Raw genomic sequence first — 56,302 nt, 5'->3', positions numbered from 1 at the left:
GCTGCTGCGGCGCCTGACGCTGGCGTTCGCCGTCGTCGCCGCGCTCGTGTTCGCGCTGACCGGCGCGTACCTGTATCGCTCGCTGTCCGCCGAGCTGACGCGGCGCGACGACATCGAGATCTCCGGCAAGCTCAACCAGTTCCTGCAGCTTGCGCACGCGAGCGGTTCGGCTGCCGCGCTGCGCGCCGATCCGGCCGTGTTTCATGAAGTGCTGCTGTCGCATCCGGGCGTCTATCTCGGCATCTACGACGCGCGGAACCGCGCGCTCGTCGAGCATTCCGACAAAGCCGGCCACACGCTGGCGTCGGTGATCGCCGCGCCTCATCCGGCCAGCGCAACCGGCACGCCGTTCACGTGCGCGCCGCCCGGCATCGGCACGTCGCGCTGCGTGTATGCGCGCGCCACGCTGCCGTCCGGCGATGCGATCCAGGTTGCGCTTGCACGCACGGCGACCGATCGCCAGTCGTTGCTCGAAAGCTATCGCGTCGACATCTGGCTCGCGGCGGCCGCGGGCGCGCTGCTGGTCGGCGCGCTCGGTTACGCGGTCGCGTCGCGCGGCCTGCGCCCGGTCGAGAGCCTCGGCCGGCAGACGTCGCGCATCGAGGCGCACAACCTGAACGCGCGGCTCGACGCGCGTGGCGGCCCGGTCGAGCTGCGTGAACTCGCGACGTCGGTCAACCGGATGCTCGATCGCCTCGAACGCGCGTTCGTGCGGCTCTCCCAGTTCTCGTCCGATCTCGCGCACGACATGCGCACGCCGCTCGCCAACGTGATCAGTTCGTCGCAGGTCACGCTGTCGCGCGCGCGCACGACCGAGGAATACGAAGCGCTGATCGATTCGAACATCGAGGAATGCGAACGGCTGCAGCGGATGATCGAGAACATGCTGTTTCTCGCGCGCACCGACAATGCGCGCCAGCACCTGAAGACCACCGAACTTGACGCGGGCGGCGAGTTGCGCCGGCTCGCGTCGTATTTCCAGGCGCTTGCCGATGAAGCCGGCGTGCGCATCGACGTGCAAGGCGAAGCGACCGTCGTCGCCGATGCGACGCTGTTCCGGCGCGCCGTCAGCAATCTCGCGTCGAACGCGCTCGAACACGCGCAAGCCGGGTCGACGATCGAGCTGGCGGTGTCCACGCAAGGCGGGTATGCGGTCGTCGAAGTCACCAATCGCGGTGCCGCAATTCCGCCCGAACAGGTCGAACGGATCTTCGAGCGCTTCTACCGCATCGATTCGTCACGGCACGGCGCGGCGCGCAACGCGGGCCTCGGGCTCGCGATCGTGAAATCGATCATGGAGCTGCATCGCGGCAAGGTCGAGGTCGCAAGCCGTGACGGGCGCACGACGTTTGCGCTTCATTTTCCGCGCGGCGTCGAAGGGTAAGGCGTTTCCCGCGCGTGTCGCATCGGCATGACGGCCGGCGCGCCACCAGGCGAAGCACGACGACGACGCCCCTTCACTCCGCCGGTTCGCGCCGGATTTTCGTCTGGCGGCGATTGCGGTCGTTCAGTATCTGGTGCCGGCGATGGTCGGTCAGCTTCTTCCAGTCACGCGCCTCGTCGCGCGTGCGCAGGCAGCCGACACAAAAGCCCGTCCGGCCGTCGAACGCGCACAGTTCGATGCAGGGTGATTTCACGGCCACGGTCAGGCCGCCTTCGCAGGCGTCATCACTTCGACGGTCACGTGCGACACGCCGTCGAAACCCTCGATCAGCGCATGGTAGAAACGCGCGTCGCGCACCGTCTCGACGGTCTCGACCGACACGATCGCACTCATGTGTCCCGGCCCGACACGCCACACGTGAAGATCGTTGACCGTGTCGCCCAGCGCCTCGATCGCATCACGTATGCGCGCCGCCAGCTTGCGATCGACGTTGACGTCGAGCAGGACGCCGCCGGTATCGCGCATCAGCCCGTACGACCAGTTCGCGATCACGAGCGCGCCGACAATGCCCGCGACAGGGTCCATCCAGACCCAGCCGAATGCACGTGCGAGCAGCAGGCCGACGATGGCCAGCACCGACACGGCCGCGTCGGCGATCACGTGAACGTAGGCCGACCGGATGTTGTGGTCGCGATGGGCCGCCGTGTGCGAACCGTGATCGCGATGCGCATGAGGGTCATCGTCGTGATCATGGTCGTGGTCGTGGTCGTGGTCGTGCCCATGATGATGACCGTGCCCATGGCCATGCCCGTGGTGATGGCCGCCGCTCAGCAGCCACGCGCTGGCGAGGTTCACCGCGAGCCCCAGCACGGCAATAGGAATCGCTTCGCCGAAGTGAATGGGCACGGGCGCGAGCAGACGCGCAACCGCCTCGTAGCCGATCAGGATCGCGATCATCGCGAGCACGATCGCGCTCGTGAACCCGGCCAGATCGCCCAGCTTGCCGGTGCCGAACACGAAGCGCGGATCGTCCGCATGCCTGCGCGCATAGGTATAGGCCAGCGCGGCGATCAGCATCGCGCCAGCGTGCGTCGACATGTGCAACCCGTCGGCGACGAGCGCGAGCGACCCGAACAGCGTGCCGCCGACGATCTCGGCCACCATCATTGCCGAGCACAGGCCGATGACCATCCACGTCCTGCGTTCGTTCTGCTCGTGCGCCGCACCGAGAAAGATATGGTCGTGCCCGGCGCCGAATGCGTCATCCTGGAAAGCGTTCATGTCCTGCCTCGATTACTTGAAATAGCTGTGCACCACATCGATCAGCTGCTCGGTCGCGCTGCCTTCGTGTGCGTCAGGTTCGTGCGCATCGACCAGATGCTCGCGAATGTGGTCTTCCAGCACGACGGCCAGCAGCCCGTTCATCGCGCCGCGACAACTCGTGATCAATTGCAGGACCTCGTTGCAGCCGCGCTCCTCCCCGAGCGCGCGCTCGATGGCCTCGACCTGGCCCTTGATCCGGCGCACGCGGTTCAGCAGCTTCTGTTTTTCACGAACGGTATGGCTCATCGACGACGGGCTCCTGGATAGGGAGGGGGAGTATATATCCGGAAGGGTTCCCGTATAGGGGAGAGGGGTATATTTTTTTGGGATGAAGGCTTGTCGAAAGGTATCCGCTCGGCTAGATGCGAAGCGTCAAGGCTGTTTCTCGGCGCGGGAAGTCTGGTCGTCGGCGCATCGACGCCGATGGCACCATGAGCACGATGATTGCCGGCGAACACACACGGCTCGACGCACGGCGATTTCACGGCCACAATCAGGCCGCCTTCGCAGGCGCCATCACTTCAGCGATCACATCGGAAACATCGTCGAATCGCACGTCACGCGCTGCATCGGTAGTCTCGACCGACACGATCGGGCATACGTGGCTCGGGCCGTCGCGTGGCACAGGGACTGCGACGGGTTTCAGCCCCCGGATCAGCGCAGCGAAATCGGAATTCTCGCCGCGACCCAATCTATCGTGGTCGGCGGCATCGAGATCGTCCGCGTGCTGTCGTACGCATCCGATGCGTCGAAGTAGATCAGCTTGCCGTCGTGGATCTCGATCGGATCGTTTCCAGGCCGGCCGCCCCAGAAGACGAAAAACAGCCGGGTAGCAAGTGTCGATCCGTGCTCATCGGCCACGACGATTTTGATCTGTTCGTTTTGGTCAGCAAAGAGGACGTTGCCGCGGAGGCCACTTCCGCAGATGTTGACGATATAGGTTGTGCCATCGACCTGCTTGATGCCGCCGTTCAGTTTCGCGTTGTAGTTGTATCGCTGGCAGTCGGTTTCGTCGGTCGTGATCCCGCGAACGCTGACGAGATAGAAGAATGCCAGGAAGCCCAGCGTGACGATCGCCAGTCCTGCGCGCCTCGTTCTGCTGAAATGGCCGATATTTCTGACAAGCCGGTAGAAGTAGAGCACGAAGATGATCGACGTGATGGCGAAGATCGTGCTCTTCGCATGCTTGAGCGAGAAAAGCACGATCGCATTCCTGACGTCCACTGGCAAGAACATCCATGCAATGGCGACAACCAGGCATGTGACGACAACGGTCGAAACCGCTTTGAGAATGACGGCGGTCGCCTTCAGCTGGCAATACGGGACTTTTTTGACGTCGGGCATAGCGCTTGAATGACGATTCGCGAAAGAACCGGTCTCAGCGTAATCAAAACCCCGGCATTTCCAACGTCGATAACGAAGACAACTTGTCAGATCCAGCCGAACCTATGTAGGACATAACGGTACGGGCAGTCTTCCGACGGCACGACTGTTACAGAAGGTTTCGTCGCCACACGGCTCAACATCGCGTCCTCGAGTTCCGCAGCCCCCTCGTCTGCCAATAAGGCGACCGTGTCAGCCTCCACGGGGGCCGGGCGCGCGGAGTGAACAGATTCGCGTCGACGGGCCGCAGTGGTATGTGTCCCGCATCCCGCCACGAACGTCCTCGACGAAATCGCCCCCCGATCACACGAAGATGGTCACCAACCGCCCATCGATACCGCCGCAGATTGTCGGTCCATGCCAGTCGCTCCGGCATGGTTAGCCTGCCGGCCCTCAAAGGGCATTTGCAGCACGTCACCGACGAGATGCGCGTGTACTGCAGCGACGGGTTCTGCCGGACGGTCAACCTCGTCTTTGACAACGAGCACTTTCGCCTCTTTTGTGACCACTTCCGTCGGCCCCGCGATCGACACATCACATCGGCCAGGTCATTGCGTGCCCAGTCATTCAGCGTCTCCCCATACCCACCGACCCGACAATGCCGTACGAAATGAATGCTTGTCGAAAGCAACCCGCTCGGCTAGACTGCCCTTCGTCTTTGGGGAGTAGCCTGCTTTCCGTCTCCGGAAAGCGAACGCGTCAACACACTCGGCCTGCGGCCGTGGCGCGTTCAGCCTGATCGGCCTGGCGAGACCATCGGCACATCGCGTCGTTCCTGGTCGGACGTCGGCGGATGTGCCATGGTTCGTCAACGTCCGACCACGGAGTCCCCATGTTCCCCGCCGCCCTCTCCCCGCGTTTCACCGCCGTCCGTACGCATGCCTGCGGAGGTGCCGCATGACGTTCATGTTCGTCGAACTGGCGGTCATGCTGATCGTCATCCTCGTCGCCGCCGAGGTCTTCACCAATGCGCTCGAACATCTCGGCGAACGCCTGAAGATTTCCGAAGGCGTCACCGGTTCACTGTTCGCCGCCGTCGGCACCGCGCTGCCCGAAACGATGGTGCCGCTGCTCGCGCTCGCCGGCGGCACGGCAAACCCGGCCGTGAACGAGGAGATCGGTGTCGGCGCGATCCTCGGCGCGCCGCTGATGCTCGCCACGCTCACCACGTTCCTGATGACGCTCGCGGTGATCCGCTCGCGCGGGCCGCGCGGCACGATCACGCCCGAACGGACGGGTTTCGTGCGCGACCTGAACTACTTCCTCGCCGCGTTCTCGCTGGCCACCGCCGCGATGTTCGTCCCGCATCACAACAGCGCCGTGCGCGCGCTGCTCGCCGCGATGCTGGTCGGGATCTACGTGATGTATGTCGTGATGACGTTCCGTGCGTCGAACCAGCTCGTCGATGCCGGGCATGGCACCGAGGCGCCGCACAAGATGTTCCTGTCGCGCGTGGGCTTGCCGACCAACCTGGCAACCATCGCGCTGCAGTTGCTCATCGGCGTCGCGCTGCTGGTCGGCGGGGCGAAGGGTTTCATTCACGGCGTGGAAGGCGTGTCGCACGTGCTCGGCGTCTCGGCTCTGCTGCTGTCGCTGATCATCGTGCCGATCGCGACGGAGCTGCCCGAGAAGGTCAACAGCGTGCTGTGGATCCGCCGCGGGAAGGACACGCTCGCGTTCGGCAACATCACCGGCGCGATGGTGTTCCAGGGCACGCTGCTGCCGGCGATCGGCATCATGCTGACGCCGTGGGAGCCGCGCCTCGAAGTGCTGACCGGCGTGATCGTCACGCTCGCGGCGGCCGCATGGCTGCGCGTCAATGCGCGCACGCACGGGCTCGCGATCTGGGCGTTGCTGGCGAACGGCGCGGGTTACGCAGCCTATCTGTTCCTGACACTGGCCCGGTAACCCGGCTCACGCGGCACGGGCACGCTGCCGCGGTGCGAACGATGCACCGCCGCGCCGCGTGCCTGCAAGCGTGTCAGATGCGCTCCTGGTTCACACGCTGCGACAGCTGTTCGGCGCTTTCCTTGCGCTCGCTGTACCGGTCCGTCAGGTACGCGCCGACGTCGCGCGTGAGCAGCGTGAACTTGACCAGTTCCTCCATGACGTCGACGACCCGGTCGAAATAAGCGGAGGGCTTCATCCTGTCATCGTCGCCGAACTCCATGAACGCCTTCGCGACGGACGACTGGTTCGGAATGGTCAGCATGCGCATCCAGCGTCCGAGCACCCGCATCTGGTTGACCGCGTTGAACGATTGCGATCCGCCGCTGACCTGCATGACCGCCAGCGTCTTGCCCTGCGTCGGCCGTACCGCGCCGACCGACAGCGGAATCCAGTCGATCTGCGCTTTCATCACGCCGGTCATCGCGCCGTGCCGCTCGGGGGAGCACCACACCATGCCCTCCGACCATTGCACGAGCTCGCGCAACTCCGCCACCTTCGGGTGATGCTCGGGTGCATCGTCGGGCAACGGCAATCCGGCCGGATTGAAGATCCTGACATCGGCGCCCATGGCCGTCAGCAGCCGCGCCGCCTCCTCGACCAGCAGCCGGCTGAACGAACGCGCGCGCAACGACCCGTAGAGCAGCACGATGCGTGGCGGATGCGTCGACGGGCGCGCGGGTTGCAGCAGGCTCGCGTCCGGCACGCGAAACAGCGCGGCGTCGAGTTGCGGCAGATCGTTCAGGCGGTCAGACACGCTTGCCCTCCGCATCGATCACGATTTCGCCGTCTTCCTTCGCAAACGGCCCGTTCTGCGGATCGGGCAGGATATCGAGCACCTGTTCGGACGGGCGGCACAGCCGCGTGCCGAGCGGGGTGACGACGATCGGGCGATTGATCAGGAGCGGATGCGCGACCATGAAGCCGATCAGATCGTCGTCGCTCCATTTCGGATTGTCGAGATCGAGCGCGTCATACGGTGTGCCCTTGCGACGCAGCACGTCGCGAACGGGGATGCCCATCGCCGCGATCAGCGCGCGCAACGCCTCTTTACCGGGCGGCGTGTCGAGGTACAGCACGACGCGCGGTTCGACGCCGCTGTTGCGTATCATCGCCAGCGTGTTGCGCGACGTGCCGCAATCGGGGTTGTGATAGATCGTGATGTCGGTCATTTCCGGAATCCTGATTGATTTCACTTGCGCTCGTACCAGCCCTTCGAACGGTTGACGACGCGCACGACGAGCAGCATGACCGGCACCTCGATGAGCACGCCGACGACGGTCGCGAGCGCCGCGCCCGAGTGGAAGCCGAACAGGCTGATGGCCGCCGCCACGGCCAGCTCGAAAAAGTTGGACGCGCCGATCAGCGCCGACGGGCACGCGATGCTGTGTTTCTCGCCGACGATGCGATTGAGCCCATAGGCGAGCGCTGCGTTGAAGAACACCTGGATCAGGATCGGCACCGCGAGCAGCGCGATCACCAGCGGCTGCTTCAGGATCGCCTCGCCCTGGAACGCGAACAGCAGCACCAGCGTGGCCAGCAGCGCGGCGATGGACCAGGGGCCGATCTTCGCCATCGCGCGGTCGAACGCCGCCTGCCCCCTGGCGAGCAACAGCCTGCGCCACGCTTGCGCGAGGATCACCGGGATGACGATGTAGAGCACGACCGACGTGAGCAGCGTCGCCCATGGCACCGTGATGGCGGACATCCCCAGCAGCAGGCCGACGAGCGGTGCGAAAGCGATCACCATGATGCTGTCGTTCAGCGCGACCTGCGACAGCGTGAACAGCGGATCGCCGCCGGTCAGCCGGCTCCACACGAACACCATCGCCGTGCACGGCGCGGCGGCCAGCAGGATCAGGCCGGCGATATAACTGTCGATCTGGTCGGCCGGCAGCATCGGCGCGAACAGCTGCCGGATGAACAGCCAGCCGAGCAAGGCCATCGAAAACGGCTTGACGAGCCAGTTCACGACGAGCGTGACGCCGATCCCCCGCACGTGCTGGCGAACCTCATGCAACGCGCCGAAGTCGACCTTGACGAGCATCGGCACGATCATCACCCAGATCAACAACCCGACGGGCAGGTTGACCTGCGCGTATTCCAGGCGGCCGATGCGCTGAAAGAGCCCCGGCAGTGCCAGGCCCAGCGCGATGCCGAGCACGATGCACAGCGCCACCCAGACGGTCAGGTAGCGTTCGAAAAATCCGATGGCGGGCCTGGCCGCCGCGGCTTGCGACGGGGCCGCGTGCGAGCCGCTCATGTGCGATCCCCGCAGCAGGCCGGCGCCGCCGGCACGCCGCACGCAGCGCCGGCGCAGCAGTTTTCGGTCAGGAACCCGATGAGGCCGCTCATCGATTCGAAGTTCGCCGCGTAATAGATGAACCGGCCGTCCTGACGCGCGGTGACCAGCTCCGCATGCGACAAATCCTTCAGATGGAACGACAGGCTCGATGGCGACAGCCCGATCTGCTGGGCGATCGCACCGGCCGGCAGCCCTTGCGGCCCGGCGACGACCAGCGCGCGAAAGATGGCCAGGCGCGCTTCATGAGCAAGCGCGCCCAGGGCGCGCACGACGAGATTGGAGTCCATGGCGCGAAGGATAGCGCCTTCATTTCCATATTTCAAGAATTGTTGAAATAAGGGTGCCGATTCCCTGTCGAACGGCATAACCGGGCTGCCCCCGACCCGCCGCGCATCGTCGAACGCCGCCGCGCGAGCCGCATCCGGCCCGATATATGCGGCGCCGGTGCGGCCACCGCCCGGTTCACGGGCGGGCGAGGCACCGGCGTGCCGTCAGGTCAGGACGCCTTCACGAGCTTGACGATCGTCAGCGTGCCGTCGACCTTCTCGATCCGCACCTTGACCTTGTCGCCCGCATGCGCGTGCTCGAGCATCGCCGCGTCCTTCGCCTTGAACGCCATCGTCATCGGCGGCATCCCGACGTTGTCGAGCGCGCCGTGCTTCAGCGTGATCCGGCCGCTCGCGGCATCGACCTTCTTCACTTCGGCATCGGTCAGCGCGGCGTTCGACTCGGCCGCACCGCCCGACGACATCTTCATGGCCGACATGTCCATGCCGGCCATGTCGCCGGCGGCGAAGGCGGGCGCGGTGAAAGCGCCGCTCGCGAGAACGGCTGCGGTGGTGGTGACAGTGATCCACTTCTTCATCGTGATTCTCCGGTTGGGATGGATGGCACGTTCGTGCCGTGAGGTACTGCATCGGAATGCCGCACGCGGCTCGTGCTTCGCGCATGACGGCGCTGCAGCAGGAGCCAGGCGGCGGGAATGACGAACATCGACAGCAGCGGCGCCGTGACCATGCCGCCGACCATCGGCGCGGCGATGCGCTGCATCACTTCGGAGCCGGCACCGTGGCCGACCATGATCGGCACGAGGCCGGCGAGCACGACGGCGACCGTCATCGCCTTCGGCCGCACGCGCAGCACCGCGCCTTCGCGGATCGCGTCGAGCAGCAGCGCGTCGGTCAGCGGTTCGCCGGCATCGAGCCGGCGCTGCAGCGCGCCCTTCAGGTACAGCAGCATCACGACGCCGAATTCGGCGGCCACGCCCGCGAGCGCGATGAAACCCACCGACGTCGCGACGGACACCGCATGGCCGAGCGCCCACACGAGCCAGAAGCCGCCGACCAGCGCGAACGGCACCGTCGACATCAGCAGCAGCGCATCGGCCGCCGAGCCGAACGTGAGAAACAGCAGCACGAAGATCACCACGAGCGTGACCGGCACGACGGTGCGCAGCCTGGCCGCCGCGCGTTCGAGATACTCGAACTGCCCCGACCACGCGATCGAATAGCCGGGCGGCAACGCGACCTGTTGCGCGACGGCCTGCTGCATCGCGCGCACGGCGCGCTGCAGATCGGTGCCGCGGATGTCGACGTACACGTAGCCGGAGAGTCGCGCGTTCTCGCTGCGGATCATCGGCGGCCCGTCGGCGATCGCGATGCGCGCGACATCGCCGAGGCGGATCTGCGCGCCGCGCGCGGTGACGACCGGCAGCTGCCGCAGGTTCTCGACCGAATCGCGCACCTCGCGCGGGTAGCGGAGGTTGATCGGAAAGCGCTCGCGGCCTGCGATCACTTCGCCGACATCGTCGCCACCGACCGCCGACGACACCACCGACTGGATGTCGGCCACCGACAATCCGTATCGCGCGGCGGCAAGCCGGTCGATATCGACGTCGATATAGCGGCCGCCGTTCAGCCGTTCCGCAAGCGCGGACGTCACGCCCGGCACGCGCTTCACCGCGGCCTCGACCTGCTTCGCGACCGCGTCGATCCCGGCCAGGTCCGGCCCGGAAATCTTCACGCCAACCGGCGTCTTGATGCCGGTGGACAGCATGTCGAGCCGGTTGCGGATCGGCGGCACCCATACGTTCGACAGGCCCGGCACCTTCACCGTGCGGTCGAGTTCGTCGACGAGCTTCTCCGGCGTCATGCCGGGCCGCCATGCGCTGCGCGGCTTGAAGCGGATCGTCGTTTCGAACATCTCGAGCGGCGCGGGATCGGTCGCGGTATCGGCGCGGCCCGACTTGCCGAACACCGTGTCGACCTCGGGCACGGTCTTGATCAGCCGGTCGGTCTGCTGCAGCAGCTCGCTCGCCTTGTCGGCGGAGATGCCCGGCAGCGCGGTCGGCATGTACAGCAGGTCGCCTTCGTCGAGCGGCGGCATGAATTCGCCGCCGAGCCGCGACAACGGTACGGCCGTCAGTCCGAGCGCGACGACCGCGACGCCGATCGCGACCCACGGCCGCCGGAGCGTCGCGTCGAGCAGCGGCCGGTACACGCGGATCAGCACGCGGTTGATCGGGTTCGCGTGCTCGTGCGGAATGCGGCCGCGCACGAGATAGCCCATCAGCACCGGCACCAGCGTCACCGACAGCCCGGCGGCGGCGGCGATCGTGTAGGTCTTCGTGAACGCCAGCGGCGCGAACAGCTTGCCTTCCTGCCCTTCCAGCGAAAACACCGGGATGAACGACAACGTGATGATCAGCAGCGAGAAGAACAGCGCGGGCCCGACCTCCGCGGCCGACGTCGCGACGAGTTCCCATCGTCGCGCGGCCGTGACCGGTTCGCCGGGATGCGCGTGGTCGTACGCCTCGAGATGCTTGTGCGCGTTCTCGATCATCACGATCGCCGCGTCGATCATCGCGCCGATCGCGATCGCGATCCCGCCGAGCGACATCAGGTTCGCGTTGACGCCCTGGTAGCGCATCACGATGAACGCGGCCAGCACGCCGAGCGGCAGCGACAGGATCGCGACGAACGCGCTGCGCAGATGGAACAGGAACACCGCGCAGACGATGCCGACGATGATGAACTCCTCGATCAGCTTGTCCTTCAGGTTGCCCACCGCGCGCTCGATCAGTTGCGAGCGATCGTAGGTCGTGACGATCTCGACGCCGGGCGGCAGCGAACGCTTCAGGTCGGCCAGCTTCGCCTTCACCGCGTCGATCGTCGTCAGCGCGTTCTTGCCCGAGCGCATCACGACGACGCCGCCCGTCACCTCGCCCTGCCCGTTCAGCTCCGCGATCCCGCGCCGCATCGCGGGGCCGACCTGGATGCGCGCGACGTCGCCGAGCAGCACCGGCGTGCCGGCGTCGTTCGTGCGCAGCACCACGTGCCGGAAATCGTCGAGCGTGCGCAGGTAGCCGGTCGAGCGCACCATGTACTCCGACTCGGCCAGCTCGACGACCGAGCCGCCGGACGCCTGGTTCGCGTTGCCGAGCGCATTCGCGATTTCCGCCTGCGTGATGCCGTAGGCGCGCAGCCTGTCCGGATCGAGCACGACCTGATACTGCTGCACCATGCCGCCGATGCTCGCGACTTCCGAGACGTCCGGCACGGCCTTCAGCTCGAACTTCAGGAACCAGTCGTTGAGCGCGCGCAGTTGCCCGGGATCGTGACGGCCGGTGCGATCGACGAGCGCGTACTCGTACACCCAGCCGACGCCGGTCGCATCCGGGCCGAGCGACACGGTCGCGCCGGCCGGCAGCCGGCTCTGCACCTGGCTCAGGTATTCGAGCACGCGCGAGCGCGCCCAGTACGGATCGGTGCGGTCGTCGAACAGCACGTAGACGAACGCGTCGCCGAACGACGAGTACGCGCGGACGGTTTTCGCACCGGGCACGCCGAGCAGCGTGGTCGTCAACGGATAAGTCACCTGGTCCTCGACGATCTGCGGTGCCTTGCCCGGATACGACGCCTTCACGATCACCTGCGTGTCCGACAGGTCGGGCAGCGCATCGAGCGGCGTTTGCCGGAGCGAGTGGACGCCCCATGCGGCGATCAGCACGGTAGCGAGCAGCACGAGGAAGCGGTTGTGGACCGACCAGCGAATGATGCGCGCGATCATCGTTCGCCTCCCTGCGGCTCGACCTTCGTCAGCCGGTAGCTGTCGTCGCTTTGCGTGAACGCGAAGCGCACCGTCTGGCCCGGCTTCACGCCAGGGAACGCGGTGGCCGACGGCTTGCCGAACGTCATCGTCATCGCGCCCCAGCCGAGCGCCGGCACGGGCTGGTGCGAGAACGTGATGTCGTCGGCCGTGACCTGTTCGACCTTCCCGATGGTTTCGTAGATCGGTGCCGCCGCTTTCGGCGCCGGCTCGGAAGTCACCGCCGCCCCGCTTGCGCTGCTGCCGCTCTCCAGCTTCGGCAACACGCCCTTCAGGCTCGCCTCCGAATCGATCAGGAACTGCCCCGATGCAACGACCGTATCGCCTTCGTTCAACCCGCCGAGCACTTCCGTGTCGCCGCCGATGTCGTTGCCGGTGGTCACCTGCACCGGCTGGAGCCGGCCGTCGCCGTTCTTCACGATGACGATCGTGCGCTTGCCCGTCGCGATCACCGCTTCGGACGGCACGAGCAGGCGCGACACACTCGCCTTCCCGGCGACCCGCACGCGCATCAGCATGCCGGGCGTGAGCTTCAGCGCGGCGTTGTCGATCTCCACGCGCGCCTGCAGCGTGCGGCTGCTCGTGCTGATGCCGGGCAGCACCTCGCGGATGCGTCCGGTGAAATGCCGCGCCGGGTCGCCCGCGAAGGTCGCGTCGACGGCCATCCCCGGCTGCACGTTCAACGCAAGCGCTTCCGGCACCTCGACGATGAGCCACAGCGTCGACAGCCCCGCAATCTTCGCCAGCGTCTGTCCGGGCACGACCATCGCGCCGTCCCGCACGTTCAGCTCGCTGACGACGCCGGTTTCCGGCGCGCTCAGCACGACGTGCGTCTGCGCGCGGCCGGTGCGATCGAGGCTCGCGATCATGCCGTCGGGAATCGACAGCGCGCGCATCCGTGCACGCGACGCATCGAGCAGGCTGCCGTCCGTCCCGCCGCGCTTGAGTGCGAGGTATTCCTCCTGCGGCGCGAGCCAGTCAGGCACGAACAACGATGCGACCGGCGCGCCCTTCGCGATGCGCTGCATCGGTGCGCGTGCATACAGGCGATCGATGTAGCCGGTGACGCGCGACTGGACGACCTCCGCGCGCGATTCGTCGAACTGCGTGGTGCCCACCGCGTCGAATCCGGCCGCCGTCTGCTGGCGTCTTACCGTCGCATAACGGATGCCGAGATTCTGCTGCAGGCCCGGATCGATCCTGATACCGGACGCGCCGCCGCCCTCGTCCGCATAGACAGGCTGCAACTGCATGTCCATGAATGGCGACTTGCCCGGTTTGTCGAAATGCTGGTTCGGCACCATCGGGTCGTGCCAGTACAGCACCTTGCGGCCCGTGTTCGGGTCGGTCTTGCCTGCAGGTGCGGCGCCGGGCGCTACGGACGATGCGGACGATGCGATCGATGCGCCGCCCGCCGCATCGCGCATGCCCGCGACGTAACCGGCGCCGAGCAGCGCCGCGGCGGCAAAGGTCAACAGCACCGCGCGCGCCAGTGATTGCTTTTTCATGAGGTTCTCCTTCACTGCGCGGCGGCCATCGTCGACGGCACGACCTGATATTCGAGCTGCGCCCAGGTCTGCGACACGTCGCGCCTGAGATCGAGCACCTGCAACTGCGCATCCAGCTGCGCGCGCCGCGCGGCGAACGTATCGGCGAGTGAACCTGTGCCCGCCCGGTACGCGGCATTGGCCAGCTGCACGCGCTGGTCGGCGGCGGGCAACAGCGATGCGCTCAGGTTCGCGATGCGTTCGCGGCCGCTCGCGAGCGTTTCGGACTGCGTGCGGATATCGGCCTGCACCTGGCGCAGCGTGTCCTCGTACATCAGGCGCGCCTTCGTCGCCAGTTCGGCCTTCTCGGCAACATCGCGGTTCTGGCGGTTCCTGCGATTGACCGGCAACGGAATCGTGACGCCGACGGACACCATGTTCGAATACGCGCCGCCGCGCTGCTGGTACGCAACCTCCCACGTCCAGTTCGGGCGGCGTTCGCTGTTCGCGACGGCGGTATCGGCTTCGGCGACGGCGATATCGTCGGCGGCCGTGATCAGCGCCGGCTGCGATACGCGCAGCTCGTCCGGCGGCAGCGACGACACGAACGACTCCGGCGCGGGCGGCGTGCCCGTGACGTCCGACGCCGGCACGGCGGTCCAGCGCGACAACGCGATGAGCGCGGTCTGGTAGACCTGCCGCGCTTTCAGCCATTGATCCTGCGTCTGCGCGAGCATGGCCCGCGCCTGGACGACATCGGCGGCACTCGCCTTCGCGCCGCGATACGACGCCTTCGTCGCATCGAATTCATGGTTCATGTGATCGAGCAGCGCCTGCTGCAGCGCGAGCGCCTGCTTCGCGTAGACGGCGTTCAGCCACGCCGTCGCGGTTTGCTGGCGTACGCTCGCGAGCTGCGCGAGATAACCGGCGCGCTCGCGCCCGACCTGCTCGTTGGCCAGTGCCGAACGCAGGCGCCGCTTGTCGCCGGACACCCACTCCTGCTCGATGCCGATCCGGCGCATCGTCATGAAGTCCTGGCCGACGGTGAAGCGCTGGCCGCCATTGACCGGCAGGTTGTCGATGCCGGCCTTGAGCATCGGGTCGGGCAGCTGGCCGGCCTTCACGGCCGCCTCCGAGCTCGCGCGCACCGAAGCCTGGGCGGCCTGCATCGACGCGGAATGATCGGTGGCGGACTGCAGCGCGGCGTCCAGCGTAAAAGGCGGTTGCTGCGCGTGAGCCGCGCCCGCAACCAGCAGCGCCGCCCAAAGCATGGGCGCGCGCCGGCGCGCACGCCGCGCAAGCGGCGTGCCGGGATGGAATGACATGGTTTAACCCCAACGACGGAACCCCATGGGGATTCCACGTCCTGCGCACAGGACGAACCTCACCGCGAATGCGGCGAACCTATCGGATCGGGATCAGCTGATGCGTGGAGGGCGCCACAATCCGTTCGGATCGCGGACCGGGAGAATTTGCGCGTAGTGGAAGGCAACGACGCTGGCGAATGCAGCGGGACGACTCACTTCGGCGCGAGCGGCCGGATGATAAAGACTGCCGAACTGGCATTGCGCCGTCAGCTTGCAGGACAGGCCCTTCGCTTTCGCGTGGGCCTTGCCCGTGGACGACGACTGCATCGAATCGCAACCCGGCATGTCGGCGGACATGCCGGCGTCCATGTCCGTCGACATCGACATGCCCTGCTGCATCATCGGGCATTCCCCGGCCAGGCCGCTGGCTGCCAGCCCGCTGATGGGCAGCACTGCGCAAAGCAGCAGCAGGATGACGGTCCGGAGAAATTTCATGCGGGCGATTATAGCGCGGGGTTTTGCTGTGTGGCGGCGCATCGATACGGCGGAACGACGCGCCGTAGCCGTACCCATCGCGCTCATCGCGCCCATCGCGCCCATCGCGCCCATCGCGCCCATCGCACGCTACCGCGCCAGCGCGTCGGCCTCCAGCACGGCGCGCACCGTCGGCCGCGCACGCACCCGCTCGTACCACGCACGCAGATGCGCATACCGGGTCAGGTCGATATCCGCGTTGTACACCGACCGCATCCAGTCGGCCTTGCCCCAGCCGGTCAGCGCGAACAGGTAGGCATCGGCAACGGTGAACGTGTCGCCGGTCAAGCATGCGTTGCCGTCGAGCTGGCGGTCGATCCATGCAAAGCGACTGTCGAGCTTCGTTCTCGCCGGATCGACGTATTTCCCCGCCTGTACCGCATACAGCAGCGGAATGAACCCCTTGTGGATCTCGGTGCCGAGAAAATTGAGCCATTCCATCAACCGGTAGCGCGCGAGCGTGCCGTACGCAGGCGCAAGCGCGGCTTCCGGGCACAGATCCGCGAGATACTGCGCGATCACCGGGCCTTCGCGCAGCAGCGTGCCGTCGTCGAGTTCGAGCAGCGGCACGTAGCCGAGTTCGGTCACATCGTAGTAATTGCGCCCGTCTTCAATGACGTGCTTGCGTGCGTCGACCTTGATGATCTCCGCGTCGATGCCGCCTTCGCGCAGCACGATGCAGATGGCCTGCGAACAGCTTCCGGGAGCGTGATAGAGCTTCATGCGTTTCCTTCGTGGGTTGTCCATGTATCGATTCGCCGCGACGCGGGCGCTAATATCTCGCATCGGCGCATCGCCGGGAAGACGGCAGTCGTTTGTGCCGTAGTCACAAAAAATTTACCGACCAGGATTCAGCACGATGAAAACGAGTGCGACCGGATGTTCCGTTGAAGAAGCGATGCGCCTGCTCGGCGGCCGCTGGCGGCTGCTGCTGGTGTCGTATCTGCTCGACGGGCCGCGACGCTTCAGCGACCTGCGCCGCGACATGCCCGGCATCTCGCAGCGCATGCTGACGCTCGACCTGCGCGCACTCGAAGACGCCGGGCTCGTGCGGCGCACCGTCTATCCGGAAGTGCCGGTGCGGGTCGAGTACGACCTGAGCGCCGACGGCGACCGGCTGCGGCCTGTCGTCGAGGTCATGCGCGAATTCGGGCTGTGGCTGAAGGCGCGCGATGCCGCTGCGTCGTGCGACACCGGCGCGACGCCCGGCGCGGCGGCAGCGACCGGAACGGCCCTTCATTCGAACCGATAACCCCTACCACCCTTACGCAGGAACCCCGTTCATGGAACTTCACGCCACCGTCGGCGCGGCGACGTCCGACCTCGACGACGACGAAAGCTTCGCCAACATCTACTGTCACGACGCCGAGCAGGACTATTGCTTCGCGCTGTCGCGCTTTCCGGACGACACGCTGATCGAAGTGATGGTGCGCGACCAGATCACCTGGCGCGTCAAGGATCTGTCGGTGACGCTGACGGACGACACGATCGACATCGAGATCGAACCCGGCATCGCCGCGCGACTCGACGGCCAGACGCGTTACGTGATCCATCTCGCGCCCGGCCAGTATGATCCGGCCACGCTGCGCGCCGCGCTGAAGGAGATCTTCGCGGGGAAAAGCGGGTTTCAGGACGACAGCACGCGCGGTTAACGGCTCAACCGCACCGTCATCGTCGCCTTCGCGAGGGCCTGGTAGTGAGCGGTATAGCCGACGACCGCTGGCGTCGCGTCAGGTTCGACCGGCAGCTTCGCCACCTTGAGCGCGGTCAGCGTAATGACGTAGCGATGGGTGTCGCCCTGCGGCGGGCACGGGCCAAGATAGCCGACATGGCCGGTGTCGTTCTTCATCGGGACGGCACCCGCCGGCAGTCCGGCAACGTCATTGCCCGAACCGGGCGCGATGCCATGCGCCGACGCCGGTATGTCGGCGACGACCCAGTGCCAGAATCCGGAGCCCGTCGGTGCGTCGGCATCGAACATCGTCAGCAGGTAGCTTTGCGTGCCATCCGGAACACCGCTCCACCGTATGGATGGCGAAATGTTTTGACCGTGACAGCCGAAGCTGTCCGATACCTGCGCGCGACCGAACGCGCCGCCGGCAAGCTCCGCGCTTTCGATCGAGAAATCGCCCGCCCGTGCCGTACCGGCAGCGAGCATCGCAACGCAAAGGGCGAAACCGGGCTTGACTATCGTCATCGTCACCTCACCAGCAAGCAGGAATGGAACGGACATTCTTGCAATCGCGCCGGCCCCGAACAAGACAAGCAAAGGTACCGGTATCGCGACTACCCGGTAATGTCCGGCCATGCCGCCCCGCTCGCGGAAAGAGCCGGATGCCGGTACATTGGCGGCAAACGGAAGTCCGGGCCGGCCGCTTCCATCCTCATTCACGCCCTTCATGCCTGATCCGACCATGACGCGCCCTTCACGACTGCGTTCGCTGCTCCACGGCTCCATGCTGTTCGCCGCCAGCGCATCGATCGCGCCCGCCGCGCAAGCGGCCAAACCGCTGCTCACGTTCAAGGTCGACGACACCGTCACGGCCCGCGTCGAACGGGCGGACAGCGAGCACGTTACCGTGCGCCTCCTGCCGAGCGGCAAGACGCAGACGCTCGACGTGACCGCCGCCGACGAAGAAGGCCGCTATCACCTCGCGTCGGACGACTACAACTTCGACGGCCACCGCGATCTTGCGATGCATGCCACGCTCGGCATGGTGAACGATGGCTACGGCATCTACCTGTTCGACACCGCGCGCCAGCAGTTCGAGCCGCTGCGGATGCCGGCGAGCGACATGCCGCACGGCAATTGCGACGGGCTGGTCAACGTCCAGGCGAAACCGAAGGAGCGCACGCTGTACAGTTCGTGCCGCGGCGGCCCGATCTGGTACACCGATGCGTATCGCTTCGACGGCAGCGGCAGGATGTACCTGTACCAGTCGAGCGAAGCGATACCGGACGACCTGCGCGACCTGCTCGACACCGACAACGGCCCGTCGTCGATGCTGCTGACCTACGACGCGCAAGGCAAGCGTGTCGCGCGCCGCCCCGACGCCTACGGCGGCGGCACCGTCACGTTCAAGGTGCGCCCGGCACGCCTGCCGCTGCACGATGCGATGTCCGATGCACCCACGCGCCGTTATGTCGTCGCGGGCGACACGGTGGAGGTGATCGACGCGAGCGCCGATTTCCAGTGGCTGAAGGTGCGGTATCGCAACCCGCATGCGGGCGCGGTGCAGGGCTGGGTCAGTGCGAAGGAGGCGATGGGCAACTGATGCAAGCGGTCGCGTATTCGCCACGCTTCCCACATATTGAACGCCGAACATCCCATTAATAGGGATACCTGTCCAAATGTTGACGCGCTTCCCGCCGCGACTCTAACGTTCTCCCCTACGCCATTCGATTCGGCCGCCCCGCTTGCGGGCGACGGCCGGGCATGGAACACAGGAGACAACCGTGGCCCGATCCGCGTCGCGCACCCACGCGAACCCGCCGGATCGATTGCCCGCCCACACCGGCATCGCATCCGATTCAACCGCCCGCGCGGCCGCCGCGCAGGCAGCGCCGCCCAGCCGCAAGCGCCTGCTGATCCTCGCGCTGCTGTTCATCACGGTCGTGATCAACTATCTCGACCGCAGCAACCTGTCGATCGCCGCGCCCGCGCTGTTCAAGGCACTGAACATCGATCCGGTGCGCGCGGGCCTCGTGTTTTCCGCGTTCGGCTGGACCTACGCGCTGATGCAAGTGCCGGGCGGCTGGCTCGTCGACAAGGTGTCGCCGCGCGTGCTGTATGCCGGCGCGCTCGCGCTGTGGTCGGCCGCGACGCTATTGCTCGGCTTCGCCGGTTCGTTCGTCGGGCTGGTCGTGCTGCGTCTCGCGGTGGGCGCGCTCGAAGCACCGGCCTACCCGATCAACAACCGCGTGGTGACGACGTGGTTCCCGACCCGCGAGCGCGCGAGCGCGATCGGCGGCTATACGTCCGGCCAGTTCGTCGGCCTCGCGTTCCTCACGCCCGTGCTTGCGTGGCTGCAGGTGCATCTGGGCTGGCACATGGTGTTTGTCGCGACCGGCCTCGCCGGCATCGCATGGGCCGCGATCTGGTATGCGGTGTATCGCGAGCCGCGCGCGTTTCGCGGCGTCAATGCGGCCGAGATCGCGCTGATCCGCGACGGCGGCGGCCTCGTCGATCTCGAAGACCGCATCGCGGCGCGCACCGAACGCGCACCGTCGACGTGGCGCGACCTCGGCGTCGTGCTCGGCCGGCGCAAGCTGTGGGGCATCTATCTCGGCCAGTTCGCGCTGAACTCGACGCTGTGGTTCTTCCTCACGTGGTTCCCGACCTACCTCGTCAAGTATCGCGGAATGGACTTCATCAAGTCGGGCTTCCTCGCGTCGCTGCCATTCCTCGCCGCGTTCGTCGGCGTGCTGTGCTCGGGCGTGCTGTCGGACTGGCTGATGCGTCGCGGCGCGTCACAGGGCTTCGCGCGCAAGCTGCCGATCATCTCGGGGCTGCTGATCTCGACCTGCATCATCGGCGCGAACTACGTCACGTCGACCGGCTGGGTGATCGCGTTCATGACGATTGCGTTCTTCGGCAACGGCTTCGCGTCGATCACGTGGTCGCTCGTATCGGGGCTCGCGCCCGCGCGGCTGATCGGCCTCACGGGCGGCGTGTTCAACCTGATCGGCAACCTGTCCGCGATCGCGACGCCGATCGTGATCGGGCTGCTCGTGAACGGCGCGGACTTCTCGCGCGCGATCACCTACATCGCCGCGATGGCACTCGCGGGCAGCCTGTCGTATGGTTTGCTCGTCGGCAAGGTCGAACGCATCGACGCATGAGCCTCGCGAGGGCGGCACACGCGTGTCGCCCTGCCTTGCCGCCGCCCGCGTACCGCATCAGAACCGCTGAAACCCGTCGCGCGCGAGATCGTGCGGATTGCCCGCCACGTAGTCGAGTGCGCACGCGTCGGTATCGATACCGACGGTCAGCAGCGTCTCCCAGCGCTCGGTGTCGGGCATCGACGGATCGGCGCGGAAGCACACGACGGCCTGATCGCCGGCCGCACCGCACATTGCCGCCGCGCGCTCGCGCACATCGGCGCTCGTCATCCCGTTCACGACTTCGTTCAGGTAAGCGAAGCGTTCGCGCGTGGTCGAGCTGTCGGGCATGCACTCGCCGCCGCTCAGCGTGCGATCGAGGAAGTGGTTCGTATGCAGCAGCCAGCCGTCCGGACGCGGCACCACCACGGCGACACCCGACGGGCTCAGCTCGATGCTCGCCGCGCGCGGGTTCGCGTCATGCCGCGTGAACACGGTCAGCACCGTGGACGCGCTCACGCGCGCGGTGCGCGCGAGTTCGATCGCCTCCTGCACCGTCGCCGCATCTTCCAGCAGGCGCCGCGCGATCGCGTGCACGGGCACACCGGCGCTGTCGTTGTCGCTCGCGTGATGCAGGATGTTGAAGTGCAGCCCGAGCCCCGCGCTGTTCACGCCGAGCTTCGCGAGCATCCCGAACTCGGAGAACAGCTTGACGGTGCGGCCGTGCGGCGTCGCGAACCGCATCAGCAGCCCCTGCGGCGCGAGGCTGTCGTGCCAGTCCCACGTCTGCAGCGTGCGCGGCGCGTGCGGGCCGGCCGGCGCGTAGACGGTCGTCGAGCACTCGCCTTCGGCCGACGCAGGCGCGGTCGCGAGAATCTCGGTGCGCGCGTTCAGGCACGCGAGCTGCCAGCGCGGCAGGTCGACGCCGTCGGCGATCGCGTCGACTTCGGCGGCCAGGCGCGGGCACCACGCACCGAGCGCGGCCAGGCTCGCTTCGCCGATCTCTCGCGCGCGCTGCGGCTCGATGCCGAGCTTCGGGAAGAACGCGAGGTAAAGCGCGACCGTCTCGCGAATCTCGGCGGCGAAACGCGCGCCGATCAGGCGGCCGCGCTCGTGCGGATCGGTGAGGTCGGTCACGAAGGTGTGCAGCTTCAAGGTCAAATCTCCTGGGTTGAATGCGTTCCGGGCAAGCACGGCCCGGAACGTGATGCATGGCGCACCCGGTCGACCGGCATGCGCGCCGGCCGGAACGGCGAGACCCGTCAGAACGGTCAGAACGAATAGATGAACTGCATCCCGGCCAGGTCGTTGCTGCGCGCGTACGTGCCGTTGCTCTTCAGGAACACCGGATGGTTCGCCGCGTCGTGGCGATACTCGAGCTTCACGGTGATCTGCTGCGTCGGATAGAACAGCAGGTCGGCCGTGATCGCGTAACGCTGCGCGCCCTTGCACTCGGTGCCGTTCGTCGATGAACCCTGGAAGCACGCCGGATCGATGCCGAAGCCGCTCGACCCGTTCACCGACGGATTGCCGCCCGCGAGCCCGTACTGGATGTTCGTGCCGCCGCCGCCGTTCGACGTGTTGTTCAGGTAGTCGAAACGCAGCGTCGCGCCCATGCGGCCGACCCACGCCTGCGTCCACTTCGTATGGCCGAGCAGCGACATCCCGTACCAGCGTGCGGTACCGCCGTTCCACGCACCCTTCTGCAGCTCGCCGTAGTCGACCTGCGCGTTGACCTGCGTCTTGTCGTGCGTATAGGTCACGTCGGCTTCCACGTACTTGTAGAGGCCGGTCGGCGACGAGCCGTTGCACTGGTAGCCGTAACCGCCCGCCGTCGCGCACGGCGAGAACAGCGACTGCCGGCCCAGCATCGCGGAAATGCCGAAGTCGAAGGCGGTCGACGTCGCGTTGTCGAAACGCGCGGTGATCGTCGGCGTCCAGTTGGTCTTGGTCGTGTTGTTCGCCGCGTTCGCGATCGCGCCGGCGGTGCGCAGCACCTCGTTGCCGATCACGACCTGCCAGAAGCGCGTCATCGCCGCGTTGGAGCCCTTCAGGCCGACGCCGATCAGGTTGCCCGGTTCGCTGAAGTCGTACAGCAGCCCGTGCGTGAGCGTCAGCATCTGGGTCGACGGCTGCACCTCGTAGCCGGCGAGGCTCGGCATCATCCCGATCTCGAAGGTGCGCGTCGTGCTGAGGGGCACGGTCACCACGGCCTGCGTGACGATGTTGTTGCCCACGCCGCCGTGCGAATTGCTGAACACGTTGCCGAAGCCGCGGTTCGGCTGGATCACGACCTCCGCCGACGGTGCCATCGGGCCGACGCCGAAGGTCTTCTTGATGTCGAGGTAGACGTCGCCGATCGTGCTGTTGAAGTAGTCGTACGCGCCCGGATCGTGGTTCAGGAACTGGAACCCGGACGTGCGCTGCGCGCGGTTGAACAGGTACACGGGATCGACGTAGCCGGTGATGCTCAGGCCCGCGAGCGGGCCGGTCGTCGCGGCTTCCTGCAGCGAGTCGACCTTCAGCGACGCGTTCGCGATCTGCTCGCGCATCTGCTGCAGGTCGTCGTTCGTGAACGCCGGTGCGGAATCGGCGGCCGGCGCGGCGGCGGCCGTGTTGATCGAACCGATCCTTGCGCCGCTCGATGTTGCGGTGGCGGCGCCGGCTGCGTTGGCGGCCGTCGCGGTGCCGGGCGCCTGCGCGGCCAGCATGCTCGCGCGCAACTCGTTTACCTGCTGCTGCAGCGCGGTGACCTGCGCCTGAAGCGCCTTCATCCTGCTCGCATCGGTCGCCTGCGGCGTGTGCGCGAATGCCGTGGCCGCGTCGAACGCAAGCAGGCACAGCGCCGTCATGTGTTTGAGTTTCATGTTCTGGGTGGTCGTCGGGACGAGCGCGCCCCCGCCCGCCGCGATCAGCGGCGGGGCGCGCGAAAGGTGTGCGGGAATCGGGGAAGCGGCGGCCGGCTTACTCGGTCTTCAGCTTCGTCCAGAGACGGTTCTGCAGACGCATCAGCTCAGGCGGAACCGGCTTGCTGAGGCTGAGCTTGCGGATCACGTCGGCGGGCGGGAACACGGCCGGATCGCTCGTCACTTCGGCGCGCACGAGGCGCTTCGACGACGGCACGGCCGACGGGTACGACGTGTCGTTGGTCAGGTTCGCGCTCTCCTTCTCCGACAGCACGAAGTTGACGAACTTCAGCGCGGCGTCCGGGTGCGGTGCATCCTTCGGCACGGCCATCATGTCGAACCACATCGCGCTGCCCTCGGTCGGGATCACGTACTTGATGTGATACGGCTTCTTCGCGGAAGCGGCCGCGATCCGCGCGGAGTTCACGTCGCCCGACCAGCCGAGCGCGAGGCAGATGTCGCCGCCCGCGAGATCGTTGATGTAGCTGCTCGAATTGAACTGCGTGATGTACGGGCGCACCGACTTCAGCAGCTCGTATGCGGCCTGGTAGTCGGCCGGGTTCGTCGTGTTCGGGTCCTTCTTCAGGTAGACGAACGCCATCCCGAACGCATCGACCGGCGAATCGAGCACCGACACGCCGCAGTGCTTCAGCTTCTGCGCATACTTCGGATCGAACAGCAGCGCCCAGCTGTCGAGCGGCGCGTCGTTGCCGAGCGCGGCCTTCACCTTCTCGACGTTCATCCCGAGCCCGTCGGTGCCCCAGGTCCACGGAATGCCGTACTGGTTGCCCGGATCGTCCTTCGCGAGCGCCTTCAGGATTTCCGGGTCGAGCAGCCCGTAGTTCGGCACCTGGCTCTTGTCGATCTTGCGGAAGATGCCGGCCTGCAGCTGCCGCGCCCAGAAGATGTCGGACGGCACGACGACGTCGTAACCCGACGTGCCCGACAGCAGCTTCGCCTGCAACGTCTCGTTCGAATCGAACTCCTGGTAGACGACCTTGATGCCGGTCGCCTTCTCGAAGTTCGCGATCGTCGCCTTGCCGATCGAGTTGCCCCAGTTGTACACGTTGACGACGTCCGCCGCGTGCGCAACCGGCGCGCCTGCCAACAGCACGCCGCCCAGCGCGAGCGCCGCGCATGCCGTTCCCAGATGCCTGCTCCAATCCCCTGCCATGGTTTCCTCCGTCGATATCATGGACCGTTCTCGATGAACGGGTGTGTGCTTCGGTCCGGAAAAATGTAGCCAGAGGAAATTGGCCGGTCTGCCCTGCCAATAGGGGGACACGCCGCACAATCGGCGCACCCGGTTCCGGCCGGATGCGCCGAGCCGCGAAAACGAAAGCATTCCGAAAGACTCCGTCACCGCTTCGTCAGCCGGGATGCGCGTTCAGCATGCCTGCATACCCGTGCGCGCGCCGAAATCGTCGCCCACGTGCGTGATGCGGCCGCCCATCATCGTCAGCCCGACATCGATGCGGCCGATGTCGTACTGGCCGACCTCGAACAGGTCGTTCTCGAGCACGACGAGATCCGCGCGCTTGCCGGGCGTCAGCGAGCCGACCTCGTGCTCCATCCCGAGCTGGTACGCGCCGTGGATCGTGTACGCGGCGATCAGTTGCGGAATGCTCAGGCGCTCGGCGATGTCCGGGAACACCGGCGCATCGGGCTCGCCCGCGAGCTGACGCGTATGGCCCGACTCGATGTGTTCGAGCGGCTTGTGCTGGCAGCGGCACTGGCATGCGAGACCGTCCATGCCGATCGACACCGTCACGCCTTCGTCGAGGAACGTGCGGAACTTGTACATGTTGCTCCAGCGCTCGTGGCCGTAGTGGTCGCGCAGCTGCTCGGTGTACGCGTCGACCACGCCCCATTGCAGCTGCGTGTTCGCCATCACGCCCGCGCGGCGAAAGCGCGGGATGTCGTCCGGATGCGTGAGGAATGCGTGCGTGATCACGTGGCGGCGGTCGCGCGGCGGGTTCGTGCGGTTCACCGCGTCGAAGCCGTCGAGCGCCATCCGCACGGCCGCATCGCCGACGCAATGGACCATCACGTTCGCGTTCGCGCGATCGGCTTCGACCAGGTAACGGTTGAACGTGTCGGCCGGCATCGTCGGTGCCCCGCAGGTGTCCGGGCGGTCCGCGTACGGTTCGAGCAGGTACGCGGTGTGGTTCGCCTCGGTGCCGTCGAGGAAGAGCTTCAATGCGCGCGCCTTCACGAGCGGCGAATCGTACTGCTCGCGATACCGGACGAGCGTGCCGACCGGATCGTCGATCTCGCCGATCACCGCGACGCTGCCGACCACCCGCAGCTTCAGGTCGCCCGCGCGCTCCATCGTCTGCAGCGTCTCGTACAGCAGCGACTGGTCGCCGCTCGCGTCGAAGAAGCCCGCGTCGAACACGGTCGTCACGCCGGCCGCGCACAGCTTCTTCTGCCATGGCGGGATCGATTTCAGGTACAGGTCGATGCCGGTCGGCAGCAGGCCGGCCGCGCTGATCCGCTGCATCAGCAACGAATACGCGGCGCCGTCGACGATCAGGCCGGTCGGCTCGCCGGTCACCGCGTCCTTCTCGAACCAGCTCGCGCCTTCCTGCACGGGCGGCGTCGACGCGTCGACGCCGGCGATCTCCAGCGCCTTCGAGTTCACCCACATCGTATGGAAATCGGTCGACAGCAGGCACACGGGGCGATCCGCACAGATCGCGTCGAGCGTCTCCTTGCGCAGCAGCGCGGGCGGAATCGTCGCCTGCACCCAGCCCATCCCGGTGATCGCCGGCTCGTCCGGATGCGATTCGACATACGCGCGCAGCGCGCCGAGCACCTTCTGCGGATCCTCGTAATTCACGAACGCCTGGAACGCGAACGCGGTCGTCTCGAAGTGCCAGTGCGATTCGACGAAGCCCGGCAACACGAGCCGGCCGGCCGCGTCTACGACCTTCGTCTGCGCGCCGACAAACGCCTGCACGGCCGCCGTGTCGCCAACGTAAACGATCCGGCCGTCGCGCACGGCGACGGCCTGCGCCCAGGGCTTGTGCGGATCGACGGTATAGACCTTCGCGTGGGTCAGAACGAAATCCGCCGGCGTCGTGGCGGCGTGCGTCGGTTGCATCTGCATGGCCTGTCCTTTCTGGTCATCAGGTTTTCGAAGTGCTTTCACTATAGGCAGACGATTCGCGCCGGTATGCCCCCCCGCCGCCGGGGCTTCTGCGAATTCCGGCCGCCGCACGCACGGTCTTGTCGTCGTTTTGGGGACAACGCACGAAATCCGTGGGGTTGATCCGGTGAATTCCCGGCTGACGCGTGCACGGCGTTCGCGTAACGTCGCGCTGTCCCCCGACCGCCTTCGTCCGACCATGCGACTTCTCCAGCCCGACCCTGCCGCCCGCGGCCACTACCTGATCGGCGTGCGTCCCGACTCGCTCGGCGCGACGCTGCGCGCGGTCGGCACACCGGATTTCGTCGGCGCGGTCACGGAGTTCGTCAACGACAGCATCGACGCCGACGCCGTGCACCTCGAGCGCTGGCGCGCCGACACGGGCAGCACGTCGGGTTTCGTCGTCGAATGGCTCGGCAGCGGCAGCCTGCGCTTCGCGGCCGATACGCTGCGCGTGATGGATATCTACTACCAGGACTACTGCCAGGCCGATCCGCTGGTCGCGCCACTGCGCGGCAAACCCGGCACGCTGCTCGTGCAGCGCCATGTCGACGGCATCGCGCAGGGCGAGTTCCGCCGCCGGATCTTCGACGAGCCCGGCATCGGGCAGGAATGCCTGCTCGTGCACGGCAACGCGCACCTGCAGTACGCGCTCGGGCTCGCGCGCACGGTCGGGCGCGCCGCTTTCACCACGGACGAGCTGTTTCACTTCCGGCAGATGGTCGACCTGCTGTTCCCGATGTTCGAGCTGCATGCGCGCACCTGTGCGGCGCGGCGCGTGGCGGCGGTGTCGGTGAATGCCGCGTCGCAGGCGGGCTTCGACGCGCGCCTCGAACGCCAGGACGTGCAGCTGTCACGCCGCGAGCACGAGATCTGCCGGCTGATGCTGTGCGGGCGCTCGGTGCCCGAGGCCGCGCAGCAGTTGGATGTGAAGCTGTCGACAGCCGAGTCGTACGTGAAGCGCGCGTTCGCGAAGCTCGGCGTGCGCACGCGCCGCGAGCTGTTCGACTGGGTACTCGTCGACTGCTGAACGCGCGGCCCGGATTTACGCGGCCAGCGCGGCCGCCTTGATGTTGAACGCGCGCAGCAGGTCCTCGCAGAACGCGTCGACGATCGGCTTGTCGCTCGTGCTGCGCTTCATCGCGAGATGCAGCGGCACGTCGAAGCTGAACGTCGCGCGGCCGACGGCCTTCACGAGCCCGCGCTGCTCGAACGGCTCCGCGTAGTGCGCGGGCAGGTAGCCGAGATGGCCGCCCGACAGGATCAGGATCGTCGCGGCCTCGATGCTGTCCGCGCTCGCGGTCACGCGCCGCTCGGGCAGCGGATACTGCTCCTCCGGCACCGGATAGGTGCGCCATACCCAGTCGTGCAGTTGCAGGTCGTCCGCCGTCACGGGCCGCGACGCATGGAACAGCGGATGCCCGCGCCCGCAGTAGATCACCTGCTGCTCGGTGAACAGCGGCGTGTAGAGCAGCCCGGGCACGCGATGCCAGAAATACCCGATCGCGAGATCGAGCTGGTTGTTGACGAGGCTTTCCTCGAGTTCCTGCGGCGACGCGACCTTCATCGCGAACGTGACGGCCTGGTCGCGCTTGCGGAATGCGCCGATCGCGTCGGCCACGCGCGCGTTCTCGACGAGCGGCGCCTGGCCGATCAGGCCGATCGACAGCGTGCCGACCAGCTTGCGGTCGATGTCGCGCACGCGCGCGACGAATTCGGAGGTCGCCGCGACGAGCGTGCGCGCGGTGGCCGCGAAGCGTTCGCCCTTCGACGTCAGGCGAAAGCCGCCGCGCCCGCGATCGCACAGCTTGAAGCCGACGCGCGCTTCGAGCGCCGACAGCTGCGTGCTGATGGTCGACTGGCGCACGCCGAGCGACGCCTCGGCGGCCGTGATGCCGCGTGCGTCGACGACGGCCAGAAAGACCCGGATGAGCCGGAGATCGAGATCGGAAGTATTCGAGAACATGCCTGAAGCCGCTGCGCGTGTGCGCGTTGCCCGGCCGGCACGACGCGCATCGCGCGCCACGCCCGCCGCCTTCGCCGATGAACTTGACCGGATGCGCGCCGCCATCGGCAGCGGTGCGCGTCGAAACCGTCATTCAGGTGCCACCGCGAGCGCGTGTTCCATGCCGAACACGGCCGGCCGCAGCCGCCGGTAGCACAGGAACGCCACCGCGCACAGCACGATCGCCGCGATCAGCGCCGACTGCGTGCCTGCGCGCTCGATCAGCGAGCCGCCCGCGACCGAGCCGACGCCGTAGCCGAGCGCGACGCATCCCGGCGACAGCGCGGCCGACTTGCCGACCAGGTCGTACTGCGGAATCGTCGCGTAGATCAGCAGCGCGCCGCCCGTCCAGCAGCCGATGAACACGACCGCGCCGAGCGTGAACGTCAAGGCCGATGCCGGCATCGCGAGCAGCACGGCCGCGACCGCGCAGCCGCCGAGGTTGACGAGCGCCCAGCGGCGCAGGCCCGCGCCCGCGCCGAGCTTCGGCATCGCCGCGCAGATCACGAGGCTCGCGACGTTCGCGACGCCGAGCACGAGCGACACTGACCTGCCGCTCAGGCCCGCCGCGGTGCCGATCTTCTCGAGGAAGGTCCACACGACGCCGACACCGCCGTACAGCGCGAGCTGCGCGCACAGCACGAGCATCGCGCCCCGGCGGTCGATGCGGCCGGCGACGCCGGCCGGTGCCGGGGCGGCCAGCGTCTCGCCCCGGCGAAACAGCGGCGTCGCGAGCACGAATACGCCGAGCACGCATGCGACGAAACCGAACACGCCGTGCGCGCCCCATGCGTCGCTCAGCATCGGGAAGATGTAGGCCAGCAGCGCCATGCTCCACGCCACCTGCCCCATCAGCATGATCCCGAGATTGCGTTCCGGCGCGCGCGAGTACGACAGGTAGCGCAGCGCGATGCCGTTCAGCCCGCCCGAGCCGACGCCCGCGATGAACTGCAACGCGGAATACGCGACGAGCCCGTGCGTCGCGAGCGTGCCGAGGTTCGCGCCGGCCGCGAGCGTCACCGCACCCGCGAGCACCCACCGCACCGGCTGGCGGCCGAGCACGAACGCGACGAGCAGCGTGCCCGTCGATTCACCGAGCACCTCGATGAAGCTCGACAGCCCGAGTGCCGCTTCGCCGAAGCCCCAATGGCGTTCGACCTGCCCGACGATCGCGGGCAGGCCGAGGAAGACCGTCGGCCCGAGGATGCCGAGCAGCAGCATCACGACGACGAACGGCGCGCTTTCCTGTCGCGCTTCGTCCTGCAGGTTCACTACGTTCATTCGGTGTCTCTCTCCGTGTCCGCGGCGCGGACCGTCTCCTCGGGGGAGCGGGTTATGGCGGCGGCCCGGCCCGGGCCGCCGTGTCGCTTACATCGGGAAGCCCATCGCCTTGATGCCGCTGATCCACGCGCGCTTCCAGCCGCCTTCCGCATCGGCGCCATCGAACGCATGGAACGTGATCTTCGCGGCGACCCAGCGCATCGGCTCGGGCGGGATGTAGCTCGGGCTCTGGTTCGCGATGTCGAGCTTGCGCTCGGGGCTGTCGCGATCGAACAGGATGTTCAGCCCCATGAACGCGCCGAACCGGCTCGCCGCGACGCCGAAACCCGTGTAGCCGGCGACGAACACGGCCTTGTCGCCGAGATAGCGCTTCGCGAACACCGAGCCGCGCGAGCAGTAGTCGATCGGCCCGCCCCACGCATGCGAGAAGCGCACGTCGCTCAATTGCGGGAAGGTGCGGTAGAACGCTTCCGCGAGCCGGTAATACGTCTCGCGCTGGCCGTCCTGATGCGGTTCCGGATCGCCGTCGAAGTGATAGCTCACCAGGCCGCCGAAGATGATGTTGTTGTGCTTCGTCAGGCGGAAATAGTTGAGCTGCGTGCGCGTGTCGTACACGCCCTGGCGATTCTTCCAGCCGATCCGCGCGAGCTGTTCGTCGGTGAGCGGCTCGGTGGCGAGCACGTGGTCGCGCACCTGCATCACGCGGCGGTTGATGTCGGGAATCCCGACCTTCGCGGTGCCGCTGCCGAACACGACGCGCGGCGCACGCACGCTGCCCTTCGGCGTCTTCACGAACACGGTGCTGCCTTCGTCGGTCACGGTCACGAGCGGCGTGTGCTCGTACAGCTTCACGCCGAGCGACAGCGCCGCGCGCTTCAGCCCCCACGCGAGCTTCGCCGGATGCACGATGCCGCTGCGGTTACGCGACCACAGCGCGCCCGCGAACAGCGGTGAATGCAGTTGTTCGAGCGTTTCGTCGCGGTTAAGCAGCACGACGTTGTGCCCGTACTCGCGATGCAGGTCGTAATCGCCCTTCAGGTGCGCGACGTGCTCGGGATCGACCGCGACCGTCATCTCGCCGTTCCACTCGATGTCGGCGTCGATGTCGTAGCGCTTCAGCGTTTCCTCGAAGCCGTCGAGGTTGTGATGGCCGAACGCCTCGAGCTGCGCGATGTCGTTCGGGAACACGCGCACCGCATTCGGCAGCCCGTGCATCACCGACGTCGAGATGATCCCGCCCGCGCGGCCCGATGCGCCGTGCGCGACCTTGCCGGCTTCGATCAGCACCACGTTCAGGTGCGGCATCTGTTCCTTCGCCTGCACGGCCGACCACAGCCCGGTGAAGCCGCCGCCGACGATCAGCAGGTCGGCCGTCACGTCGCCGACGAGTTCCGGCTCGGTGGCCGGCGCGGCCGGGTTGTCGAGCCAGTACGGGAACAGCTTCGTATTCGCGAGCGCCGCCTCGACGCCCAATGCGACCGGCGCGCCACGCAATGCGTGCGCCTGCGCCGGTGCAGTCTCTCTTGCCTTGACTTCCATTTCCATGATCCCTGCCATCACACGCGGAAACGAAACCGCCGCCGGGCGCGCGTCACACGGACGACGACACCACGGCGGCGGCTTCGGCCATCACGACTTCTCGAGCAGCACGTAGAACTTCTTCGCGTCCTCGATCGTCTCCCAGCGGCCCGCGAAGCCGGCCGGCAACAGGTAGCCCTGACCCGGCGTGAATTCCTTGCGGTTGCCTTCGACGTCGGTCAGCGCGATCCGGCCCTCGACGAGCCACACCGCTTCGTCGGCCGCGGTTTCCGGAAACTCCACCGAGCCGACCTTGCCTTCCCACCAGCCGATGAGGTAGTTGCCGCTCTTGCCTTCCGCCGCGCGCCAGTCGCTTTCGTCCATCCCGAAGTCGAGCTTCGTGAATTCGCCGATGCCTGCGCCGAGCGGCAGGATGTCCTTGATCAGTTTGGTCATCTGAGTCTTTCGTCTCTTGATTGAAAAAAGCAGAGACAAAGTTACTCATTTACACTGCCCCGGTATGCCCCCCTCCGGGGGGGACAAGCGGTGTTTTCCGGGGCCGGGCAGGTCGCCGGGACACCCGCCGGGATTTCCCCCTAATGACGTTTTGCGTGGCCGACGCTACAATCCGCCGGCTTTTCACCGGGGAACCGCATGCTGCTCAACGTGAACCCCTTCCACCGCGACAACGACCGCTTCAACGTGTCGTTCAAGGCGCTGGGCGAGCTGATCGAGACGGTCGGCACGCCGCACTTCGTGCCGCGCCTCACGCAACTGCTCAATGAAGTGGTGCCGCTCGACGTCGCGCACGTCGAACGCTCGCGCGTCGACGGCTCGATGCCTACCGGCTACCGATGCGAATGGATCGGCAGCAGCGGCATCGGCGCGGCGAGCGCCGACGTCTCCGACGTGATGACGCTCTACTACGAGCGTTTTCTCGACAGCGACCCGCTGTTCGCGGGGCTGCGCGGCAAGACGGGCACGATGCTGGTGGTGCGCGACATCGCGGCGATCCCGCCCGGCGAATTCCGCCAGCGGCTGTTCGACGACGTGCAGATCGGCCACGAATGCGTGCTCGCACGCGGCACGCGTTATTCGCAGCATTCGATCGCGCTGGAGCGCGGCCGCGACCGGCCGCCGTTCACGCTCGCCGAGATGAACCGCTTTCGCAGCATCAGCGACGTGCTGTTCCCGCTGCTCGAACTGCACGCGTCGACCACGGCCGCGCGGCGCATTGCGCACCCGACGCCCGAAGTCCACCCGCTCGCGCAGTTCGACGCGCGCATCGCGGCCGACGGCGTGAAGCTGTCGAAGCGCGAATACGAAACCTGCAAGCACCTGCTTTCCGGCAAGACCGTGCCGGAAACGGCGGAGATCCTCGGCGTGCGCGTCGCGTCGGCCGAGTCATACGTGAAGCGTGCGTTCGCGAAGCTCGGCGTGCGCACGAAGCGCGAACTCGCCGCGTGGGGTTCGGCGACCACCGCGTTCCCTTCCTCCGGCCCGCACGACGGCGCCGCGCCGCCGGCCCTCTCGCGCCGGCCGGATCCGGCCTGATCCGACCCGATCCGGCCTGACCTGGCCGCGCGGCCGCGTTCGGTTGCGCCGCGTCGATGCGGCGGCGCCGCTTGCATCGAGCCCCGTCGATGTAAACGTTGCGACTTCAAAATCTTCGCGCGGGCGTTCTCCTCTACCATCGGCCGATCGCTTGACCTCAGATAAAGGAGACGGCCCCATGCCCCGCGAACTCAATCAACCGATGGGCGGCAACGAGATGCCGCGCTTCGGCGGCATCGCCACGATGATGCGCCTGCCGCAAGCCGAGACGACCGACGGCCTCGACGTGTGCTTCGTCGGCGTGCCGCTCGACCTCGGCACGTCGAACCGCTCGGGCTCGCGCTTCGGCCCGCGCCAGATCCGCACCGAGTCCGTGCTGCTGCGTCCGTACAACATGGCCACCCGCGCCGCACCGTTCGATTCGCTGCAGGTGGCCGACATCGGCGACGTCGCGACCAACCCGTACGACCTGAAGGACTCGGTGCGCCGCATCGAAGAGGCATACGACGAGATCGTCGCGAACGGCTGCCGGCCGATCACGCTCGGCGGCGATCACACGATCGCGTGGCCGATCCTGCGCGCGCTGCACAAGAAGTACGGCAAGGTCGCCGTCGTCCACGTCGACGCGCACGCGGACGTGAACGACACGATGTTCGGCGAGAAGATCGCGCACGGCACGCCGTTCCGCCGCGCGGTGGAGGACGGGCTGCTGCAATGCGACAAGGTCACGCAGATCGGCCTGCGCGGCACCGGCTACCACGCGGACGATTTCGACTGGTGCCGCCAGCAGGGCTTCACCGTCGTGCAGGCGGAGGAATGCTGGAACCAGTCGCTCGCGCCGCTGATGGCGCAGGTGCGCGAACGCGTCGGCGACACGCCGGTGTACCTCAGCTTCGACATCGACGGCCTCGACCCGTCGTTCGCACCCGGCACCGGCACGCCGGAAATCGGCGGCCTCACCGTGCAGCAGGGCCTGGAAATCATCCGCGGGATGAAAGGCCTGAACATCATCGGCGCGGATCTCGTCGAAGTCGCACCGCCGTACGATCCGACCGGCACCACCGCGCTCACCGGCGCGAACCTCGCGTTCGAGATGCTCTGCGTGATGCCGGGCGTCGCCTACCGCTAACCCGACCGAACTCGACAGGATGAACCTCATGTCTACCGCCGAGCTTTCCCCTTCCGCCGCGACGTTCGTGCTGCCCGCCGCGCGCATCGCCGGGCAGTCCGTGCACACGCATTCCGACCAGGCCGGCGCGCCGATCTTCAACGCGTCGACCGGCGACGCGATCGGCTGGCAGGAATTCGCGACGGCCGCGCACGTCGACGCCGCGGTGCGTGCCGCGCGCGACGCATTCGCCGGCTGGCGCGACACGCCGCCGGCCGAACGCGGCCGGATGCTCGCGACGATCGCCGAACGTGTCGAGGCATCGCGCGACCGCCTGGCGGCGCTGCAGATGCAGGTGAGCGGCAAGCCGCCGTTCGAGGCCGAGGCCGATGTCGGCGACGTCGCCGCCACGTTCGCGTACTACGCGAAGCTGTGCGAAGACCCGGCGCTGTTCGCGGCCGAACCGGTCGCGCTGCCGAGCGACGCCGTCACGGCAGAACGCTTTTACGACGCGGTCGGCGTCGCGGCGCTCGTCATGCCGTGGAACTTCCCGATGGTCACGACCGCGTGGAAGCTCGCGCCCGCGCTCGCGGCCGGCTGCGCGGTCGTGCTGAAGCCGTCCGAACTCACGTCGCCGACCGAGCACGCGCTGCTCGAGATCGTCGAGCAGGCGGGGCTGCCGGCCGGCGTCGTCAACGTCGTGAACGGCGGCGCCGAGGTCGGCGCGGCGCTGACCGCGCATCCGCTGATCGACAAGATTTCGTTTACCGGCAGCACGGCGGCCGGCCGCAAGGTCATGCAGGCCGCGGCCGTCGACATGAAGCGCGTGACGCTCGAACTCGGCGGCAAGTCGTCGCTGATCGTGCGCGACGACGCCGATCTCGACGTCGCGGTGTCGCTCGCGGTTGCGGGCGCGTTCACGAACGCGGGCCAGATGTGCTCGGCCACCGCGCGCATCCTCGTGCACGACAGCGTGTACCGCAGCTTCATGGCCGCGTTCGAGACGGCCGTGCGTGCGCTCGTCGTCGCGCCGCCCGCCGCGGCACAGGTCGCGATGGGGCCGCTGATCTCGGCCGCGCAGCGCACGCGCGTCGAAACGATGCTCCAGCACGGCATCGATGCGGGCGCACGCGTCGCCTTCAGCGGCCGGGTGACGGATGCCGGCGGTGCCGGCTTCTTCATGGCGCCCGTCGTGATCGCCGAGCCCGCCGCCGACAACCCGCTGTGGACCGACGAAGTGTTCGGCCCCGTCGCGTGCGTGAAATCGTTCCGCACCGACGACGAAGCGATTGCGCTCGCGAACGACACGCGCTACGGGCTCGTCGCGACCGTCGTGACGCGCGATGCCGGTATCGCGAAGCAGTTCCAGCAGCGCGTGCGCGCGGGGCTCGTGTGGATCAACGCACCGCAGCTGATCTATCCGCACGTGTGCTGGGGCGGGTTCGGGCTCAGCGGAATCGGCCGCGAACTCGGCGTCGCGGGGCTGCGCAGCTATCAGGAACTGCGCCACGCGATGCGCGCGATCGACTGACCAGTGCGGCCGTTCAGGCCGTTGGCGGCACCGTGTCTCGTGCACGGTGTCGTTTTTTTTGGTTCTTCGGGGATTTTCGGGGAGAGTGCCTGGGTGTTCGGCTAGCGCCGATCACGAGATTTCAACGCGCGTGAGCCACCCTCAATGCGACAGCACGGCGGCATGGTCGTGCTCGCGAAGCTGGCCGGGAATCTCGCACTGCGCGAGGCCGCCCGCGTCGATCCACGCACGCGTGCGTTCCGCGGCCTTGTCGATCAGTTGCGCGCACTGCGAGTAATCGTATGACGACACGTCGAGCGGACAGAGCGGCGGCACGACGTGGATTTGCGCGCGTGCCCCGTACAACTCCAGATCGCGCACCAGTTGCCGTGCGATCACGAGTGTCAGCGCGTGCGTCGCATGCGCGATCGCGCTGCGCGGCGGTACGCGCAACGCGCAGGCGAACCCGGCCGGCAGCACGACGATCCGCTTGACGCCGAGCGCGATCGCAACGGAGATCGGCGTATTGTTCGCGACGCCGCCGTCGACGAGTTCCACGCCGCCGATGCTGACCGACGGAAACACGCCGGGAATCGCCGCGCTGGCCTGCACGGCATCCACGACCGGGCCGGCGGACAGCACGACTTCCCGGCCGTTCAGCACGTCGGTCGCGACGATATGGAGCGGCAACGCGGCCTGCTCGATCCGCCGGTACGGCAGGTTCCTTTCCAGCAGCAGGCGCAGCGCATCGGCCTCGACCAGATGCGGCCGGTTGCGCAGCAGCATCGCGACGAGGCTGCGCATCGAGAACGGCATGATGTCCTGGCGGCGGATCCGGCACCACAGCGCGGCGAGCATCGCGACGCCGTCCTCGTCCGGCCGGCCGGCGAAGTAGGCGGCGTTGATCGCGCCCGCCGACGCGCCGACGACGCAATCGGGCCGTTCGCCGCTCGCGACCAGCTCGCGAAGCATGCCGACCTCGATCGCGCCGAGACTGCCGCCGCCGGCGAACACGAAGGCGGTCGAGGAAGTGGGATCGGACGTCACGGTGCGCCCTCCTGCGGTTGGCTGCGACGGTGCTTTCTCCATGATGGATCGTGCGGCGCCCCGGATGTCCTGATGAAAACCCTGCCGGCTCGCGAACCCGCGCCGGCCGGGGAACGCGCCGCTCGCCGCGTTCCTCGGCATTCCGCGCGGAGCCTTCCGTGGCGATGGGTGTGTCACCCGCCGCCGTGTTCCGGGCCGCCTCCAGACGGAAATTCGCGCGAAGGCGCCCAATTTTTGACTTCGATCAAGAAAATCGCGCATACCGCCGCTCGCAAACGTGTGCCACGCGTGAATCGCGCGCGCTACGTGGAATCACGGGTTCAGTCACCCCGGCGACCGCCGTTATTGCATCAACACCCGCCGACCCGCGTCGCGCCGCGATACATCGGGACGGCCGCCGGAATCGCATTCGACACGCAACGATCCGGCGCCGTCGCGGGCATGGAGCGGGATGGCCGGACGTCCCGCCCGCTTTTCGACAACAGATGCAGCCGCGCGAGCCGCGCAAGAGGTAATCATGTTTGTAGCCATCGGGTGGATCGTCGTGATCGGATCGGTGATCGGCAGTTTTGTCGGCGTGGGCGGCCATTTGCCGGCCTTGCTGCAACCGTTCGAACTGCTGTGCATTTTCGGCGCCGCGCTGGGTGCGTTCGTCGTCAGCAATCCGGTCGCGACGCTGAAGAAGACGATCAAGAGCCTGCCGACCTGTTTCAAGGGCGGCGGCTATACGAAACAGCAGTACGTCGAACTGATCGCGCTGCTGTACGAGCTGCTGCAGAAGGCGCGCAAGGACGGCATGATGGCGCTCGAGGCCGACGTCGACGCGCCCGAACAAAGCCCGCTGTTCCAGAAGTATTCGCACGTGCTCGAAGACCATCACCTGCTCGACTTCATCGTCGACTATCTGCGGATGATGTCGGGCGGCAACGTGAACGCGCTGGAGATGCAGGACCTGATGGACGAAGAACTGCATACGCACCATGCGGAGGCATCCGTCGCGGCCAATGCGATCCAGAAGATGGCGGACGGCCTGCCGGCGTTCGGCATCGTCGCGGCGGTGATGGGCGTCGTGCATACGATGGGCTCGGTCGGCGCGCCGCCCGCCGTGCTCGGCAAGATGATCGCCGGCGCGCTCGTCGGCACGTTCCTCGGCATCCTGCTCGCGTACGGCTTCGTCGGCCCGCTCGCGGATCTGCTCAATGCGAAGGGCCGCGCCGCGGCCAAGCCGTTCCAGTGCGTGAAGGCCGTGCTGCTCGCGTCGATGAGCGGCTACGCGCCGGCGGTGGCGGTGGAGTTCGGCCGCAAGGTGCTGTTCACAGCCGATCGCCCGAGCTTCAAGGAGCTCGACGAGGCCGTCCGCGCGACGAAGTCGCCCAGGCCCGCATAACGGAGGCGCCATGGCCGACAATCGCTCCAACCCGTCGAAACAGTCCGCCTCGGCACCGCTCGTCGTCGTGCGCCGCAAGAAAGGCGAGGACCACGACGCCCACCACGGCGGCGCCTGGAAAATCGCCTACGCCGATTTCGTCACGGCGATGATGGCGTTCTTCCTGCTGATGTGGCTGCTCGGCTCGGTGTCCAAGTACGACAAGCAGGGGATCGAGGATTACTTCAACACGCCGCTGTCGACGCTCCTGTCCGGCGGGAAAGACGCGCAGGCGCCGCGCCCGAGCGTCGTGCAGGGCGGCGGCCGCGACCTGTCGGACCCGGCGCCGGCCATCGACGCGAAAGCGCAACCGGTGCCGGCCAGCTCGCCCGCGGCACCGGCCGACATCGTCGATACGCAAAAGCTCGAGCGCCTGAAGGCGAAACTGACCGCGGCGATTGCACAAAGCCCGTCATTGCGCGCGTACCAGGACCAGATCCGGATCGCGATCACTCACGAGGGCTTGCGCATCGAGATCGTCGATTCGCTCAAGCGCCCGATGTTCGCGTCGGGCAGTTCGCATCCCGAAGGGTATGCCACCGCGATCCTCACCCAGATCGGTACGGCACTCGACGATGTCGACAACCGCGTGTCGATTGCAGGTCATACCGATTCGACGCCGTATCGCGACGGCCCCACGGGTTATTCGAACTGGGAGCTCTCCAGCGATCGCGCGAACGCTGCGCGGCGCGCGCTGGTCGCGGGCGGATTGCGGGAAGAAAAGCTGCTCCAGGTGCGCGGGCTCGCGGATGTCCTGCCGCTCGACCGGAACGTCGCGGACGAGCCGACCAATCGCCGCATCAGCATTCTCGTGATGAACAATGCCGCCGAGCAGGCGTTCTTTCGGGACGGCGGCAGGACGACGGTGGACGAATCGGCCGGCACCCGGGCCGCCGTGCTGCCGGCGGCGCTCACGCAGCAGCATTAGGCGCGGGCGTATTCACGAACGCTGGGCGGATGTGCCCGATGGGGCCGGGGGCCGCGTGCGGCCATTGTGCGACAGCGTGGTCCTCGGCTTCACGGGCGCGTTCGGAACGGTCGGGCGGGACATCGAGTGACTCGGGCTGTTGCTCGGGCTGTTGCTCGGGCTGTTACGAGGGCCGTTGCGAGGGCTGTTGCGAGGGCCGTTGCGAGGGCCGCTGACGGCACCATGTCTCCTGCACGGTGCCGTTTTTTCGCGCACCCGATATGTTCCGTAGAATATATCGTAACCAGCACTTCCGGAGATTCGCCATGCCCCGCACGCCGACGGATCGCGCCCCGCAGCGCACCGCACGGAAACAGCCGCTCGCGCACAAGATCAGCGCGCTCAGGCCGCTGTCGAGCGACGCGCGCGCGCAGCAGATCACGGATGTCGTCGACGCGTTCCGGCGCCTGCGCGGCAGCGTCGTGCGCTTCATCCGGATGTTCTCGGCTGCGCACGCTGAAAACGCACCAGACGATGCGCTGTCCGCGATGGGCTTTCGTGAACTGCTGTCCACGCTCGAAGACGACGCACGCACCGCCCGTTTCACGCGCCTGCCCGAACTCGAACGGGCGATCAGCCGCGCGCGCCGCCTCGAACGCACACGCGACGACGTGTTCTCCGATTCGTTCAGCAACGACCCGGCCGCGATGCGCGACGCAGTCGACGCGCTGGAGCGCGTCGACGTGCTGTTCGTCGGGCTGTGCGTCGAGTACGTGATGGAGCGGCACGCGCCGGCATCGCGTCCCGTTTCACCGTCCGCCCCGGCATCGCCCTCCGCCGCCCTGCCGCTCACCGACCGCCCGACCGCGCTCTGCTGACCGCACCACGCAGCACCACGCCGCATTACCCGGTGATTTCCTCCGAATTTCGTTCGTTATATTCCGTGGTATATTTCGCGAATCTTTCGCGCATCCGTCTCCGGCCCGACCATGCCGGACAGAGGTCAACATGCACGCTCCGCCCTTTCGCCTTGCCCGCACGGCGGATCTCTCGTCGCCCGGCGGTAATCCGCCCGCGGCAACCGGCACGCGGGTCGACGCATGCTGCGCGCCGTCGCGCGCGCAACTGACCGAGCTGAAGCGCCGCACGCGCCTGTCCGAGCTCGACGCGAACCTGCACTGCTCGATCATCGGCACCTGCCTGACCACGCACGAGCTGCGCAGGCTCGTGCCGAAATACACCGACCTCGACCGCCAGCACGCGACCGACCTCGACATCCATCACGCCGCCGTCGAGCTCGCGATCGACGGCACGGCCGGCGCCAAGGCATTGCACAAGGCGCTCGACGAGCGTTATGCCGGCGCGATCCGCGCATTCGACAGTGCACAGGATGCGGATGACCTCCTTGCGCGCTGGAAGGAGGCGCTGAAGAGCGGCGACATTCCGCCCGCCTACTGGGCGCTGATGACGCATCCGCGCACGACGATGGCCGTGCGCCAGGCCGCGTTCGGCGACCTGCACATGCTGTCGCACCTGGTCGGCGCGGCCAATCGCGCCGATATCCGGCGGCTGGTCGCGCTGGAGGAGGAGAATGCTGCGCTGCACGCGAAGATCGACCGGCAGCAGGCGCGCCTGCAAGAAATGAGCGCGCAGCGCGACGCGGCGCTGCAAGAGCGGGATGCCCTCGTTGCGCGCCGGAACGCACAGCCGCCGGCGGCTGAAAGCGCATTACGCGACGAAGTCCACGAACTGCGCGAAGCACTGGCCGCGCGCGATGAACGACTCGCGCTGCACACGAGCCGCCGCGAGGCGGCCGAACAGCGGATCGCCGCGGAACAGGCGAGCGCACGCGCGATGCGCGCGCGGCTCGACGACCTGATGGCGATGGTGAAGACGCTGCGCGCCGAAGCGAGCGCAATCGAACAGGCGGTGCAGGCGTCGGCGGACGATCCCGCCGAATACGCGGCCGATCCGCTGTCGATCCTGCGGGGCACACGTCTGGTCTACGTCGGCGGGCGCCCGGGCTCGAACCGTGCGATCAGGCGGATCGTCGAAACGGCGGGCGGTGACGTGACGCTGCATGACGGCGGTATCGAGGATCGCAAGGGCCTGCTGGCCGCCGCGCTACCGGGCGCGCACATGGTCGTGTTCCCGGTCGACTGCATCGACCACGATTCGATGAACCTGCTCAAGCGCATCTGCGAACGCCACCACGTCGCGTACTACCCGCTGCGGACGGCCAGCGTCGCCAGCTTCGTGGAACTGATCGGGCGGCTCGATGCACAGGCGCGCGACGTCATGGCGCCGGATGCCGCCGCGGGCGGCACGCCGCGCTTCTGCCTGCGGCACGGCTAGACCTGATTCGCTTCGACGCGCTCCCTCTGCCCTTCAGCGGGTCAGTGCAAGCGCGTCGTCAGCATCAACAGGCCCCGGGCAAGCGCTCGCGCAGCGCGCGCATCAGCGCCGCACCATTTTCGTGAGCGCGGCGATTTCGTCGGCACACGCCGCGTAGGCGCGCGCCTCGATCCCGCGATAGAGGCGGATGATCTCCTCGCCGACCGGCGTGAGCACGCTGCCGCCGCCGCTCTGCCCGCCATGCTCGGACACCGTTGCCGGCGATTTCAGCGAGCGGTTCAGTTCGTCCATCAGCAGCCACGCGCGCCGGTACGACATCTTCAGGCTGCGCGCGGCCGCCGAAATCGAACCGTGTTCGTGCACGGCTTCGAGCAGCGCGACCTTGCCCGGGCCGAGCGCGATCGTGTCGGCCTGCTGGATACGCATCCTGAATCGCACTTCAGGCTTGGGGTGTGCCGGTGTCTTCATGTTGTGCCGCCCTTTGAACGATGCGGGCAAGCATACACGATGGCCGATGCGACGCATGGCGCCCGCGCGCCGGTTCAGACCTCGAGCACGCGGGCGACGATGCCGGCCAGCCGCTTCACGTGGCGCGGCGCGGGCACGAGGTCGGCCCCCGAGAACAGCAGCGGCGCGCCGTCGTCGATCGACAGCGGCGCGTCGCCGCATTCGAACGCGACGATCACGTGTTCGCCGACCGGCGTGTTGAACAGTTCATGCCAGGAAAACGTGACCGCGTAGCCGTCGTGCGCATGCGCGATGAACACCATGCGCTTGAAGTCGCCCGGCGTGTCGCTGCGCAGCCCGGCCGCGTCGAGCAGGTCCTTCAGCCGCGCGCCGCGATACGGCGCGACCGAGCGGATGAAGCGATTCGTCGTGAAGCAGCGCAGGTCGAACGGCTCGGCCGTCGCGCTCGCGTGCCGGCGCAGATCGTCGAGTGTCAACGTCGTCGGCCGCACGAATGCGCCCGTCAGCGCGATCGTGCCTGCCGCCGCCTGTTGTGCCTGTTGTGCCTGTTGTGCCTGTTGTGCCTGTTGCGCCGAAAGCGCCGCCGTCCCTGCCCTCTCCATCGCCCGCCTCCATGACGGCCTGCCGGTGGGCGGGCCTGCGTTGTATCGGCGGATATATTACGCCGGGGAAAGACCGGCCGGCAGAATGCGCGCCGCATGGGCGGCATAACGGCGGCCGATCGTGCCCCGCGCCGCCCGGCGCTACGACAGCACGACGTTCTTGATGACCTTCTTCAGGCTCTTGAAACTGTCGACCGATTCCGCCTTTGCATCCGTCACCAGTGCGCCGATCCGCGCCGGCTCGCAGAAGCTGATCCGGCTGTTCGTGCCGAGCTTGCTGAAATCGGCCAGGATCGCGACGTCCGCCGCGTTGCTCACCATCGCGCGCGCCACTTCGGTTTCCATCCGGTCGTAGTTGGTCGCACCGCGGACGGCATCGACCCCGACCGGCGACAGCAGCGCGAGATCGGCGCGATAGCGGAAGATCTCGGCGACCGTGCCGTCGCCGACGGTCGCGGCCGCGCGGGTGCCGATCATCCCGCCGAGCAGGATCGTCTCGTTCCTCGCCTGCCCCGGGTCGCTCGACCGCATCTTCAGCGCGACGTCGATCGAGTTCGTGACGATCGTGAGGCCCGACAGCTTCGCCAGTTCCTCGGCCAGCAGCGTCGTGGTCGTGCCCGCGTCGATGAACAGCGTCTGCGAGCCCGTGACCAGCCTGGCCGCCGCACGCGCGATCGCCAGCTTCGCCTTCACGTGGGTCTGCGCACGTTCGGCGATCGGCGCTTCGTCGCCCACCTGCACCGCACCGCCGTGCACGCGCTTCAGTTCACCGAGCGCTTCGAGATCGACGAGATCGCGACGCACGGTTTCCCGCGACACGTTCAGGTCGGCCATGATCCGGTCGGTGGAAACCCGCTGCATCTTCGATAACAGAAGCCGGATTCTCTGGTATCGCTCTTCTTGCCACATGGAATGTCCTCGGAATGAACGTCAATGTTATTCGAACGGCGAACTACGCAGCGCTCTCTTCCAGTTTTTTGATGCCGACGAGGGTCTGCAGGGATTGACGCACCGCCTGGCACTCGCTGCTCGTCATCTTCGAAAACACCACGTGGATGCGGTCGTCGTCCGGCGCGGCATCGTCCTGTTCGATGATGAACCGGACGATGCGCGCCTGGTCGATGCCGGGCATCGCCTGCAGCGACGTCAGTTTCACGGCGCCGCGGCTCGCAAGGATACGCACGCCCCAGCGCTGCCGCGTCGCGAACAAGCGTTTCTCGATCGGCTTCAGGCCGGCCAGGATCGCGAGCACGATCGCCGTCGCGGCAATCGCGGCCACATACATGCCGCCGCCCACGGCCAGCCCGACCGCCGCCACGACCCACAGGCTCGCCGCGGTCGTCAGGCCGCGGATGATCTCGCCGCGCAGCATGATCGAACCGGCGCCGAGGAAGCCGATGCCCGACACCACCTGCGCGGCGACGCGCGACGGGTCCAGCGACACGTTTTTCGCGTTCTGGACATCCGCGAAGCCGAACGCCGACACGACCATCACGAGCGCGGCGCCCACCGCCACCAGCATGTGGGTGCGCAATCCGGCCGCCCACGACAGGCGCTCGCGCTCGATGCCGACGAGGCTCCCGAGCAATGCCGCCAGCAACAGGCGGGACACGATTTCCAGCTGACTGATCATTCGAATTCTCCTTGCTTTGCCTGGTCCATCCGATGAAGCGCGGCCCGCATGGGGCCGCCGTCCGGTTCTTCCTGCCTGCGCCCGCCCGTTGCCGCACCCGGCCCACGGCGAGTTGTATTTTTGTGCAATCTTGCGATTTTGTGCTTTCTAATATACGGTACGAAAAACTGCAAAGCCAGACCCAGGTTCGTTTGTTTCATCCGATCGGCACGATCAATCGTCAGACCATTCAGGCAACACGATCCGGAACACTTGCTTAGGAGACCAACATGATGAAGAAGGCATGGATGCTGGCCGCAACCCTGCTGGCGGCGCTGGCGACGGCCCCCGCTCACGCATCGGAAGGCGATGTCTGTAAAAAGGTGACGCTCGGCGACGTCGGCTGGAGCGACATCGCGGCCACCACCGGCGTCGCGATGATGCTGCTCGACGGGCTCGGCTACGAGGCGACCAAGACGATCGCGTCGCCGCCGATCGTGCTGGCCGGCGTGAAGAAGGCGCAGATCGATGCGTTCCTCGGTTACTGGGATCCGAGCATGACGCCGACGGTGAAGCCGTTCGTGGACGCAGGCGCCGTCCACCAGTTGCCGGAGCCCAACCTGGTCGGCGCGCGCTATACGCTCGCCGTGCCGCAATACGCATCCGACCAGGGGCTCAAGCGCTTCGCCGATATCGCCAGGTTCCGCGACCAGCTCGACGGCAAGATCTACGGGATCGGCGCCGGCAACAACGGCAACGCACTGATCCAGCGAATGATCGACAGGAACGAGTTCGGGCTCGGCGGCTTCAAGCTGGTCGAATCGAGCGAGGCCGGCATGCTCGTGCAGGTGACGCGCGCCGTGCAGGAGCACCGGATGATCGTGTTCCTGGCCTGGGAGCCGCATCCGATGAACATCGACTACCGGATCACCTATCTCGACGGCGGCGACACGGTATTCGGCCCGAACTACGGGGCGGCGAAGGTCTACACGCTCGTCACGCCGGGCTATCTCGAACGCTGCCCGAACGTCGGCCGGCTGCTGACCAACCTGAAGTTCACGACCGACGAAGAGAACCAGCTGATGGTGCCGATCATGAATCACGCGGACCCGGTCGCGGTGGCCAGGGAATGGGCGAAGAAGCATCCCGGCGTGCTGTCGAAGTGGCTCGACGGCGTGACGACCATCGACGGAAAGAATGCGAAGGATGCGATCGACAAGCGGATCGGCGCGTAAGCCCGCAAGACAAGGAACCCGGCATGTACAAGAATCTCGCGCTGTTCGATCTCGACCACACGCTGCTGCCGCTCGACAGCGACCAGGCCTGGGCCCGCTTCATCTCGCGGGTCGGCTGGCGCGAGGACGACGCGCACGCCGCGCTGATCGACGAGCACTACGGTCATTACGCGGCCGGCACGCTCGACATGAACGCGTATCTCGCCGTGACGCTCGCGCCGCTCACCCGCTATCCGCGCAAGGTGCTCGAGCGCTGGCATGCGCGGTTCATGGACGAAGTTATCCGTCCGGCGATCACGCCGCAGGCGCGCGAGCTGGTCGGGCGGCATCGCGAAAACGGCGATCTCTGCTGCATCGTGACGGCGACCAACGTCTTCGTCACGCGGCCGATCGCGGCCGAATTCGGCATCGAGCACCTGCTCGGCATCGAACTCGATACCGACGACGGCACGCCGGATGGCGCGTTTACCGGCCGCAGCACCGGCGTGCCGAGCTTCCGCGAAGGAAAGATCGTGCGCACGACCGCGTGGCTGGAATCGCTCGGCTACGCGCCGTCGGATTTCGGGCGCACCTACTTCTACAGCGACTCGATCAACGACGTGCCGCTGCTCGATTACGTCACGCATCCGGTCGCCACCAATCCCGATTCGAGGCTTTTGCAGGTGGCAGGCACGCGCGGGTGGCCTGTCATGAAGTTGTTCTGATTCGGGCGATATTCTCTGCTGTCCATTTTCATGTCGGGAGGGGTAATGAAATACGGAACACGCAGCACCGGCCTCGATCATTCAGGAATCCGATTCGAGTCGAATAGAAAGCCTGTCGTCAGGTCGCGCCGCTCGGAAAGCCGCTTTCCGCACTGGCGCGGCGTTTTCATGATCGCGCTGCTGTGCACGCTGGCCGCTTGCGGCGATGGCGACTCGGGCACCGCGGCCAACGTGGCGGCCGCGCGCGCGGCCGCACCGGGTTCGGCATCCACGCCCGTCCTGCACTGCGCGAGCACGTGCCACTGACCGACGCTGGCCCCGGGGCCGGCCATCCACGACAGAGAGCGATCATGCAAAACAAACCCACGACACGACGTCAGTTCCTCGCCGATGCGTTGAAGCTCGCCGGCGCGACCGCGATCACGGGCATGCTGCCCGAAAGCATCGCGCGCGCCCAGGCCATTCCGGCGGCCACAGTCACCGGCACGATCCAGGACGTGAAGCACGTCGTGATCCTGATGCAGGAAAACCGTTCGTTCGACCACTACCTCGGCACGCTGGGCGGCGCGCGCGGCTTCGGCGACCCTCGGCCGGTCGTGATTTCGAGCGGGTATCCGGTGTGGCGCCAGCCCTGGCTGACGTCCTACGTGTTTCCGTTCAACCCGTCCCCGCCCTCCGGCACGGCGAACGGCGACACCTACTACGGCGACCTGGATCACAGCTGGAACGGCACGCACAGTGCCTGGAACAACGGCCGCTACGACAACTGGGCCGACGCGAAAACCAGCGGCACGATGTACTACTTCACGCAGAAGGACATCCCGTTCTACTACGCGCTGGCGAGCGCGTTCACGGTGTGCGACGCGTACCACTGCTCGATGCTCGGCCCGACGGACCCGAACCGCCTGTATCTGTGGACCGGGTGCTGCGGCAACGTCGCCGGTTACTCGCCGTACACGACGAACACGATGACGGGCACCGGCTGGACCACGATGCCGGAGCGCCTGAACACGGCCGGCGTGACGTGGAAGTTCTACCAGGACAAGGGCAACGGCCTCGATGCCGCACATGGCTACGGCGAATACAACGGCTCCAAAAGCGATCTCTGGTGGAACGGCAACTACGGCGACAACGTCATCCTGAACTTCAGGCAATACCAGAACCTCGGGGCAGGCGACCCGCTCGCGCCGGCGCTCAACGGCACGCAGATCGACCCGTCAGGCGGCGGCAAGGAATACGACACGAACCTCTTCAGCCAGCTGCGGGCCGACGTCGCCAACGGCACGCTGCCGCAGGTATCGTGGATCGCCGCGCCCTATGCATACTGCGAGCACCCGTCGTGGGCCGCGAGCGGCGGCGAATGGTACGTCAGCAGCGTCCTCGATGCGCTGACGTCGAATCCGGCGGTGTGGGCCAGCACGGTGCTGCTCGTCATGTACGACGAGAACGACGGGCTGTTCGATCACATGCCGCCGGCCGTCCCGGCCAGTTCCGCTGCCGGCACCGGCCGCTCCACGGTCTCGACGGCCGCCGAATTCGTCTCCGGCAGCGGCGCCGCATCGGACGGCTCGGCGAGCGGCGACGTGCCGATCGGGCTCGGCCCGCGCGTGCCGATGTTCGTGATCTCGCCATGGTCGAAGGGCGGCAAGGTCAATTCGCAGGTCTTCGATCACACATCGGTGATCCGCTTTCTGGAAGCGCGCTTCGGGCTACAGGAAACCAACATCACGCCGTGGCGACGCACGGTCTGCGGCGACCTGACGTCAGCCTTCGATTTCTCGAACGCCGACCAGACGGTTCCCGCGATCCAGCCGCCGGCAAGCAACATGAACCCGAACGGCTCGACCGTCCCGATCCCCTACCCGACCACCACCGCGGTGCCGGCGCAGACGGCCGGCCGCAGCACCGCCTGCCGCCTGCCCTACGAGTTCTTCGTGCAAGGCAAGGTCAATCGCGCCGGCAACGCGCTGTCGCTGACGATGACCAACACCGGCACCGCCGGCGTCCACCTGCAGGTATGGGTCGACGGCACGAGCACGATCCCCCGGCACTACACGATCGCGGCCGGCGCGGGCCAGTGCGCGAACCTGTCGGATTCGCTCGCGCTGAATGCCGGCGGCAGCTACGACTATTCCGTCTACGGCCCGAACGGCTTCCTGCAGACGTTCCGCGGCAGCATCGGCTCGTCCGGCAACGCGGGATCGACCGCCGAAGTCAGCCTGTGCTACGACGTGGCCAACGGCAACGTGCAGATCACGCTCGACAACGCCGCCGGCTCGGCCGCGACGACGTTCCAGCTCACCGACAACGCGTACGGCATGAACACGCGGCAGTCGGTCACCGTCGCCGCCGGCGCGACGCAAGCCGTCACGTGGTACGGCGACGGCGGCTGGTACGACGCCAGCATCCGCGACGCGAACGATCCGAATTTCCTGCGCCGCGTAGCCGGCTGCGTGCAGGCGCAATCCGGCACCCTGCTCACGGATTCGGCGATCGGCAATACCGGCAAGAAGTTCGTCGCGTCGCTCGCGTCGCAGGGCTCGACGTTCGGCACGCTGCGGTTCGACTACGTCGCGCCGCCGTGGAGCCACAGCCCGAAGAACTGGGTGGGCATCTTCGCGCATGGCGCGCAGCCGACCAAGGGCAGCTACAAGTCGTGGGCTTACCTGCCGAAAAGCACCGGCTCGCTGCTGTTCTCGTCCACGGCCAACAGCACGCTGGCGTCGGGGCAGTACGACGCGTGGTATCTGTTCGACGACGGCTACACGCCGCTCGCGGGGCCCGTCACGATCAACATCTGACGGCGGCCTGGCCGTGCCGTGCCGGCCGCCTGCATGGGGCCGGCACGCATTCGGGCGCGACGTGCCGCGTTGCGCCCGAATGCGTTCCCCTTCGCGCTGCCCGCGCGACGGGCGCATTGATCAGCCCATAGAGCGTGACGCTGCTTTGCGCGTGTGCGGCGGTACCAAACATCCCGAGTGCGGCTGCGGCCGCGATGGTCTTGTTCATGTTCACTTCCTGTTGTGGTCGACGCGCGTCTGCGTCGCAGCGTGACGCGCGGCTTGTTGACGAATCATCGACTGATTGACGAACGCGAGCCACCGGATCGCCGCGCGCACATACGCGTCATGCGCACGCACGATGCTTCGCTTCGGTACCGGTATGGGCCTGCTGATGTGGCATGCCGCGAGCGGCCGCCTGTGTTGCAGCGCCGGCGAGCGTGCGCACCGATTGCGCATGCCGCGACGATGCGTTGCTCCGGCGATGCAGGTCAGCATCTCTTCCGGCTTTCGTGGAGCGGGTGGACGACGTAGCGCCTGACGACGCCACGCCCTTCGATATGTTTTCCGGAATATATCGAGTCGTCACGAAACGGTAAACAACTATTCGGAATCCTGTCGTCTTTCCTCCGCAGGCGGCCGGCGGTCACCCGGATCGAAGTCGCGACGCACGACAGCCCGCATCGCGTCGATGCCGGCGATGGTCTCATGCCGAAATCCAGCATAATCAGGCGGTTGAAAGTGCGCCCTGGCTGGCGCGCGCATCTCGCACACGTTTGCGTCGCCATCCGGTTCACGGTTTGCCCGCGTTTCGCCGTCACGGGAGGAGCCAGTCTGTGCCGGTCTCGCGCGCGGCGAATTGTGCGGGCGCAAAAATCCGCAGCACGCACACACTCGATGCGGCGCACCTCACGATGCCGGCGATCGCATCACCGACGACACCACGCCATCCCGCAGAAGACAGGACACCGACACATGGACCGAGCCGAACACATCAGCATCGAACAGACGAGCGCGATTCCCGCCGACGAACTGGATCGATGCGACTTCTCGTTCGACATCGCGTGGGAATTGAACGCGCCGTATCAGGACTTGCTCGATCTGCGCGCGCTGCCGGCGCGCCGCAAGCACTACGGCTTCGATCCGGCCGGCTGGGCGGACGAGGCGACCGGCAAAACGGCGCTCTTTCGCGCGACGGCCGGCGGCCGGCTCGCCGGCTTCGTGGCGATCAGCCAGAGCTGGAACGGGATGGCCGAGATCGCGGAGCTGGCCGTCGACCGCCGCAGCCGGCGGCAAGGCATCGGACAGTTGCTGCTCGCGGCCGCCGAATCCTGGGCGCGCAGCCACGGGTTCGGCTTCATGCGGCTGGAAACGCAGTCGAACAACGTCGCCGCGTGCAGCACCTATGCCCGCTCGGGCTTCGTGCTGGGCGGCCACGATCGCCTGCTGTACGCGGACGACGAGAACGACGGTGAAGTCGCACTGTTCTGGTACAAGGACCTGCGCGACGGGCAGACCGCACGGATCCGCACGGTCGACCCGGAATCGATGCGGCCGGCGCGCTGACGCACCGCCGAACGCGCATCACATCCGGATCATGCCCGCGTCGCCACGATGAACAGACGCGGGAACGGCAGCAGCACGGTGCCATCGGCAAGCGTCGGATAACCGCCCGGGCCCGCGATCGCGTCGCGATACCGCGCGAGAAACGCCGCGCGCTCACCGTCGTCGAGCGCCGCGAGGAACGGCCGCAGCGCGCTCCCCTTGAACCATTCGACGACCGCATCGGCACCGCCGCGCAGCGGGTGGTAGTAGGTCGTGCGCCACACGTCCACGCGCGAGCACAGCGGCGACAACAGCGCGTGGTAATGACGCGCATCGAACCGCTCGGTGCGCGCCGCGCCTTTCAGCTTGTCCGCCCACGGCCCGGCCGCGGCGACCTCGCGCATCAGCCGATGCGCGGGTTCGTCGAGGTTGTCGGGCATCTGCACCGCCAGATGGCCGCCCGGCGCGAGCCGGCCGACGAGCGACGGAAACAGCGTGTCGTGCGCGGGCACCCATTGCAGCACCGCATTCGCGAGAATCAGGTCGTAGCCGCCGGGATCGTCCCACGTGGAAATATCCACGACGTCGAAACGCAGGTCCGGCAGGCGCTTGCGCGCGGCGTCGATCATGTCCGCCGACGCATCGATTCCGTGGACCGTTGCGTCCGGCGCACGCGCGATCAGCGCCTCCGTCGAATTGCCGGGCCCGCAGCCGATGTCGATCGCGGTGCGGATCGGCGTGTTCGGCACAGCGGCGAGCAGATCGCGGATCGGCCGCGTGCGTTCGTCCTCGAATTGCACGTACTGGGCCGCGTATCGATCGAGTGGGGTCGTCATGTCGTTCTCCTCCTGGTCGGCATGGACGGCCGTGCCGCTGCCGGCGTGCGCGGTGCGGGGGCCGTCGATGCGAAGCATTCTGCGGTTGTCGTGAAGTTCAGTAAAATGAATTTAATATCGTGATTGATTCAAAATTCTGATGAAGATCGATACGCTCGGTGTCCAGGCTTTCGTCGCGATCGCCGACGGCGGCAGCTTCCGGCAGGCGGCCGATACGCTGCACGTCACGCAGACGGCCATCACGCAGCGGCTGCGCAAGCTCGAAACCTTTCTCGGCGTCGCGCTCGTCGAGCGCACCACGCGCCGCACCACCCTCACCGAAATCGGCCGGCGCTTCCTGCCGCAAGCGCGCCGGCTGCTGAACGAGCTGTCCGACGCGCTCACCGAAATTCGCGAAACCGGCCTGAGCCAGCGCGGCGACGTCACGATCGCGTGCGTGCCGACGGTCGGCGTGCAATACCTGCCCCGCATCCTGCGCGCATTCTCCGCGCACCGCCCGCACGATCGCGTGAAGATCCTCGATCACGCGTCGGCGTCGGTGCTGCAGGCCGTACTGCATCGCGAGGCCGAGTTCGGCATCGGCATCGCCGGCGACCAGCATCCCGAACTGGTCAACGTCCCGCTGACGAGCGACCCGTATGTACTGGTGTGCCGCGACGATCATCCGCTCGCGAAGCGGCGGCGCATTCGCTGGGCCGCCCTGCAACCGCATCCGCTGATCTTCGCCGGCGAAGTGAGCGGCAATCGCGGGCTGCTCGACGGCGCGCTGAAGACGAGCGGCGTGTCGCTGCATTCGTTCTACGAAGTACAGCGCAGCTCGACGGCGCTCGGGCTCGTCGCGGAGGGGCTCGGCGCGGCGGTGGTACCGAAGCTCGCGATCCAGAAGAACGCGTACCCGATGATCCGCACGATCGAACTCGTCGAGCCCGCGGTGTCGCGCACGCTCGTGCTCGTCACGCGCCGGAGCGCGCAACTGTCGCCGGCCGCCCGTGCGCTGTACGACATGATCGTCGAACAGGCGACACCCTCTCGATAGTGACAGCCCCGCGTCACGAAGGCCATGCCTTCGGGTAGTATCGCGTCACGCGGTCGCGACGAACGGTGCCTACCCGGCGCCGCACGCGTCATGCCGCCGCTGCAACGGCCGTTCCTCACCACCCCTGCACGGAGCACCGCATGGCCTATCGCAACTACCACAAGCGCAAGATTGCAGACCGGGAACTCCATCCCGAAACCCAGATGATGTCGTACGGCTACGATCCGTTCCTGTCGGAAGGATCGGTGAAGCCGCCCGTGTTCCTCACGTCGACGTTCGCGTTCCGCACGGCCGAGGACGGCGCCGAATTCTTCGACGTCGTGGCCGGGCGCAAGCCTTCACCGGAAGGCGAAGGCGCGGGCCTCGTCTACAGCCGTTTCAATCACCCGAACCTGGAGATCGTCGAGGATCGCCTCGCGCTGCTCGACGATTCCGAAGCCGCCGTCGTGACGTCGAGCGGCATGTCGGCAATCGCCGCGATCCTGCTGACGTTCCTGCGGCCGGGCGACTGCGTCGTCCAGTCCGTGCCGTTGTACGGCGGCACCGAAACGCTGATCTCGAAGTTCCTGCCCGAGTGGGGCATCCGCTCCGAAGTGATCGCCGACGGGCTGTCCACCAGCGCGATCCGCGCCGCGCTCGAAGCGGCCGCGCAAAAGGGCAACGTGCGGATGTGCTACATCGAGACGCCCGCCAACCCGACCAACGCGCTGTTCGACCTCGACGGGCTGCGCAGCGAAATCGATGCGTTCGAGGCGCGGCACGGCTATCGCCCGCTGTCGGTCTGCGACAACACGCTGCTTGGGCCGCTGTATCAGAAGCCGTCGCGGCAAGGCATCGACCTGAGCGTGTACTCGCTGACGAAATACATCGGCGGGCATAGCGACCTCGTCGCCGGCGGCGTGACGGGCACCCGCAGCCTGATCACGAAGATCCGCTCGGTCCGCAGCACGCTCGGCTCGCAGCTCGACCCGCATTCGTCGTGGATGATCACGCGCTCGATGGAAACGCTCGTACTGCGCATGCAGCAGGCCGCGCGCAGCGGCAGCGCCGTCGCCCGCTGGCTCGCCGGCAATCCGCATCGGCCGGTGCGCGTGCTGCATCCCGAACTCATCGACGATCCGGCCTACCAGGCCGTCTACCAACGCCAGTGCAGCGGGCCCGGCTCGACGTTCGCGTTCATCCTCGACGGCGGCCGCGAGCAGGCGTTCAGGTTCATCAACCACCTGACGCTCTTCAAGTCCGCGGTCAGTCTCGGCGGCACGGAGTCGCTGATCTGCCATCCGGCGTCGACGACGCATTCGGGCGTGCCGGCCGAAGCGCGCGCAGCGGCCGGTGTGTCGGAAGGGTTGATCCGCGTGTCGGTCGGGCTCGAACATCCGGACGACCTGATCGCCGACCTGTCGTACGCGCTGGAGCGTTGCTGATCAGACGCTCGTATCCGACGCGAACGGCGACGGATATTTCAGAGGCCGGTTCGTCGATCCGGCCACTCACGCCAGCTACACGCGAACGGTGATCGCCACGACAATCTGACCGCGCGACGCGCGCCGGCCGAACCGGTTTTCAAAGCACCTTCACCATGAACACGCGCGAAGTGCCTTCCGGTTCGCACGGCACTTCGCCGAATGCTTCGTACCCCTGCTTCCGATAGAAATCCGGCGCCTGGAACGAGATCGTGTAGAGCACCGCCCGCGCACATCCGCGTCGTTTCGCTTCCGCTTCGGCCTCGCGCAGCAGCCGGCTGCCGTACCCGCCGCCGCGCAGCGATTCGGGCAGGTAGAACAGATCGATGAAGAAGAGGCCGAGCGACGTGCGCCCCGTCAGGCCGCCCACGATCTCGCCCGTCGCGGGATCGGTCACGTACACGTCGAGCGTGGCCGCGTCGGCGCGCCCCGTCATCGCGTGGTTGAATTCGCCGAGCTTGCGGCTGATGAAATCGTGTGCGGCCGGCTGCTCGATGTCGGTCAGTCGCAGGGTAACGTCGGGAAGGGCTGTCATCGGAAGAGCGCGTCAGTGAATGGGCCGCCGGGCGTATCGCACCGTCGGCGGGCGTCGCACGACTATAGCGCGTCGGCCGCCGCGTGGCGACCGCGCGGCTCGCGCGCGATATCGCGTGCGATGTGGCATTCCCACGCATTGTTCCGCCACATCGGGAACCCGAAACCCGGCGCCGAAGGCACCATTGCGAATCGCGGCGTCTGCGCCGCCTTGCACGTGGCGTCGCCACCGTCACCGTAGCCGACCCGCTCGGTCATGAGCGCGCACACCGCACACGATCGCCCCGCTTCCCTCCCCGCGAGCAAGCGACCCACGCAAACGGCGGGCCCGTCATGCGCCCGCCGTCGCTTTCGTCGTGCCGTCACACCATCATGCCCGCGCTCACGCCACCGCGAACGCCGCCTTCATGTCGGCCACGCGGCGCCGTTCCCGCGCGATCATCATCCGGTTCACGACGATCACGCCGATCGTCACGGCCGTGATGAACAGCGTCGCCAGCGCGTTCATCTCCGGGTTCAGCCCCAGCCGCACGCGCGAGAACACCACCAGCGGCAGCGTCGTCGACCCCGGCCCCGACAGGAACGCCGACAGCACCAGGTCGTCGATCGACAGCGTGAACGACAGCAGCCACCCCGACAGCAGTGCCTGCGAAATCAACGGCAGCGTCACCACGAAGAACACCTTCAGCGGCGTCGCGCCCAGGTCGAGCGCCGCCTCCTCCAGCGACTTGTTCATCTCCTTCACGCGCGACTGCACGATGATCGCCACGTACGACACGCACAGCATCACGTGCCCGATCCAGATCGTCACCATCCCGCGCCCCTTCGGCCAGCCGAACATCTGCTCCAGCGCAACGAACAGCAACAACAGCGAGATGCCCTGGATAACCTCCGGAATCACCAGCGGCGCGTTGATCATCCCCGTGTACAGCGTGAAGCCCTTGAAGCGGCCGAAGCGCGCGAGCACGAAACCCGCCCACGTGCCGATGACGACCGACGCGGTGGCCGTCAACAGGCCGATCTTCAGCGACAGCCACGCGGCGGTCAGCAGCTCGTCGTCGTCCAGCAGCGCGCTGTACCACTTCAGCGAGAAGCCCGACCACACCGTCACCAGCTTCGACTCGTTGAACGAGTACACCACCAGGCTGATGATCGGGATGTACAGGAACAGGAAGCCGAAGGCGAGGACGCCCGTCGACAGCGGTTTGCTCGGCTTGATCATTTCGCGTCCTCCAGTTCCTTGACCTGGTAGTACTGGAACAGCGCCATCGGCACCAGCAGCAGCATCACCATCGCGACCGTCACCGCGGACGCCATCGGCCAGTCCATGTTGTTGAAGAATTCATCCCACATCACGCGCCCGATCATCAGCGTGTCGGCGCCGCCCAGCAGTTCCGGAATCACGTACTCGCCCACCGCCGGGATGAACACCAGCAGGCTGCCGGCGATGATCCCGTTCTTCGACAGCGGCAGCGTGATGCGCGTGAACGCGACCCACGGCTTCGCGCCCAGGTCGTATGCGGCCTCGAGCAGCGTGAGGTCCATCTTCACGAGGTGCGCGTACAGCGGCATCACCATGAACGGCAGGTACGAATAGACCATCCCGATGTAGACGCCCGCGTCGCTGTGATAGAGGCGCAGCGGCGTATGGATGATGCCGAGCGCGATCAGCGTGTGGTTCAGCAGGCCGTCGTCCTTCAGGATGCCGATCCATGCGTACACGCGGATCAGGAACGACGTCCAGAACGGCAGCATCACGGCCATCATCAGCACGTTGCGGCGGTTCGGTTCCGAGCGCGCGATGTAGTACGCCATCGGATAACCGATCAGCAGGCACAGCACGGTCGACACGGCGGCCATCTTCAGCGAGCTGAGGTAGGTCGCGATGTACAGGTCGTCCTGCAGCAGGAACGCGTAGTGCGACAGCTGCAGCGCGAAGTGCACGACGCCGTCCTTGATCTCGACGAGCGACGTGTACGGCGGGATGCCCATCACCTGGTCGGCGAAGCTGATCTTCAGCACCAGCACGAACGGCAGCGCGAAGAAGATCGCGAGCCACACGAACGGCACGCCGATCGCGACGCTGCGGCCCGACGGCAGGAAGCGCGACAGCATCGAGAA

The 56,302-nt window shown here is 67.0% G+C and carries 53 protein-coding genes and 1 riboswitch (1 of these 54 cut by a window edge); of the genes, 20 read left to right on the top strand and 33 right to left on the bottom strand.

Translation table 11 applies throughout. The features are described from left to right. On the top strand, positions 1-1,384 hold the 3' portion of the coding sequence (locus FOZ70_RS09760) for a heavy metal sensor histidine kinase (protein ID WP_060305861.1). 29 nt of this gene lie to the left of the window's left edge; 1,384 of the gene's 1,413 nt are visible here — the last part of the coding sequence; its start codon lies off the left edge, out of view; the stop codon is at positions 1,382-1,384. A gap of 73 nt (positions 1,385-1,457) precedes the next feature. Here FOZ70_RS09760 and FOZ70_RS09755 read toward each other — a convergent pair whose 3' ends face one another. The 4 genes from FOZ70_RS09755 to FOZ70_RS09740 form a co-directional block, all read right to left on the bottom strand. Next, positions 1,458-1,643 carry a DUF1289 domain-containing protein gene (locus tag FOZ70_RS09755; RefSeq protein ID WP_081057961.1) on the bottom strand — a complete coding sequence of 62 codons (186 nt, stop codon included), beginning with the start codon at positions 1,641-1,643 and terminating at the stop codon, positions 1,458-1,460. A gap of 2 nt (positions 1,644-1,645) precedes the next feature. Next, positions 1,646-2,665 carry a CDF family Co(II)/Ni(II) efflux transporter DmeF gene (gene dmeF, locus FOZ70_RS09750; RefSeq protein ID WP_219705695.1) on the bottom strand — a complete coding sequence of 340 codons (1,020 nt, stop codon included), beginning with the start codon at positions 2,663-2,665 and terminating at the stop codon, positions 1,646-1,648. 12 nt (positions 2,666-2,677) lie between these two features. Further along, positions 2,678-2,953: a metal/formaldehyde-sensitive transcriptional repressor gene (locus tag FOZ70_RS09745; protein ID WP_021159994.1), complete on the bottom strand. Its 276-nt coding sequence runs from the start codon at positions 2,951-2,953 to the stop codon at positions 2,678-2,680. Positions 2,954-3,361: 408 nt separating this feature from the next. After that, positions 3,362-4,051: a hypothetical protein gene (locus FOZ70_RS09740; RefSeq protein WP_219705690.1), complete on the bottom strand. Its 690-nt coding sequence runs from the start codon at positions 4,049-4,051 to the stop codon at positions 3,362-3,364. Positions 4,052-4,738: 687 nt separating this feature from the next. Continuing rightward, positions 4,739-4,873, top strand: a riboswitch (yybP-ykoY riboswitch). A 114-nt stretch (positions 4,874-4,987) separates the two neighbouring features. Here FOZ70_RS09740 and FOZ70_RS09735 point away from each other — a divergent pair. Next, positions 4,988-5,998 (top strand): sodium:calcium antiporter, encoded by a 1,011-nt coding sequence (locus tag FOZ70_RS09735; RefSeq protein WP_104765711.1) that lies wholly within the window; start codon positions 4,988-4,990, stop codon positions 5,996-5,998. 73 nt (positions 5,999-6,071) lie between these two features. Here FOZ70_RS09735 and arsH read toward each other — a convergent pair whose 3' ends face one another. The 10 genes from arsH to FOZ70_RS09685 form a co-directional block, all read right to left on the bottom strand. Next, on the bottom strand, positions 6,072-6,809 hold the full coding sequence (gene arsH / locus FOZ70_RS09730) for an arsenical resistance protein ArsH (RefSeq protein ID WP_081065068.1): 738 nt from the start codon (positions 6,807-6,809) through the stop codon (positions 6,072-6,074). Then, positions 6,787-7,209, bottom strand: a complete 423-nt coding sequence (gene arsC, locus FOZ70_RS09725; RefSeq protein ID WP_059589254.1) for an arsenate reductase (glutaredoxin) — start codon at positions 7,207-7,209, stop codon at positions 6,787-6,789. Before arsC ends, arsH begins: the two co-directional genes overlap by 23 nt. 20 nt (positions 7,210-7,229) lie before the next feature. Beyond that, positions 7,230-8,300, bottom strand: coding sequence for an ACR3 family arsenite efflux transporter (gene arsB / locus FOZ70_RS09720; protein ID WP_021159990.1), 1,071 nt, complete (start codon positions 8,298-8,300; stop codon positions 7,230-7,232). Continuing rightward, a complete protein-coding gene (locus FOZ70_RS09715; protein WP_042975389.1) occupies positions 8,297-8,629 on the bottom strand; it encodes a metalloregulator ArsR/SmtB family transcription factor in 333 nt (110 codons plus the stop codon). Before FOZ70_RS09715 ends, arsB begins: the two co-directional genes overlap by 4 nt. Before the next feature lie 209 nt (positions 8,630-8,838). Next, positions 8,839-9,207 carry a copper-binding protein gene (locus FOZ70_RS09710; RefSeq protein ID WP_219705688.1) on the bottom strand — a complete coding sequence of 123 codons (369 nt, stop codon included), beginning with the start codon at positions 9,205-9,207 and terminating at the stop codon, positions 8,839-8,841. Then, the gene (locus FOZ70_RS09705; RefSeq protein WP_219705686.1) at positions 9,204-12,410 is read right to left on the bottom strand and encodes an efflux RND transporter permease subunit; all 3,207 of its coding nucleotides are present in this window, start codon (positions 12,408-12,410) and stop codon (positions 9,204-9,206) included. Before FOZ70_RS09705 ends, FOZ70_RS09710 begins: the two co-directional genes overlap by 4 nt. Next, entirely contained in the window at positions 12,407-13,957 is a 1,551-nt protein-coding gene (locus tag FOZ70_RS09700) for an efflux RND transporter periplasmic adaptor subunit (protein WP_219705684.1), read from the bottom strand. Before FOZ70_RS09700 ends, FOZ70_RS09705 begins: the two co-directional genes overlap by 4 nt. An 11-nt stretch (positions 13,958-13,968) precedes the next feature. Continuing rightward, positions 13,969-15,261: a TolC family protein gene (locus tag FOZ70_RS09695; RefSeq protein ID WP_219705683.1), complete on the bottom strand. Its 1,293-nt coding sequence runs from the start codon at positions 15,259-15,261 to the stop codon at positions 13,969-13,971. Positions 15,262-15,354: 93 nt separating this feature from the next. Continuing rightward, on the bottom strand, positions 15,355-15,738 hold the full coding sequence (locus tag FOZ70_RS09690; RefSeq protein ID WP_042975387.1) for a hypothetical protein: 384 nt from the start codon (positions 15,736-15,738) through the stop codon (positions 15,355-15,357). Between the two features lie 129 nt (positions 15,739-15,867). After that, the gene (locus FOZ70_RS09685) at positions 15,868-16,500 is read right to left on the bottom strand and encodes a glutathione binding-like protein (protein WP_219705681.1); all 633 of its coding nucleotides are present in this window, start codon (positions 16,498-16,500) and stop codon (positions 15,868-15,870) included. A gap of 136 nt (positions 16,501-16,636) precedes the next feature. On the opposite strand from FOZ70_RS09685, the gene FOZ70_RS09680 reads away from it, so the two are divergent. Further along, on the top strand, positions 16,637-17,029 hold the full coding sequence (locus FOZ70_RS09680; RefSeq protein WP_021159982.1) for a helix-turn-helix domain-containing protein: 393 nt from the start codon (positions 16,637-16,639) through the stop codon (positions 17,027-17,029). A 31-nt stretch (positions 17,030-17,060) separates the two neighbouring features. Beyond that, positions 17,061-17,429, top strand: a complete 369-nt coding sequence (locus FOZ70_RS09675) for a hypothetical protein (RefSeq protein ID WP_059488765.1) — start codon at positions 17,061-17,063, stop codon at positions 17,427-17,429. Here the strand turns inward: FOZ70_RS09675 and FOZ70_RS09670 are convergent. Then, complete coding sequence (locus FOZ70_RS09670) at positions 17,426-18,178, bottom strand: YbhB/YbcL family Raf kinase inhibitor-like protein (protein WP_258025585.1); 753 nt, start codon at positions 18,176-18,178, stop codon at positions 17,426-17,428. The genes FOZ70_RS09675 and FOZ70_RS09670 overlap by 4 nt on opposite strands. Before the next feature lie 13 nt (positions 18,179-18,191). On the opposite strand from FOZ70_RS09670, the gene FOZ70_RS09665 reads away from it, so the two are divergent. Both FOZ70_RS09665 and FOZ70_RS09660 read left to right on the top strand, forming a co-directional pair. Then, positions 18,192-19,052 (top strand): hypothetical protein, encoded by an 861-nt coding sequence (locus FOZ70_RS09665; RefSeq protein ID WP_219705679.1) that lies wholly within the window; start codon positions 18,192-18,194, stop codon positions 19,050-19,052. A gap of 181 nt (positions 19,053-19,233) precedes the next feature. Further along, positions 19,234-20,619, top strand: coding sequence for an MFS transporter (locus tag FOZ70_RS09660; RefSeq protein ID WP_219705677.1), 1,386 nt, complete (start codon positions 19,234-19,236; stop codon positions 20,617-20,619). A gap of 57 nt (positions 20,620-20,676) precedes the next feature. Here FOZ70_RS09660 and FOZ70_RS09655 read toward each other — a convergent pair whose 3' ends face one another. From FOZ70_RS09655 to FOZ70_RS09640, 4 genes are all read right to left on the bottom strand, one after another. After that, complete coding sequence (locus tag FOZ70_RS09655) at positions 20,677-21,753, bottom strand: C45 family peptidase (RefSeq protein WP_219705675.1); 1,077 nt, start codon at positions 21,751-21,753, stop codon at positions 20,677-20,679. A 116-nt stretch (positions 21,754-21,869) separates the two neighbouring features. Beyond that, the gene (locus FOZ70_RS09650) at positions 21,870-23,465 is read right to left on the bottom strand and encodes a DUF3138 family protein (RefSeq protein WP_048024575.1); all 1,596 of its coding nucleotides are present in this window, start codon (positions 23,463-23,465) and stop codon (positions 21,870-21,872) included. Between the two features lie 97 nt (positions 23,466-23,562). Continuing rightward, a complete protein-coding gene (locus tag FOZ70_RS09645; RefSeq protein WP_192388673.1) occupies positions 23,563-24,678 on the bottom strand; it encodes a polyamine ABC transporter substrate-binding protein in 1,116 nt (371 codons plus the stop codon). A 213-nt stretch (positions 24,679-24,891) separates the two neighbouring features. Continuing rightward, complete coding sequence (locus FOZ70_RS09640) at positions 24,892-26,616, bottom strand: amidohydrolase (RefSeq protein ID WP_021159974.1); 1,725 nt, start codon at positions 26,614-26,616, stop codon at positions 24,892-24,894. A 238-nt stretch (positions 26,617-26,854) separates the two neighbouring features. Between FOZ70_RS09640 and FOZ70_RS09635 the strand changes: the two genes are divergently transcribed. Then, complete coding sequence (locus tag FOZ70_RS09635; RefSeq protein ID WP_042975384.1) at positions 26,855-27,685, top strand: helix-turn-helix transcriptional regulator; 831 nt, start codon at positions 26,855-26,857, stop codon at positions 27,683-27,685. Between the two features lie 15 nt (positions 27,686-27,700). On the opposite strand, the gene FOZ70_RS09630 is transcribed toward FOZ70_RS09635, so the two are convergent. From FOZ70_RS09630 to FOZ70_RS09615, 4 genes are all read right to left on the bottom strand, one after another. Continuing rightward, entirely contained in the window at positions 27,701-28,621 is a 921-nt protein-coding gene (locus FOZ70_RS09630; RefSeq protein WP_042975417.1) for a LysR family transcriptional regulator, read from the bottom strand. 129 nt (positions 28,622-28,750) lie between these two features. Continuing rightward, the gene (locus FOZ70_RS09625; protein WP_059494314.1) at positions 28,751-29,941 is read right to left on the bottom strand and encodes an MFS transporter; all 1,191 of its coding nucleotides are present in this window, start codon (positions 29,939-29,941) and stop codon (positions 28,751-28,753) included. 87 nt (positions 29,942-30,028) lie between these two features. Further along, entirely contained in the window at positions 30,029-31,486 is a 1,458-nt protein-coding gene (locus tag FOZ70_RS09620) for an FAD-dependent oxidoreductase (protein ID WP_219705673.1), read from the bottom strand. Positions 31,487-31,570: 84 nt separating this feature from the next. Beyond that, entirely contained in the window at positions 31,571-31,915 is a 345-nt protein-coding gene (locus FOZ70_RS09615; protein ID WP_027789860.1) for a cupin domain-containing protein, read from the bottom strand. A 198-nt stretch (positions 31,916-32,113) separates the two neighbouring features. On the opposite strand from FOZ70_RS09615, the gene FOZ70_RS09610 reads away from it, so the two are divergent. The 3 genes from FOZ70_RS09610 to FOZ70_RS09600 all read left to right on the top strand — a co-directional run bounded on the left by FOZ70_RS09610 (position 32,114) and on the right by FOZ70_RS09600 (position 35,652). Beyond that, the gene (locus tag FOZ70_RS09610) at positions 32,114-33,013 is read left to right on the top strand and encodes a helix-turn-helix transcriptional regulator (protein WP_059494310.1); all 900 of its coding nucleotides are present in this window, start codon (positions 32,114-32,116) and stop codon (positions 33,011-33,013) included. Positions 33,014-33,191: 178 nt separating this feature from the next. Next, positions 33,192-34,142 (top strand): agmatinase, encoded by a 951-nt coding sequence (gene speB, locus FOZ70_RS09605; RefSeq protein WP_060225279.1) that lies wholly within the window; start codon positions 33,192-33,194, stop codon positions 34,140-34,142. 28 nt (positions 34,143-34,170) lie between these two features. Beyond that, positions 34,171-35,652, top strand: a complete 1,482-nt coding sequence (locus FOZ70_RS09600; protein ID WP_111999569.1) for an aldehyde dehydrogenase family protein — start codon at positions 34,171-34,173, stop codon at positions 35,650-35,652. Between the two features lie 141 nt (positions 35,653-35,793). On the opposite strand, the gene FOZ70_RS09595 is transcribed toward FOZ70_RS09600, so the two are convergent. Then, the gene (locus tag FOZ70_RS09595; RefSeq protein ID WP_021159964.1) at positions 35,794-36,678 is read right to left on the bottom strand and encodes a patatin-like phospholipase family protein; all 885 of its coding nucleotides are present in this window, start codon (positions 36,676-36,678) and stop codon (positions 35,794-35,796) included. A gap of 517 nt (positions 36,679-37,195) precedes the next feature. Here FOZ70_RS09595 and motA point away from each other — a divergent pair. The 4 genes from motA to FOZ70_RS09575 all read left to right on the top strand — a co-directional run bounded on the left by motA (position 37,196) and on the right by FOZ70_RS09575 (position 41,366). Further along, on the top strand, positions 37,196-38,065 hold the full coding sequence (gene motA / locus FOZ70_RS09590) for a flagellar motor stator protein MotA (RefSeq protein ID WP_048024585.1): 870 nt from the start codon (positions 37,196-37,198) through the stop codon (positions 38,063-38,065). A gap of 10 nt (positions 38,066-38,075) precedes the next feature. Then, positions 38,076-39,032, top strand: coding sequence for a flagellar motor protein MotB (motB, locus tag FOZ70_RS09585; protein ID WP_059857491.1), 957 nt, complete (start codon positions 38,076-38,078; stop codon positions 39,030-39,032). Positions 39,033-39,337: 305 nt separating this feature from the next. After that, on the top strand, positions 39,338-39,889 hold the full coding sequence (locus FOZ70_RS09580; protein WP_219705671.1) for a hypothetical protein: 552 nt from the start codon (positions 39,338-39,340) through the stop codon (positions 39,887-39,889). Positions 39,890-40,019: 130 nt separating this feature from the next. Beyond that, positions 40,020-41,366 (top strand): DUF2325 domain-containing protein, encoded by a 1,347-nt coding sequence (locus FOZ70_RS09575; protein WP_219705669.1) that lies wholly within the window; start codon positions 40,020-40,022, stop codon positions 41,364-41,366. A gap of 102 nt (positions 41,367-41,468) precedes the next feature. Here FOZ70_RS09575 and FOZ70_RS09570 read toward each other — a convergent pair whose 3' ends face one another. The 4 genes from FOZ70_RS09570 to FOZ70_RS09555 all read right to left on the bottom strand — a co-directional run bounded on the left by FOZ70_RS09570 (position 41,469) and on the right by FOZ70_RS09555 (position 44,069). Continuing rightward, positions 41,469-41,792 (bottom strand): LysR family transcriptional regulator, encoded by a 324-nt coding sequence (locus tag FOZ70_RS09570; protein ID WP_021159959.1) that lies wholly within the window; start codon positions 41,790-41,792, stop codon positions 41,469-41,471. A gap of 116 nt (positions 41,793-41,908) precedes the next feature. Continuing rightward, positions 41,909-42,436 carry a molybdopterin-dependent oxidoreductase gene (locus FOZ70_RS09565; protein ID WP_258025584.1) on the bottom strand — a complete coding sequence of 176 codons (528 nt, stop codon included), beginning with the start codon at positions 42,434-42,436 and terminating at the stop codon, positions 41,909-41,911. 141 nt (positions 42,437-42,577) lie between these two features. Continuing rightward, positions 42,578-43,345 carry a DeoR/GlpR family DNA-binding transcription regulator gene (locus FOZ70_RS09560; RefSeq protein ID WP_059556043.1) on the bottom strand — a complete coding sequence of 256 codons (768 nt, stop codon included), beginning with the start codon at positions 43,343-43,345 and terminating at the stop codon, positions 42,578-42,580. Between the two features lie 43 nt (positions 43,346-43,388). After that, positions 43,389-44,069, bottom strand: a complete 681-nt coding sequence (locus FOZ70_RS09555) for an MgtC/SapB family protein (protein ID WP_027789870.1) — start codon at positions 44,067-44,069, stop codon at positions 43,389-43,391. 272 nt (positions 44,070-44,341) lie between these two features. Here FOZ70_RS09555 and FOZ70_RS09550 point away from each other — a divergent pair, with 272 nt between their 5' ends. Both FOZ70_RS09550 and FOZ70_RS09545 read left to right on the top strand, forming a co-directional pair. Further along, positions 44,342-45,283 (top strand): choline ABC transporter substrate-binding protein, encoded by a 942-nt coding sequence (locus tag FOZ70_RS09550; RefSeq protein ID WP_258025594.1) that lies wholly within the window; start codon positions 44,342-44,344, stop codon positions 45,281-45,283. 23 nt (positions 45,284-45,306) lie between these two features. Further along, positions 45,307-45,987, top strand: coding sequence for an HAD family hydrolase (locus FOZ70_RS09545; protein WP_219705665.1), 681 nt, complete (start codon positions 45,307-45,309; stop codon positions 45,985-45,987). 77 nt (positions 45,988-46,064) lie between these two features. On the opposite strand, the gene FOZ70_RS09540 is transcribed toward FOZ70_RS09545, so the two are convergent. Then, positions 46,065-46,259 (bottom strand): hypothetical protein, encoded by a 195-nt coding sequence (locus FOZ70_RS09540; protein WP_021159954.1) that lies wholly within the window; start codon positions 46,257-46,259, stop codon positions 46,065-46,067. A 78-nt stretch (positions 46,260-46,337) separates the two neighbouring features. On the opposite strand from FOZ70_RS09540, the gene FOZ70_RS09535 reads away from it, so the two are divergent. Together FOZ70_RS09535 and FOZ70_RS09530 are read left to right on the top strand one after the other, a co-directional pair. Beyond that, positions 46,338-48,788 (top strand): phospholipase C, phosphocholine-specific, encoded by a 2,451-nt coding sequence (locus tag FOZ70_RS09535; RefSeq protein WP_219705663.1) that lies wholly within the window; start codon positions 46,338-46,340, stop codon positions 48,786-48,788. Positions 48,789-49,742: 954 nt separating this feature from the next. Next, positions 49,743-50,333 carry a GNAT family N-acetyltransferase gene (locus tag FOZ70_RS09530; RefSeq protein WP_021159949.1) on the top strand — a complete coding sequence of 197 codons (591 nt, stop codon included), beginning with the start codon at positions 49,743-49,745 and terminating at the stop codon, positions 50,331-50,333. Positions 50,334-50,362: 29 nt separating this feature from the next. On the opposite strand, the gene tam is transcribed toward FOZ70_RS09530, so the two are convergent. Next, the gene (gene tam, locus FOZ70_RS09525) at positions 50,363-51,148 is read right to left on the bottom strand and encodes a trans-aconitate 2-methyltransferase (protein ID WP_069255118.1); all 786 of its coding nucleotides are present in this window, start codon (positions 51,146-51,148) and stop codon (positions 50,363-50,365) included. Between the two features lie 139 nt (positions 51,149-51,287). Here tam and FOZ70_RS09520 point away from each other — a divergent pair, with 139 nt between their 5' ends. Together FOZ70_RS09520 and FOZ70_RS09515 are read left to right on the top strand one after the other, a co-directional pair. Next, a complete protein-coding gene (locus tag FOZ70_RS09520; protein WP_021159947.1) occupies positions 51,288-52,184 on the top strand; it encodes a LysR family transcriptional regulator in 897 nt (298 codons plus the stop codon). A gap of 140 nt (positions 52,185-52,324) precedes the next feature. After that, entirely contained in the window at positions 52,325-53,608 is a 1,284-nt protein-coding gene (locus tag FOZ70_RS09515; RefSeq protein WP_059654265.1) for a cystathionine gamma-synthase family protein, read from the top strand. Between the two features lie 139 nt (positions 53,609-53,747). On the opposite strand, the gene FOZ70_RS09510 is transcribed toward FOZ70_RS09515, so the two are convergent. The 3 genes from FOZ70_RS09510 to FOZ70_RS09500 form a co-directional block, all read right to left on the bottom strand. Next, positions 53,748-54,182 carry a GNAT family N-acetyltransferase gene (locus FOZ70_RS09510; RefSeq protein ID WP_219705661.1) on the bottom strand — a complete coding sequence of 145 codons (435 nt, stop codon included), beginning with the start codon at positions 54,180-54,182 and terminating at the stop codon, positions 53,748-53,750. Between the two features lie 381 nt (positions 54,183-54,563). Then, positions 54,564-55,403, bottom strand: a complete 840-nt coding sequence (locus tag FOZ70_RS09505) for an ABC transporter permease subunit (protein WP_027788939.1) — start codon at positions 55,401-55,403, stop codon at positions 54,564-54,566. Continuing rightward, the coding region (locus tag FOZ70_RS09500) for an ABC transporter permease subunit (protein WP_060151294.1) at positions 55,400-56,302 on the bottom strand (903 nt) is incomplete at its 5' end. The genes FOZ70_RS09500 and FOZ70_RS09505, both read right to left, overlap by 4 nt.

Source organism: Burkholderia sp. COPS, from assembly GCF_019425585.1.
Classification (GTDB): domain Bacteria; phylum Pseudomonadota; class Gammaproteobacteria; order Burkholderiales; family Burkholderiaceae; genus Burkholderia; species Burkholderia cepacia.
Note: the sequence above shows the minus strand (reverse complement) of the source record. Positions and strands in the feature narration are given on the sequence as shown.

Excerpts from the sequence above, each read along its gene's own strand:
- dmeF (WP_219705695.1), bottom strand. The coding sequence starts at position 2,665 with ATGAACGCTTTCCAGGATGACGCATTCGGCGCCGGGCACGACCATATC.
- FOZ70_RS09745 (WP_021159994.1), bottom strand. The coding sequence starts at position 2,953 with ATGAGCCATACCGTTCGTGAAAAACAGAAGCTGCTGAACCGCGTGCGC.
- FOZ70_RS09740 (WP_219705690.1), bottom strand. The coding sequence starts at position 4,051 with ATGCCCGACGTCAAAAAAGTCCCGTATTGCCAGCTGAAGGCGACCGCC.
- FOZ70_RS09735 (WP_104765711.1), top strand. The coding sequence starts at position 4,988 with ATGACGTTCATGTTCGTCGAACTGGCGGTCATGCTGATCGTCATCCTC.
- arsH (WP_081065068.1), bottom strand. The coding sequence starts at position 6,809 with ATGCGGAGGGCAAGCGTGTCTGACCGCCTGAACGATCTGCCGCAACTC.
- arsC (WP_059589254.1), bottom strand. The coding sequence starts at position 7,209 with ATGACCGACATCACGATCTATCACAACCCCGATTGCGGCACGTCGCGC.
- arsB (WP_021159990.1), bottom strand. The coding sequence starts at position 8,300 with ATGAGCGGCTCGCACGCGGCCCCGTCGCAAGCCGCGGCGGCCAGGCCC.
- FOZ70_RS09715 (WP_042975389.1), bottom strand. The coding sequence starts at position 8,629 with ATGGACTCCAATCTCGTCGTGCGCGCCCTGGGCGCGCTTGCTCATGAA.
- FOZ70_RS09710 (WP_219705688.1), bottom strand. The coding sequence starts at position 9,207 with ATGAAGAAGTGGATCACTGTCACCACCACCGCAGCCGTTCTCGCGAGC.
- FOZ70_RS09705 (WP_219705686.1), bottom strand. The coding sequence starts at position 12,410 with ATGATCGCGCGCATCATTCGCTGGTCGGTCCACAACCGCTTCCTCGTG.
- FOZ70_RS09700 (WP_219705684.1), bottom strand. The coding sequence starts at position 13,957 with ATGAAAAAGCAATCACTGGCGCGCGCGGTGCTGTTGACCTTTGCCGCC.
- FOZ70_RS09695 (WP_219705683.1), bottom strand. The coding sequence starts at position 15,261 with ATGTCATTCCATCCCGGCACGCCGCTTGCGCGGCGTGCGCGCCGGCGC.
- FOZ70_RS09690 (WP_042975387.1), bottom strand. The coding sequence starts at position 15,738 with ATGAAATTTCTCCGGACCGTCATCCTGCTGCTGCTTTGCGCAGTGCTG.
- FOZ70_RS09685 (WP_219705681.1), bottom strand. The coding sequence starts at position 16,500 with ATGAAGCTCTATCACGCTCCCGGAAGCTGTTCGCAGGCCATCTGCATC.
- FOZ70_RS09680 (WP_021159982.1), top strand. The coding sequence starts at position 16,637 with ATGAAAACGAGTGCGACCGGATGTTCCGTTGAAGAAGCGATGCGCCTG.
- FOZ70_RS09675 (WP_059488765.1), top strand. The coding sequence starts at position 17,061 with ATGGAACTTCACGCCACCGTCGGCGCGGCGACGTCCGACCTCGACGAC.
- FOZ70_RS09670 (WP_258025585.1), bottom strand. The coding sequence starts at position 18,178 with ATGAAGGGCGTGAATGAGGATGGAAGCGGCCGGCCCGGACTTCCGTTT.
- FOZ70_RS09665 (WP_219705679.1), top strand. The coding sequence starts at position 18,192 with ATGACGCGCCCTTCACGACTGCGTTCGCTGCTCCACGGCTCCATGCTG.
- FOZ70_RS09650 (WP_048024575.1), bottom strand. The coding sequence starts at position 23,465 with ATGAAACTCAAACACATGACGGCGCTGTGCCTGCTTGCGTTCGACGCG.
- FOZ70_RS09645 (WP_192388673.1), bottom strand. The coding sequence starts at position 24,678 with ATGGCAGGGGATTGGAGCAGGCATCTGGGAACGGCATGCGCGGCGCTC.
- FOZ70_RS09640 (WP_021159974.1), bottom strand. The coding sequence starts at position 26,616 with ATGCAGATGCAACCGACGCACGCCGCCACGACGCCGGCGGATTTCGTT.
- FOZ70_RS09635 (WP_042975384.1), top strand. The coding sequence starts at position 26,855 with ATGCGACTTCTCCAGCCCGACCCTGCCGCCCGCGGCCACTACCTGATC.
- FOZ70_RS09630 (WP_042975417.1), bottom strand. The coding sequence starts at position 28,621 with ATGTTCTCGAATACTTCCGATCTCGATCTCCGGCTCATCCGGGTCTTT.
- FOZ70_RS09625 (WP_059494314.1), bottom strand. The coding sequence starts at position 29,941 with ATGAACGTAGTGAACCTGCAGGACGAAGCGCGACAGGAAAGCGCGCCG.
- FOZ70_RS09620 (WP_219705673.1), bottom strand. The coding sequence starts at position 31,486 with ATGGAAATGGAAGTCAAGGCAAGAGAGACTGCACCGGCGCAGGCGCAC.
- FOZ70_RS09615 (WP_027789860.1), bottom strand. The coding sequence starts at position 31,915 with ATGACCAAACTGATCAAGGACATCCTGCCGCTCGGCGCAGGCATCGGC.
- FOZ70_RS09610 (WP_059494310.1), top strand. The coding sequence starts at position 32,114 with ATGCTGCTCAACGTGAACCCCTTCCACCGCGACAACGACCGCTTCAAC.
- speB (WP_060225279.1), top strand. The coding sequence starts at position 33,192 with ATGCCCCGCGAACTCAATCAACCGATGGGCGGCAACGAGATGCCGCGC.
- FOZ70_RS09600 (WP_111999569.1), top strand. The coding sequence starts at position 34,171 with ATGTCTACCGCCGAGCTTTCCCCTTCCGCCGCGACGTTCGTGCTGCCC.
- motA (WP_048024585.1), top strand. The coding sequence starts at position 37,196 with ATGTTTGTAGCCATCGGGTGGATCGTCGTGATCGGATCGGTGATCGGC.
- motB (WP_059857491.1), top strand. The coding sequence starts at position 38,076 with ATGGCCGACAATCGCTCCAACCCGTCGAAACAGTCCGCCTCGGCACCG.
- FOZ70_RS09580 (WP_219705671.1), top strand. The coding sequence starts at position 39,338 with ATGCCCCGCACGCCGACGGATCGCGCCCCGCAGCGCACCGCACGGAAA.
- FOZ70_RS09575 (WP_219705669.1), top strand. The coding sequence starts at position 40,020 with ATGCACGCTCCGCCCTTTCGCCTTGCCCGCACGGCGGATCTCTCGTCG.
- FOZ70_RS09570 (WP_021159959.1), bottom strand. The coding sequence starts at position 41,792 with ATGCGTATCCAGCAGGCCGACACGATCGCGCTCGGCCCGGGCAAGGTC.
- FOZ70_RS09565 (WP_258025584.1), bottom strand. The coding sequence starts at position 42,436 with ATGGAGAGGGCAGGGACGGCGGCGCTTTCGGCGCAACAGGCACAACAG.
- FOZ70_RS09560 (WP_059556043.1), bottom strand. The coding sequence starts at position 43,345 with ATGTGGCAAGAAGAGCGATACCAGAGAATCCGGCTTCTGTTATCGAAG.
- FOZ70_RS09555 (WP_027789870.1), bottom strand. The coding sequence starts at position 44,069 with ATGATCAGTCAGCTGGAAATCGTGTCCCGCCTGTTGCTGGCGGCATTG.
- FOZ70_RS09550 (WP_258025594.1), top strand. The coding sequence starts at position 44,342 with ATGAAGAAGGCATGGATGCTGGCCGCAACCCTGCTGGCGGCGCTGGCG.
- FOZ70_RS09545 (WP_219705665.1), top strand. The coding sequence starts at position 45,307 with ATGTACAAGAATCTCGCGCTGTTCGATCTCGACCACACGCTGCTGCCG.
- FOZ70_RS09535 (WP_219705663.1), top strand. The coding sequence starts at position 46,338 with ATGCAAAACAAACCCACGACACGACGTCAGTTCCTCGCCGATGCGTTG.
- FOZ70_RS09530 (WP_021159949.1), top strand. The coding sequence starts at position 49,743 with ATGGACCGAGCCGAACACATCAGCATCGAACAGACGAGCGCGATTCCC.
- tam (WP_069255118.1), bottom strand. The coding sequence starts at position 51,148 with ATGACGACCCCACTCGATCGATACGCGGCCCAGTACGTGCAATTCGAG.
- FOZ70_RS09520 (WP_021159947.1), top strand. The coding sequence starts at position 51,288 with ATGAAGATCGATACGCTCGGTGTCCAGGCTTTCGTCGCGATCGCCGAC.
- FOZ70_RS09515 (WP_059654265.1), top strand. The coding sequence starts at position 52,325 with ATGGCCTATCGCAACTACCACAAGCGCAAGATTGCAGACCGGGAACTC.
- FOZ70_RS09510 (WP_219705661.1), bottom strand. The coding sequence starts at position 54,182 with ATGACAGCCCTTCCCGACGTTACCCTGCGACTGACCGACATCGAGCAG.
- FOZ70_RS09505 (WP_027788939.1), bottom strand. The coding sequence starts at position 55,403 with ATGATCAAGCCGAGCAAACCGCTGTCGACGGGCGTCCTCGCCTTCGGC.